The organism is Microbacterium sp. P5_B6 (genome assembly GCF_056400345.1).
On sequence record NZ_JBFULL010000009.1, the window covers coordinates 1 to 56216 of the forward strand.

A 56216-nucleotide genomic window follows, 5' to 3' on the forward strand; every position below is an offset into this window, starting at 1 on the left:
GGTTTAGATCGAGCCGACTTCCGGACTCAGCGGTTTAGATCGAGCCGACTTCCGGACTCAGCGAATCGTGCCGCGCAGCCCGTCGATCGGGTGCTCATCCCAGACTTCAAAGGGATCGTCGCCGACAGCGGCCATGAGAGCGGGGCGTGCGGCCGTCGCTGCTTCCTCCGAGTCCCAAAGCGCAATGCCCACGAGACGGCCGCTGCCGTCGTCCACGACTCCGGTCCAGTTCAACCCCGGCTGCTCTCGAGCGACGYGGCTGTAACGCTGCATTGAGTCCAGCACCGCTCCCCGGTGTTCGGGCTTCGGTGAATGCACCGAGACGACGGCGTAAGTCATGCCACCAAGGCAAGCACGTCTCATCTGGATGCGGAACCCGCCGAGTCGGCGGTCCGATAGCCAATCCTCGTCCGGCAGTCGGGTGTCGCAGTAAAGGACCGGAGCTGAAGCGTCGGGAATCCGCGCTCGCTCTTKCTTCTGTCGCGTTGGGGACCGCTTCCCAGGTGCCGGAGCATCCAACTACTTGAACCACGGGTTCTCGCCGGTCACAAGCCGGGGCAAGAGGTGCTCCAGAGACCATGCCGCCACTGGCTCTAGATCCGACACTTCGGCCTCGGTAGTGGCCCGCATCTGGCCACGCTCATAAAGTTGCGCCCGACCGGTGATTGGATCTCTCACGAGCTGTGGAGGTGGCCACTCGTCCTCAGCGTCTGCACCTGGATCGAGGCCCACTACTGGCAGGTCGTCGGAGCGCAATGTGTCGTTGTATACGCCGACGACGAATTGGCAGTCGCGATCTCCGATCGGAGGTTCACCCGGATTGTCGGTGGTCTGTCGATAGAACGCCACCGCGCCATCGCGCAAGACGCGCCCGTAGGCATACCGGCCATTTGGCAGCGTGACTTGAATGACTGAGCCAAGTTTGGGGCGACGTGCCTTCACTGCGTCCCGCCGAGTTCATCGAGGAATGAATGTAACCACCATCCTAGGATGGCGTTCCGCGGACTGATCCCATCGATCTTGTCCGGGAGTTGCCTTGTGGGGCGATCCTCTGCGGTGAGGTCCTGTCCCGTTGAGGGACCCCTTCTGAGCACCGGTGCCCCGCACCGGCGAGGCGACCACGAGACCGAACTTCTGAGAGTGTCCGCCCTGGCCCCGAGGGGTAGCCTGTTTGCGACTCGATTCGAGGACTCCCGTGTCACCTGACAGCCATATCGCTCGATCGAACCGTGATCCCGACTGGGTGCGTCACTCGATGTGGTGGCACGTCTACCCGCTGGGCTTCGTCGGCGCCACCATACGGCCGACCGCGCCAGAGACGAACGTGCACCATCGGCTCGACCGGGTCGAGGCATGGCTCGAGCACGTCATCGATCTCGGCCTGAACGGGTTGCTGCTCGGACCGGTCTTCCGCTCGGCGACGCACGGCTACGACACGCTCGACCACTACCGGGTCGATCCTCGCCTCGGTGACGATGCGGACCTGCAGCGGCTCATCGATCACGCGAAAGACCTGGGCGTGCGGGTGATCCTGGATGGCGTGTTCAACCACATCGGGCGTGGACATGAGCTCTTCCGTCTCCTTGAACAGCAGGGGCCCGATGCGGCGACGGCGGACATGTTCCTGATCGACTGGGCGGGATGGAAGCCTGGCGACCGCATCCGCGCCGAGGTCTTCGAGGGTCACGATCAGCTCGTGGCGCTCAACCACGACTCGCCGCTGGTCGAGGACTTCGTCGCCGACATCATGGTGCACTGGCTCGATCGCGGGATCGACGGATGGAGATTGGATGCCGCGTACGCCGTCTCGCCACGTTTCTGGTCGATCGTGCTCGAGCGGGTACRTGCCCGGCATCCGCAGGCGTGGTTCACCGCAGAGGTGATCCACGGCGACAAAGCGCAATTCGTGCGTGCGTCCGGCGTCGACTCCGTCACGCAGTACGAACTCTGGCAGGGAATCTGGCACGGCCTCCTCGAGCGCAACCTCTGGGAGCTGGGGCACGCGATCGAGCGCCACACGACGCTCCTCGACACCTTCGTCCCGAGCACCTTCATCGGCAACCACGACGTCACTCGCATCGCCACCGCAATCGGCGACCCGCGGCATCTGCCCCATGCGCTCGCGACCCTGCTCACGATCGGCGGAACACCGAGCATCTACGCCGGCGACGAGTATGCCTTTCACGCGATCAAGGAAGAGCGCTTCGGCGGTGACGACGCGGTGCGACCCGAATTTCCGCGGCATCCGTTCGTCGATTCMCAACTGGACGCCGACTCGCGCGAGGCGATGCGCCTGACCGGCGAGCTGATCTCGCTCAGGCGACGGATGCCGTGGCTGCATGACGCCCCCACCGAGATCCTGCACCGCGCCAACGAGACGCTCGTATTCCGCACGACCGCCGAAGGCGGCGCGATAACCACCGCACTGCACCTGGGCCACGCACCCGTAGCGGTGCCGGCCGGCGGCGCGACATCGGTCCTCGCCGGCGACGCCCGAATCGCAGGCAGTCGCGTGCATCTCTCACCGCACGGCTGGGCGGTGCTCAGCTAGACGCCGCCGCGTTCTCGAGCCCCGGACCATGTCGCCGGGAAGCGCGTCGTACACGTCGACACCATGCGCTCGAAGGCAAGAAGGCCTGAATCGACCCATCTCCGTACGCTGAGGCGGGCCGGTGGCGGAGCTACGTCGCGGCGAGGGCTCGAACCCGGTTGTTACGTGCGTTGTGCTCGAGTTCGACTAATCCCAGCGCTTCCAGGAGAGGGGGAAGGTACATCCCGAAGCGTCCTCGGTAGCCCTTGCGGGTGCCGTACCAACCGCCCACTGGGTTGGACACGGACCGTCCCCACGCTTCGACGGTGCCTTCGGCGGCGGGCTTCTGTTCATCCGCTGCCCCGAGCGCGACCCAGTCTCCCTGTTCGATCAGCCACTTGTGAAGGTCCTCGATCGCACGGGCCGCGTACGTGAGGCGGGTGCTGCCCACTTGGCAGACAAGCTGGTCCCCATCCCGGTACATCGTGTATTCCGAGGTGCCGGGTGCGGTTCGCAGCACCCACGGGTCCGAAACCGTCCCTGTCCCCACGATTCCTCCCTCAGGTAGCTGCCTGACCTCAGTGTGCCGACCTCCCACGGCGACGGCAAGCTGCCCGGATTCGCGATCGATCTCCCGCGCCAAACCATCGGAGTCACTGGGCGGGTCGTATGCGAGACGGTTGTCACCGATCTTGGGAGCGGCCCCCGCTGAGGGATGGTTTCAGGAGCCCGGGGCAAGCAGCCCGCTCTCGTAGGCGAGGATCACGAGCTGTGCTCGGTCGTGTGCGTGCACCTTCGCCATGACCCGATTCACATGGGTCTTGGCGGTGTGCGGTGAGATGTACAGGTCGTCCGCGATCTCCTGGTTCGACCGCCCACGCGCGACCAGCAAGAGCACCTCGCGTTCGCGATCGGTGAGCAACTCGAGATCGGGAGGGATGCCGCGCGCGGCGGCGTGTGCCGGATCGGCCGGAGTGAGGTACCTCGTGATGAGGCTGCGGGTCGCGACCGGAGAGAGCAGGGCCTCGCCCTCGCTCACGGCTTGCACAGCGTGCACGATCTCGTCGGGCTCGGATCCCTTCCCGATGAACCCGCTCGCGCCGGCGCGCAGCGCCGCCACGATGTACTCGTCCTCCTCGAATGTCGTGAGGATCAGCACTCTTGTCGAGGCGAGCTCCGGGTCGGCGCAGATCGCGGCAGTGGCGGCGATGCCGTCGAGGCGCGGCATCCGGATGTCCATCACGACGACATCCGGATGCAGCCGCGTTGCCGCGGCGATCGCTTCGTTGCCGTCGATTGCCTCTCCCACGACGTCGAGACCGTCAGCGTGGGACAGGATGTCGGACACCGCCTGGCGGATGAGGGGCTGGTCGTCGACCACGAGCACCGTGATCATGCCTGGCCTGCTTTCGTGAAGGGCAGGGTCGCTGCCACCCGCCATCCTCCGGGATGGGGGCCGATCTCGACTACTCCGCGCACGGCGGCCACGCGCTCACGGAGACCGAGGATTCCAAGCCCGGAGCCGCCCGAATCTTCGGCAGCGTCGGCCGGCAGCACGACGGGATTCGTGATGACGACGCGAAGCGCGTCGTCGCCGACATGCAACAGCACGTGAGCCCTCGCCTCGGCGCCATGCTTGAGGGCATTCGTCAAGCTCTCCTGAACCACGCGATACGCGATGAGACCCGTCGTCGCGCCCACGCGGGCGAGATCGCCGTCTGTTCGGACGGTCACCGTCAGCCCCGCCTCGGTGAATCGGCCCACCAGCTCGTCGAGCCTCTCAAGCCCGGGCTGCGGAGAGAGGGCGGGATCGTCGTCATCCGTCCTCAGCACGTCGAGCATGGTGCCGATCTCGCGGAGCACGGTGCGGGCCGCCGTGCGGATCGTGCGCACTGCCTCCTGCGCCGCCTCAGGTCGCGACTCGATCGCCGACGACGCGACGCCCGCATTGAGACTGATCACGGCGATCTCGTGCGCCACCGCGTCATGAAGGTCGCGCGCGATGCGCAGGCGCTCCTCAGACACACGCCGCCGCGCTTCCGACTCGCGCGTCTGCTCGGCACGCTCCGCGCGTTCGGTGATGGCGGTGATGTATTCGCGCGCCGAGCGCGCACCGTCTCCCGCGGCCGCCGCGAACGCCACCGTCACCACCACCGCGAAGGCGCGGAGGTCGAGCAGGCTCGACAGCGACGCGAGCACGTTGATCAGCAGAATGACCCCGATCGTGACGAGCGACGTGATGAACGCAGCCCGACGAGGCGACCGGTTCGCGGCACCGAACATCGCGATCGCGATGGCGAGGATGACCCCAGGCCACAGCGACCCGGTGAACGCCGTCAGTCCGTACAGCGCGACGCACGCCGCCAGCACCGCGATGGGCCACCGCCGGCGCAGGGGAAGGACGACCGCCGGGGCCAGCACCAGTGCGAACGTGAACACGTCGCTCGGGCGGAAGTCAACCTGCGGGAAGGGAAGGAAGGCCGATCCGACGACGAACACGGCGGCCATGACGTCACCGACCCACGCGGGCACGTCCGGATGCCACCCGCGCGGGCTGCTCTGCCGGTCGACGTCGCGTGTCATCTGACCAGTGTGACGGGCGAGGCGGGGCACCGGCATCCACCCCGCGCGGCATGCGGAGTACCGCGATCGCAGTAGTCGAAGTGTCCCCCGCGGGGGGATGCCGCGCTCGACGCGAACAGCGACGCTGGAGGTCCACTCGCAACCAGGAGTCTCATGAATACGCCGATCATCTCTGTCAGGGACGTGCACAAGTCCTATGGCCGGGGCCAGAACCGCTTCGATGCGCTGAAGGGAGTGAGCTTCGACATCCGCGAGGGCGAGAGCATCGCGATCGTCGGCAAGAGCGGCTCGGGCAAGTCCACTCTCATGCACGTGCTCGCCCTGCTCGACGCTCCCTCGTCGGGCACGGTCGAGCTCGAGGGCGTCGACACCTCGACCCTCCGCGGTGGCCGGCTCAACAGCACGCGCAACAAGACGTTCGGGTTCGTCTTCCAGCAGTTCTTCCTGACCGGCAACTCCTCGGTGCTCGAGAACGTGATCCTGCCGCTGAAGATCGCCGGGGTCGGCCGCTCCGAGCGTCGCCGGCGCGGGCATGCCGCGCTCGAGCAGCTCGAGCTCGACGACAAGGCCAAGAACAAGGCTGTGAACCTCTCGGGCGGTCAGAAGCAGCGCACCGTCATTGCGCGCGCACTCGTGAACAACCCGCGCATCATCTTCGCCGACGAGCCGACGGGAAACCTGGACACCGTCACCGGCGCGATCGTGGAAGACATCCTGTTTGCGCTCAACCGCGAGAACGGCATCACCCTGATCGTCGTCACGCACGACGAAGATCTCGCGAACCGCTGCGATCGACGGCTCTTCATCCGCGACGGCCTGCTGGTCGAAGACTCCGGGGCGGTGGCGGCATGAGAACCGTCGACCTGATCAGCTCCGCCGTCTCGAACACCTTCCGCTCCAAGACCCGCACGATCCTGACGATCCTCGCGATCTTCGTGGGCGCGTTCACCCTGACCCTCACGAGTGGCCTCGGCACCGGCATCAACGCGTATATCGACGACACCGTGACCTCGATCGGCGCCGCCGACGTCATGACCGTCACGAAGACCCAGGAGAGCGCGACCGGAGTCGCCGCTGACGGGCCGGTGGAATACGATCCGGATGCCGTTGCCAGCGGCCAGCCCGGCCCTCCCGGATCGACCGTCGTGGCGCTCACCCCCGCCGACCTCGACGAGTTGGCGGGCATCGAGGGCGTCACCGACGTCGTGCCGACGCGCTCGATCTCGGCCGACTACATCCAGGCAGGCGATGGCACCAAGTACGTGATCGGCGTCGGGAGCCTGATCGCCGGGCAGACGATCGCGCTGGAATCGGGCACCGAACCCGACGACAGTGCCACCGCGCCGCAGCTCGTACTGCCCGTCTCGTTCGTGGAGCCCATGGGGCTCGGAGACAGCGAAAGCGCCATCGGGCAGAGCGTGACCATCGCGATCACGGACGCCGAGCGCACGCAGCACCTGGTCGAGGCGACCGTCGTCGGCGTCGCCGAAGAGGGCCTGGCGTCACCGACCGGGGCGAGCCTCGTGCCGAACACGGCGCTGAGCGATCAGCTCTTCGACACCCAGAACATCGGAGTGCCGGCCGACGAGGTGCAGCGCTACGCCCAGGCGAGCGTGTTCTTCGACCCGAACACCACCGACGACGAGATCAGCGCCCTCAAGGACAGACTCGCGGATGCGGGATACACCGGGTCGACCGTCGCCGATCAGCTCGGCATGTTCAAGACCGTGATCGACGGCATCGTGCTCGTGCTGAACGCGTTCGCGATCATCGCCCTGCTCGCGGCGAGCTTCGGCATCGTCAACACACTGTTCATGTCGGTCCAGGAGCGCACGCGCGAGATCGGCCTCATGAAAGCCATGGGCATGGGCAACGGACGCGTCTTCAGCCTGTTCAGCCTCGAGGCGGCCTTCATCGGATTCCTCGGGAGTGCCATCGGCGTGCTGATCGCCATGCTCGCGGGCACGGCCCTGAGCTCGGCGCTCTCGACGACGCTGCTCTCGGACCTGCCGGGCTTGAACCTCATCGCCTTCGACCCGATGTCGATCGTCGTGATCATCGTGGTGGTGATGGCGATCGCGTTCCTCGCGGGAACCCTGCCGGCCGCGCGCGCCGCGCGGGCTGATCCGGTCGAGTCGCTCCGCTACGAATAGCAACGGGGTGCGAGCAGCCGGGAGCGAGGTCGCAGCCTCGCTCCCGGACGGCATTGTGGAGAGCGCGCACGGCTCATCGACAGCGATCTGCATCTCGTGCGGCCAGGCGTTTCCAGGGGTGGGCTGGTCTCTGCGCATCTTGGCCCTCCTCGTCATCAGGCGGACCGTCCTGGCTGGTTCCCGCGGGTGGCTCCGAACGGGACTGCGAAACTGGTCGTGTGCGTCCCTCGCAACCGCCCGTCGTGGCCATCTCCGCGTATGACCACTTTGCCTCCGGGCTTGATGAGTGGCCGGGCGGCATCCCTGCCGTGAGGCAGATCCTTGCTGAGGGACTGCGGCTGACCACCGGGATCACGTTCCTCGTGGGAGAGAACGGTTCGGGCAAGTCGACCATCCTGGAGGGCATTGCGCTCGCGTATGGAATGTCCCCGGAGGGAGGCTCGACCTACGCGCGTCACCAAACCCGAGCCACCGAGTCGCCACTGTCAGAGTGGCTGAGGCTGCAGCGGGGCGCCGGTGCCAGCCGATGGGGATTCTTCCTCCGCGCCGAGACGATGCACTCGTTCTACACCTATCTCGAAGCCAATCCGTCGAACGGACCGGAACCGCGCTTTCATGAGATGAGCCATGGCGAGTCATTCCTCGCGATCCTCGACAGCCGCTTCGACTCGCCCGGGTTCTACTGTCTGGACGAGCCGGAAGCGGCACTGTCGTTCACCTCGACACTCACGCTGATCGCAACGCTGCGCCGGATCGCAGACGAGGGCGGACAGATCCTCTGTGCCACCCACTCACCCGTTCTCGCCGCGACACCAGGCGCCGCCATTTTGGAAGTCGGGTCTTGGGGGATCCGCCCGACGAGCTGGGAAGACCTCGAGCTCGTCCGCCATTGGAAGTCCTACCTCGACTCCCCCGAACGATACCTACGTCATCTGCTCGACTGACGAGCGGTCTCCTGAAGATCTTCTGCGAACGGCAGCCGGGTCGGCGAACGGTCCGCTCAGGGGCCGCTATCGGCCTCGTGTGGAGTTTACGAAGGCGTCGTATTCCTCGTAGCTCTTAGCGACCTGAGCGAAGACTTCGCTGTGGGACGCGAACTCGAATACCTGCTTCCGGTAAGACCTGCGCAGCGGAAGCCCCAGTTGTTCTAGATGCGGGAGGTCGAGAATCGGTGTCAGATCCGGGTCGATGATTCGGGTTCCTGGAAGCTCGAGCCGACGGAGCTCGACGAGCGTGCTGACCCATCGGAGGTCGGGAAGGTCGAAGTGACGATCGGAACCCAGGCTGGCGTTTCCGAGGCAGAGATCCCGGAGCCCGACCGCCGCCCTGAGCACGGTGCCATCCGCCCTGTGCGCTTGCGACACGTACAGTCGCGACAGGACCGGCAACGATATCAATGGCTCCAGCGAGTTGACGCCCGTGGCGCCGCCGAGCGCAACATCCTCGAGCTTCTGCAGGGTCGACAACGCGGACACGTCACGATATGGACCCCATTCCACCGCCAGCTTTCGCAGTCCGCGTTGCCCGGATGTCGCGTCGAGCAGCTCCTGCGGAGTCCGCGACGCAAGATTCAGCTCGACGATGTTCGCGTCGACCGACAGGAACTCCACCCACTCGGCGAGAAGTTGGCGACGTCGAGCAGGACTCGGCTCGCGGTTCTYCAGCTGGGTCGCCAGCACGCGAATCCTGGACCGACCGTCGTACTGGTCCACCCGCCACAACGTTGCCACCGCCGGCTCTGGCGCGGCCCTCGCGTCCCCCRTGCGCCGAAACAATCCCACACGCAGAGTGTATGGGCGGCCTGTTCTCCCTCAGCTGCACGGAGCCCGCACGGGGACGCAGAGTCTTGACCAAGCCCTTGACGACGCGGCGACCCACTGAGGGACGCGAAATCGGCCTGAGACACCAGCGACCGCCCGATAGTTGTCGTAACGACGCCATACGGCGCCACTTTGTTCGCGGCGACTCTCTCAGCCCATCGTCGCGTCAGTCGAAGATCCCGACCGACGCCGACAGCCGCGTCACCTCATCGGCGGCGAGTTCCAGGCTCGCGGCTTTCGCCGAGTCGGTGATCGACTCTGCACGCCGCGCACCCGGGATCGGAATCACGTGCGGGCCGAGCGCCAGTTCCCACGCGAGCACGGCCTGCTGAGGACTGACACCGTGCGCATCGCCCACCTCACGGAAAGCAGAGAACCGGTCGCCGACGCTGCTGGCACCTCCACCGGTGCCGCCGAGGGGACTCCACGGCAAGAACGCGATGTTGTGGTCCGCACAAAACCGCAGCTCGTCGATGCTTCCCGGATGCTTCGGCGAGAACTCATTCTGCACGCTGGCGAGGTTTCCTTCGCCGAGCACATCGAGAGCGATCTGGATCTCTTCCACGCTCGCGTTGGAGATGCCGACTGCACGGACGAGGCCGGCATCGTGCAGGGACTTCAGACCGGCGATGATGTCGGCGTAAACCCGGGTGCGGTCGGGACGATGGTATTGGTAGAGGTCGAGCTGGTCGACGCCCAAGATCTCAAGGGACTTCTTCACGGCTGAGCGCAGATACGACTCAGACCCATTGCGTCCCTTGGCGCCGTCTTCCCCGAGCGTGATGCCGCCCTTGGTGGCGACAAAGATGCTCGACGAGTCGCCGTCCCACGTGCGGATCGCCTCGGCAACGATGCGTTCGTTGTGCCCCATCTCCTCACCGTCGGGAGCGTAGATGTCGGCGGTGTCGATGAGGGTGACATCTGCGTCGAGCGCGGCGCGCACCGTGGCGACGGCATCCTCAAAAGACGGGTACCTCTTGTCGTTGTTCATCGACAAGGGCATGGCGCCCAGCCCTATCGCCGAAACCTGTCGTCCCGCCAATCTGCGCTGCTTCATGCCTTATCCCTCTCGCGCCAGGGGAGGTGCAGGTCTTCAGGGTCGACATCCACGTCACCCACGTCATCGGGACCACCGGTGCCTGGCACCGCGCGAACATCTTCCGTTGCGACATCCGCGTCGATGGTTTCCGGCACGGGGTCGGCCTGCTTGCGCTCGGTCTCGGTTTCGCTTGCAGGGCTGTACGCCATGTCTCGTCGAACCTGTTCGCTCTCGGTCATCGGCTCCGAGTGCACGCCCGCGGTGCCGTTGCCGTGCTCATTCTTGTGTCCGCTCATGCTGTTCCTCCGACTCGCAGATCGGCCACGGTAGCCGCTGGACGACCCGAGCCGGGCAGGGTTGACATGCAAAGATCCGTCCGTCGTACCGGCTCGGAATCTTCCGCGACGAGCGGGTGCACCGGCCTTCGCGCTCGCATCACGAGGAGCAGTGGATTGCCAAAAGCGTTCGCTATGAGAATCATGTCCACGAGCCGATGCTCTGGCTGGCCGCCGACCTCGCGGCCCCATTGGCAGCCTCATCGCCGCGCGGTGATCGTCTCAACTTGGTCACGAGCGAACCGAACGCTCAGGAGCCACCTCGTACGCTTGAGCTCGTGCCCTCGGTCCTGAACATCTCCGCCTACCGATTCGCGGCGATCAGCGACCCCGCGACTCTGCGCCCTGTCCTGAAAGATCGCGCCGAAGCTGCGAACCTCAAGGGCACGATTCTTCTCGCTGAGGAGGGCATCAATCTCTTCCTCGCCGGAGACCCGGACGCCGTGCGCGGCTTCGTCAACGCCCTGCGGGAAGACCCGCGCTTCGCCGCGCTGACGACCAAGGAGAGCTGGTCGGCCGAGCAGCCGTTTCGCAGGATGATCGTCAAGGTCAAGCGCGAGATCATCCGCATGGATCACCCCGCCATCAATCCCGGCGTGGATCGCGCACCCGCTGTCGCGCCCGAGACTCTCCGACGCTGGCTCGATCAAGGTCGCGACGACACGGGTCGCGAAGTCGTCCTGCTCGATACGCGCAACGCGTTCGAGGTCGACTACGGCACGTTCACGGGCGCCCTCGACTGGCGCATCCAGCGATTCACCCAATTCCCGGATGCCGCCGCCGCACGCCGCGCGGATCTCCAGGGCAAGACGGTCGTGAGCTTCTGCACGGGCGGCATCCGCTGCGAGAAAGCGGCCATCTACCTTCGGTCGGAAGGCATCGATGCGTTCCAGCTGGATGGCGGAATCCTCGGATACTTCGAGCAGGTCGGCGGCGATCATTTCACCGGTGACTGCTTCGTGTTCGACGAGCGCGAAGCTCTGACCGCCGATCTGTCCGCCTCGCCGTCGGCTTCGACGTGATCGAATCGCACGTGCGCACGACGGCTGGCGAGCGGCCGTAGGCAGCGACCTCTGCGCGAGCACAGGGCCGCACCACCTACAGAGATTCGCGCTCGCAGTCCCTTCTGTTCAACCTGCAGTAGTCCCCCGCTTCGGCCAGCGCGTGGACCGGCAACCACACCCGGGCTGCGAAATTTCACGCATTGACCAAGCCCTGCGGGCCCGGGACGGAACGTCGCCGTCCCGCATGCCAGATCGCTGCTGTCTTTCTGCGCTCGTAGGCATGTGTCAGGCGGCTCGATAGGTTGATAAATCCCAGGATGACGGCGGGTATACACTCCTCCACGGGCCTCTCGATGACCACATTCGACGCCCTGCGCCGCAAGGTGCGCGTACCGCGTGCACCAACTCTCGCCCTCATCGCTGATCAGAAAGAACGCGATTTGAACCTTAAGCACCGCTCGGCGGCCGCCGTCTTCTGGCTCCCGCTGATCACATTCGGCATCTATTCAATCGTCTGGTGCGCGAAGACGCGCGGCGACATGAACCGCAACGGTGCGAAAGCGATGACCACCTGGTGGCTGCTTGTCCCCTTTGCGTTCTTCTGGTACTTCTGGTCGCTCTCCAAGGCGATCGAGAGCGTGACCGGTGCCAGCAAGGGCGCGAACTACGCGCTTCTGCTCCTCCTGGGGTGGATCGGGCAGACGATCGTTCAAGCACGCATCAACAGTCGCTCTGCAGCCTCTATCGTGCCGGCGACAACGACAGCGGCCTAAGCACCGCACCCAGTCGCTGCGGATTAGGCCGCTCCTGCGACAAGAAGGACGCCCCGCTCGGGCGTCCTTCTTGCGTATCGAGCCAGCGATTGACCAGCCGGAAGCCGCAGTCCCACGTGCTGGAATCCGAAGATCTCTCTCGACAAGCCCACGGTGCTCAGGTGGGCCGGCGATCATCGCCTAGGCGAAGCGAATCCTCAGGCCGTGATGAGGGACGAAAGAGTGCGACTGATCATCTGCGCCTTGTCGTGCGAGGTGCGGAACTCAATCGTTGCACCGGACGTGACGACGGTGACGATCGTGTTCACGGGGCCGTCCTTCTTCGTCTGAACTGACGAGATCTTCGACGCCGGGATCGTTTCCGTCTCCTGCACTTTGAATGAAGGTCGAAGCCAAATGAGGCTGATGAATGCCGTACAGAATGCGAGAACGATCGCAGTGATGTTCACTCCGGTGCCGTGCGGCATCTTCGACCACTCGATGCGGTTCGAGTAGATATGCACGTCGGCATTCTTTCCCGCGATTCGGCTCTTCGTATGGAGGATCAGGTCGCTCATGCGTTCAACCATACCGGTGTGGTCTGACCACAACCTGAACGTGGATTCGGGGGTTCTGATGTATGCGTGCGGTTGGGGCTACTCCGCTGCGTACCTACTTCTTCCCCCCGAAGAGCCCGCCCAGCAGTCCGCCGATGTCGATGCCGGCCGGTCCGCCCCCGCCCGATCCACCGCCCCCGAGCAGTCCACCGATGATGTCCCCGACGCCGCCTCCGCCCCTGGCGGCGCCGGATCCGGCCTGGCCTGTCGCGCCGCCCTGCTTCTTTGCGATCAATCCGAGCACGATGGGCGCCAGGATCGGCAGAAGCTTCCCGAAATCAATGCCCGCCGTCTGAGGCTCCGACGTGAGCTTCTGCGCGACGGCGTGCTGTTGGTCGCCGAAGATGTGCCCGAGGATCTTCTGTCCGTCCGCGGTGTCGACGCGGTCCACATCGACTGGTCCGTCAGCTATCGTGTCCGAGTGCTTGTCGAGGGCCTTCAGGATCGCCTGCGAGCCCTCCGGCGTCTGCGCGTTCCGCTGCAGACCGGTCAGGATGGTCGCGCCGCCCTCTTCGATCGCCTGCCGCGCAACGCTCGGGTCCACCCCGAGCTTCGCTGCGATCTCATCCACCGGCAGTGACTTCAGGATTTCATCGGTTCCGGCCATGATCGTCTCCACACCTCGAGGTCGTTCGTCCCCGCTCGTCGGCCAGGCTAGTGGCCGACAGCGAAACCGAGCCAGGGCTTGCGGTACACGGTCGAGGGTGCTCGGACTCCCGTGCCCACGGGAGCTCTCGTGCTGCTGGCGTTTGCCGGCGTGTTGATCGCTGCGGCTGTCGCCGCACAGAAAGTCGGGCGCACAGCGCGGTCGACGTCGKGTGGTTCCGCTCGATGATCGCGTCGAGATCCCGAGCACGGACGCCCGACGACACCACTCAGGCATCAGATCGAGACGTCGTTCTCGATGTCCTCGGCGAGGTCGTCGATCACTTCGGGGCGAAGGTCCACTCCGGCCTCGTGCAGTCGTTCTTCGAGGACGTGGCTGACATCGTCGTCCACTTGACCGTGCCGGATGTCGTCTCTGACCTCTTCGACGACCTGCTCCACCGCCTCGGTGTCGTCGTCGCTCCCACGAGCATCGTTGTGCTCCCTGTTGATTGCCATGACCCGATGCTCCGCCCGGGAAGCCGGCGCACCGACCCCCTTGACGCCGCCGAGATGCAACTCCGACGGGCTCATGTCAAGACCCCTGTCGCGGCATCCGAAGCGGATCTACCGTGCCGCGAGTGACCGGAAAGGCGAGGAGTGCGACATGAGCGATCAGGACCGTCCGGACAAGCAGACTGAGGGAGAGCCGCCGACCGTTTCCGATGCCATCGTGGCCCGGCTCCTCGACTGGGGCGTCGACAGGATCTATGGCTACAGCGGGGATGGCATCAACCCACTGCTGGATGCGCTGCGCCGCTCTCAGCGCGGTCCCGTGTTCGTGCAGGCCCGCCACGAAGAGAACGCGGCCTTCATGGCGGTCGGCGAGGCCAAGTTCAGCGGCGCCGTCGGAGTCGTGCTGTCGACGCAGGGTCCGGGCGCCATCCACCTGCTGAACGGTCTTTACGATGCCAAGCTCGATCATGTCCCGGTGGTCGCACTCATCGGGCAGCAGCACCGCAGCGTCCTGGGCTCCGGCTATATGCAGGAGGTCGATCTGCGCACCCTGTTCGCGGAGGTCGGCACGTACGTAGCCGAAGCCTCCACCGCCGAGCAGATCCCGATGGTCATCGATGAGGCGTTCCGCAACGCCCGAGGCGGCGGAGGGCCGGCCGTCGTCATCCTGCCTCACGACGTCCAGCAGCTACCCGCGCCCGAGCACCCCCAGGAGCACGGTGTCGTGCTCACTGCGGCGACCTTCGTCTGGCCGGACGTGCGCCCTCGAGAGCAGGATCTGAGAGCCGCGGCCGACCTGCTCAACGCGGCGGCGCGTCCCGCCCTGCTCGTCGGGCGGGGGGTGGAAGGGGCGGGGGATGCCGTCATCCAGGTGGCCGAGAAGCTCGGCGCGGGGATCACGACGAGTCTCCTCGGCAAGCCCTACATCGACGAGCGGCATCCGCCTGCAGCCGGAACGATGGGCCACCTCGGTACCACCGCCAGCGCCGCGGTCCTCGCCGAATGCGACGCCCTGCTCATCGTCGGCTCCAACGACCCCTGGACCGAGTACTACCCAGCTCCTGGACAGGCCCGGGCGGTGCAGATCGACATCGATCCTCGGCGGATCGGCGACAGGTATCCGGTGGAGGTGGGGATTGCGTCGGATGCCGGTGCCGCCCTTCGAGCGCTCCTTCCCCTGCTCTCGCCGTCCGACGACGGCCAATGGCGGGCACGAGTTGAAGCGCAGGTGGGGCGATGGCACGACGTGCAGGGCGCCCGCGCGCGGGTCTCGGCCGAGCCGCTCAATCCCGAGGCGGTGGTGGCGGCGCTCGTCGGAAAGCTGCCTGAGGGGTCGGCGATCGCGCTGGATGTGGGCAGCGTCGTGTACTGGTACGCCCGGCAGCTGATCCTGCCGGCCGGGGCGTCCGCTCACGTCTCGGGCACGCTCGCCAGCATGGGATGCGGTGTGCCGTACGGCTTCGCGGCGAAATGCAGCGATCCGTCGCGACCTGTGCTGGTGCTCGCGGGAGACGGCGGGATGCAGATGACGGGCCTCAGCGAGCTCATCACTGTGGCATCCCAGTGGCAGGGCTGGGATGATCCCCGCTTCGTCGTCGCGGTCCTCGACAACGGCGAGCTCTCCGAGGTGAGCTGGGAGCAGCGCGAGATGGAGGGCGCGCCGCGCTACCCGGCGAGCCAGGACCTCCCGCCGATCGACTATGCCGGCTACGCGAAGCTGCTGGGTCTCGCCGGAGAGGTCGTCGACCAGCCCGACCACCTCGCCGGCGCGTGGGAGCGGGCGTTCAGCGCCGACCGGCCGTACGTGCTGCAGTTCCGGACCGATCCGGCCATCCCGCTCCTGCCCCCGCTGGCATCGGGAAAGCAGGACGCCGATGGCATGCGGGACGCGCTCACACGTGAACGGTCGAGCGGGAACGGTCTCGCCGCACGCGCCATGCGACTGATCGACGAGTATGTGCGTATCGAAGAGGACACACTGCTGCCGTGAGTCGGCTCGGGGCGGGTGGGGCGCGCTTGCCCGCCTCGTCGGACGGCTTGCCCTGCGCGTCGCCTATCGTCGGCATCATGGATGCTCTGCCGCCATGGATGTCGACAGCGATCGCCGTCGTCGTGCTGGCGGCGATCGCCACCGCTGCTCTCACGGCGATGCGCGTTCCGGCGCCCTGGGCCGGAGTGTGGGCACTGGGGCGCGCAGCCGTTCAGCTGACCCTCCTGAGCTTCGTGCTCGCCGGCATCATCCAGGACCCGCTGCTTGTCGCGTTGGGGCTGCTGGTGATGCTGGTCGCCGCCATCTGGACCGCTGCGCGCCGCGCCCGGATGTCCTGGCGTGGCGTCCCGCCGCTGGCGCTGGCGATGACGATCGGCCCGCTTGCTGTGATGGCCGTCGCATTCGCCAGTGGCGCACTCGAGCTCTCGCCCCGCTACGCGTTGGCGATCGGCGGCATCATCATCGGCAACACGATGACGGTGGCGATCCTCACCCAGCGGATCTACCAAGGCGCTCTCCACGACCACTGGGGCGAAGTGGAGGGCTGGCTCGCATTGGGCGCTACTCCGTGGCAGTCCGCACGGAACCTCGCCCGCGGGGCGATTCGCACCGCGCTCCTGCCCGGGATCGACCAGACACGGACGACGGGGATCGTGGTACTGCCGGGTGCGTTCGTAGGCGCCATCTTCGCCGGCGCCTCACCCTTTGAGGCGGGGCGCTTTCAGCTGGTGGTGCTCGCCGGGATCCTCGCCGCCGGCGCACTGACCTCTACGACTCTGCTGCGTATGACGGGCGGCGTCGTGCAGCAACCAGCCGACATCAACACGCCGATCCGCTCCGCCAAGCGCCGACGCAGCACTCACGATTCTGAGGGCACCAGGGGCAACTCGAGTCCGTAGTTCCACGACAGGATCGCCGGCTGCTCGCGGTAGAAGCTCAGCACCGAGACTGATCCTGCGTCGAGGGTGATCTGGGCCCCGAATCGTGGGGCCAACCGCAGGTAGACGGCGGTAAGCACCCGCAGGAAGTGCCCGTGCGCCACGAGGGCGACATCTCCCTCGGTCATCGCAGGCAGCACCCGCGTGAGCACGCGCGAGGCGCGTGCAGCGACCTCCTCGACCGTCTCACCCGGCGTCAGCCCGCGAATGACTCCGTGCGTGAACGCGCTCCAGTTGTAGCCGAGCTCGCTCCGGATGTCGCGCGTCGTGCGTCCCTCGTACCCGCCGTAGTCCCACTCGACGAGGAGGGGGTCGACGTGGGCAGGAAGTCCCGCGAGCTCAGCGGTCCGTCGTGCACGCTGCAACGGGGAAGTCAGGACGAGGGAGAAATCGTAGCCGGCGACCAACTTGCCGGCACCCCGGGCAAGATCCTCTCCTCGGGCAGTGAGCGGAATGTCGGTGAGTCCGGTGTGCCGCCCACTCTTGGACCACTCCGTCTCCCCATGGCGCAGGAGAACCAGCTTGCCCGACGGGTTGTCGGGAGCTGGACGGTCGGGCAATGAATCGTTCATCGGCACACCCCACCGTAGTGTCGATGCGGCGTAGCTTCGCTGGAGCGCCTCGGCAACGGCTCGGGACGCGATCCCCGGAGCCAAGCCCTCACGGAATAGTCCGTCGGCACCCCGGCGTTGAAACGGCAAACCCGATCCTTCACATCGATGGGACAAGCGATGACCAGCGTCTCGGAGCTTCTTGCGGCCAACCTTCACGACGTGTTCGGCAACCGAGATCCCGTGACCAGACGCGCGGCCATCGAGAGGGTCTACTCGGAGGACGTCGTCTTCACCGATCCCGAAGGCGCCGTTCACGGACGAGCAGCCCTGGAGGACAAAGCGGCGGCACTCCTCGCCGAGGCGCCGAGCGATTTCGTGTTCGTGGATGACGGGCCACGCTATGCCGCGGACGACGTCGGCGCGCTCGGCTGGGCATTCGGTCCGGCAGGTGCTCCCGTCGCCCGGGGAATCGACATCATCACCGTCGCCGACGGGACGATCACGAGCCTTCGCACCTTCTTCATCGACCCGACCAGCTAGGCAGTGCGCTGCCGACGAGCAGCCCGCGCTCATCCCTCCGTTGCGACGGGGTGGCGGCCTGTCACCGGTCGAGCTGCATCGTCCGCCAGGATGCCGCGGTCAGCAGCACGAAGACCCCGACGTAGGGAAGCACCAGCAGCAGCTGTCCGGGGGTAGCGGCCTCTCCGGAAGAGATGGCCCACAGCGCTGGGGAGGCGAGCGGGAACCACGCTCCCGCACCCGCGAGCACAGAGACCTGAGCGATGACGACGAGGCCGATGGCGGTGCTCACGCCCGCGAGCACGGAGCGGCCGAGCGTCGCCGCCCATGCGATGGGTGCCGCGACGGCTGCGGTCATCGCGCCCAGTCCGACCTGGCGCGCCAGCGCCGGCCATGCGTCGTCTGACGGGAGCCCGAGACCCGCCGCGACACCGAGCAGGAGCAGCGCACCGGCGAGCGCGATGCTCATGACTACGGCCCAACCCCCGTACACGACCAGCTTCGCCAGAGAGATCGTCGAACGCCGGACGGGGAGACCGAAGAGCCCGGTGATGGTGCCGTCACCGAACTCACGTCCGAACATCCATGACAGGACGACGCCGAACCCGAGCAGACCGCCCGCCGATGTGATCTGGGCGGCGGCGAGCAAGAAGCCCGTCCAATCGCGGGCGGCCGCGGGGCCGAGCTTCGCGATCAGCTGCGGGTCACCCGAGGCCGCGGCGAGCAGCATGGCGGCGCTGAGCGAGGCGATGCCGGCGACGATCGCAATCGACCCGACCCTCCCCACGGTGGAACCGGCCAGCCTGAGCATCTCTGCCCAGATCGCCGGCTTCATGGCCGCACTCCTTCATCGTCGATGCGCACGGCCTCGAAGAACGCCCGCTCGATCTCGCTCGTCGCCGGGTCGAGATCCCCGATCAGCCGACCGGCGTTCATGACGACGATCCGGTCGGCGATCCTGGCGACTTCGTCGAGGTGATGGCTGCTCACCAGAACGGCCGCGCCTTCTCCCGCCCGGCGCACCAGGCTCTCGCGCAGGCGGATGACGCCCGCGGGGTCGAGCGCATTGGTCGGCTCGTCAAGCACGATGACGCGCGGGTCATGCTGGAGGGCGGCGGCAAGGCCGACGCGCTGCCGATTGCCCAGCGACAGGGATCGGACTCGACGCTCCAGATACGGCTCGAGCGCGAGCTCCGCGACGATCGCGTCGACGGCGGCGTCGGCGGTGCGCACTCCACGCAGCCGCGCACTGAGCTGCAGATTGCGCCGAACCGTGAGCTCGGGATACGCCAGCGGATACTCGACCAGATGGCCAACGGCTGCCCACGCTTCGCTCGAGGCCCGGGCCAGGGACTCGCCTGCGAGGCGAACCTCGCCGCGCTGCGGACGGAGCATGCCGAGCAGCACCCGCATGAGCGTCGACTTACCGGCGCCGTTGAGCCCCACCAGCGCCACGATCTTGCCCGGATGCAGTTCGAGGTCGATGTCGAAGACGCCCGATCCGTTGCGAAAGGCGCGGGTTGCGCCGGCGGCAATCAGCGGCGCGATCACGGTCGACCTCCGGCGAGCACCCGCAGTGCACCCTCGACGGCTGATTCGAGGTGGGACTCCCCGCCGTCTGCCCAGTCCAGAAGGGCCGCGTTCAGCGCCCCGATCGTCGCCGCCGCCGCAATCTTCGCTTCTGCCCCACGAGCGCCGCGGGATCGCAGGGCTCCCGCGATCGCATCGGCCGTCGCTTCGCTGTTGCGCGCCAGCGCGCCGCGCAGGGAAGGTGTGCGCGACACGATCCGCAAGCGATCGCGCACGGCGCTCGCCTCGGGGGGCGGCACGGATTCCCAGGCCTGACGAACGCCGGCGATCGCGGCATGCAGCGGCGAAAGGCTTGCCGGCTGCCCCGCCACTGCCTCCGCGATGAGCGGATCGTACGGGTCATCGATCAGCACCGCAGCCTTGGACGGGAAGTGCCGGAAGAAGGTCATCTCAGTGACCCCCGCCCGCCTGGCGATCGCCGCCGCCGTGGTGACCTCGTACCCCTGCTCGTCGAACAGCTCCAGCGCGGCCCCGATCAGGGCGGCGTGCGTTCTGGATTTCTTGTTGTCCACAGGAGAATGTTAGTCACTAACATTAGCGACGGCAAGAGGAATAGATGGACGCATATTGCTGGCCACCCGACCCGAGATAAGAAAGCAACAACCCTCGCATAGAAAACTCATACAGCTCTGATAGAAACGAGGGATACATCTACTCCGCGTGGGACTTCGGTCGCCAGGGGTATCCAACGATTCCGACTGAGAGAGAACAATATGAAGCCGCTTGTGCGGACGTCCGACAAGGCAGACCGCCCCTCGCTGGCCCGTCGCCGGAGGGTGCGTCTACTTTCCGTCTCTGTCGCAGTGGCCGGGATCCTTCTGACGACCGGATGCGCGCAATCAGCATCCTCGAGCGACTACTCCGATTCCGACTATGACCAGGACACCTCCTCTGTGGAGGCCGAGCCGGCCTTCGCTCAGCCCGAGGCGCCGTGGCCGGCCAACGGACAGGGCGTAGCCGGCAACGGCGGCAACGGCTGCCTCTCCATCTCGGTTCCGGTTGGGAGCGAGGCCTACTACGTCAAGCTCAAGCAAGGCAGCTCAACAGTCTGGGACGTATTCATCACTCCTGGCTCCACGACCGAATTTGCTGTGCCACTCGGCACATACGACCTCACCTACGGAGCGGGTCAGGAGTGGTACGGATGGGATCACGCATTCGGGCCGGGCGGCGCCTACTCTGAGACTTCAGAGACCTTCACGTTCGACGGGGACTCCTGCTGGGAGGTCGAGTTGATCCTGCAGGTCGGTGGAAACCTCAGCACGGACGGGCTGAGCTACGGCGAGTTCTGACACTCAGCGATTCAGCCACTGCGCCACCTGTACACGCGCGGTGCACCTGCTGGCGGTGCAGCTGACCTGTCACCAGAGGTCCACGCTCGGGCGAGCGTCGGTGGCATGAGGCAGGGTGGAGCGCATGACCTCGATGATTCCCGTGCGCAGCCAGGCCCTCGATGTCCTGCGCACCCTTGTCGGGCGGGATGACGCCGAGTTCCACGACGGGCAGTTCGAGGCGATCGAGGCACTCGTCGAGGGGCGCCGCCGGGCTCTCGTGGTGCAGCGAACCGGGTGGGGCAAGTCGGCGGTGTACTTCGTCGCGACGCTGCTGCTGCGACGGCGCGGAGCAGGACCCACGGTGCTGGTCTCGCCTCTCCTGGCTCTCATGCGAGACCAGATCGCGGCCGCCCAGCGTGCGGGGGTGCGGGCGGTCGCGATCAACTCCACGAACGCGCACGAGTGGCGGGATGTGCTCGCACAGCTCGACCGCGACGAGGTCGACGTGCTGCTGGTGTCTCCCGAGCGGCTCAACAATCCGTCGTTCCGCGACGAGCAGCTCCCCCAGCTCGTGCAGAGGATCGGGCTCCTCGTCGTCGACGAGGCGCACTGCATCAGCGATTGGGGCCACGACTTCCGTCCGGACTATCGCCGGCTCCGAGACCTCATCGCGCGCATCCCGGCAGGAATCCCGGTGCTCGCCACCACCGCGACGGCCAACAGCCGTGTGGTGGCGGATGTCGCAGAGCAGCTGGGTGCGCTCGATCAGAGCGGCGACGAGACCGGCGTCCTCGTCATCCGCGGCCCGCTCGCGCGCACCTCCCTGCGGCTCGGGGTGCTGCGACTGCCCAACGCGCTGAGCCGGCTCGCATGGCTCATCAGCCATCTCGGCGATCTCCCTGGGTCGGGCATCATCTACACGCTCACCGTGGCCGCCGCGAACGACACGGCGCGGCTTCTGCGGGATCGCGGGTACGACGTGCGGGCGTACACCGGACAGACCGACCCCGACGAGCGCGAGGAGTCCGAGTCCCTCTTGAAGGCGAATCGGGTCAAGGCGCTCGTCGCGACGAGCGCCTTGGGGATGGGGTTCGACAAGCCGGATCTCGGGTTCGTCGTCCATCTGGGGGCGCCCTCGTCGCCGGTGTCGTACTACCAGCAGGTCGGGCGCGCGGGGCGCGCGACAGCATCCGCGGATGTCCTCCTCCTCCCCGGTGTCGAAGATCGCGAGATCTGGCACTACTTCGCCACCGCGTCGATGCCGGACCGCGACCGGGCGGAGCGCGTCATCTCAGCCCTGTCGAGCTCACAAGGACCGCTGTCGACGCCGGCGCTCGAGGCGATGGTCGACATCCGCCGCACTCCGCTCGAGCTGCTGCTCAAGGTCCTCGATGTCGACGGCGCGGTTTCGCGCGTGCAGGGCGGCTGGATCGCGACGGGCCAGCCGTGGACGTATGACGACGACCGCTACGGCCGGATCGCCGCGGAGCGCATCGCCGAGCAGCAGCACATGATCGAGTACGAAGAGACGAGCGCATGCCGGATGGAGTTCCTACAGCGTTCCCTGGACGATGCGACCGCGGCGCCGTGCGGTCGCTGCGACAACTGCGCGGGCGCCTGGTTCCCCTCCGCGATCGACGGCGATGCGAGGGATGCCGCGTCCGCCGCCCTCGATCGGGTCGGCGTGCCGATCGAACCGCGCCGCCAGTGGCCGACGGGGGCCGACCGCCTCGGTGTGCCGGTTCGAGGTCGCATCCCCGCCGACGAGCAGGCCGACGAGGGCCGTGCGCTCGCGCGGCTCACCGACCTCGGGTGGGGAGGAACCCTGCGCGAGGTGTTTGCAGCGGGAGCACCGGACACGCCGGTTCCGCCGAATGTGCTCGCTGCCTGCGTGCGGGTGCTCGCCGAGTGGGCGTGGAGTGAACGCCCCGTCGCGGTGGTCGGGATGCCGTCACGATCGAAGCCGCAGCTCGTCGACTCCCTCGCGCGCGGCATCGCCGCAGTCGGACGGATGCCGATGCTCGGCACCCTCGACCTCGTCGACGGCGGGCCGACGGGCGGGCCCGGCGGAAACAGCGCCTTCCGGCTCGCCGGTGTCTGGCAGCGGTTCAGCGCCGCCGGCCTCGATGTTCCGGCCGGCCCGATCCTGCTGATCGACGATCTGATCGACAGCCGGTGGACGGTGACCGTTGCCGCCGCCGAGCTGCGCCGAGCCGGCGCGACGGCGGTTCTCCCGTTCGCGCTCGCACTCCGAGGCTGACGCAAGCCCGTCCCCTGAGGCCGCGGTCGCCCAGGCGCGCGGCATTCCTGCGCTCGAGCAACCGGCCGACATCGTCCGCCCGGTCCTGTCAACCCCTTCGCGCGGTTCGACCGCTCGAACCTACGGTCGCACCCATCTGAACGAGGAGGACCAATGGCACAGAAGCCCACCCCGATCGAACTGCAGAAGTACCTCGGCGGCGTCGACTATCCGGCTTCCAAGGACGAGCTCGTGCAGACTGCGCGTGACAACGGCGCACCGGACGACGTCGTCTCAGCCCTGGAGTCGTCCGGAGAGGACTCCTTCGACGGCCCCACCGCTGTCAGCAGCGCTCTCAGCGGCGGCTGAGTGTCTTCGCGGCGCGAATCCCACGAGTGGGCGCGGCGGGCGACGCCGCCGCGAGCACCCGTGGACGTCCTCATCCCGACCGCCGGACGGGTGAGCGAGCTCGCCGTGACATTGGCGGGACTGGCGGCACAGGATGATCCGCTGTTCCGCGTGGTGATCAGCGATCAGTCCGAGCACGGCGCGACGGAAGGAGCGGTCGTCCAGGCGATGCTGCGGGTGCTGCAGGTCCAGGGGCGCGAAGTGCGGGTGCTGCGCCACCTCCCCCGCCGCGGGATGGCCGAGCACCGCCAATTCCTGCTCGATCAGTCGAATGCCGAGAAGGTGCTCTTCCTGGACGACGACGTCTGGCTCGAACCGGGCCAGCTCGACCGGCTGGCTGACGCCCTCGACCGGCTCGGGTGCGGCTTCGTCGGGGCCGCCGTGCAGGGGCTGTCGTTCCTCGACGACGAGCGACCCGGCGAGCAGGCGACCTTTCGGCTCTGGCCGGATGGCGTGAAGCCCGAGACCGTCCGCCGTGACACGGCCCCTTTCGATCGCTGGCCCCTGCACAATGCCGCCAACCTGACCCACATCGCCGGACGACACGACCTGCCTGAGTGCGGCTGGCTCGCCTACCAGGTCGCGTGGATCGGAGGGTGCGTGATGTTCCGTCGACAGGCGCTGGTGGATGTCGGCGGCTTCGAGTTCTGGAAAGAGCTTCAGCGCGAGCATTCCGGCGAGGACGTCGCCGCCCAGTGGCGCGTGATGGAGCGCTTCGGCGGCGCCGGCATCCTCCCGAGCGGTGCCGTGCACCTCGAGACCCCGACCACGATCCCCCATCGCCCCGTGGATGCCTTCGACGTCGTGCAGTTCTGACGCGGGAGCATTGTGAAGGAGAAGTGCGCGCTTCTCAACCCCCTCGGTGAATTCGCCCGCCGGCACCGACGATCCTCCAATGACCGACAGGGACGTGAGCGCCGCCGACCCGACGCTGTGCCCAGCGTCCACCCCCGAGATGCTGATGATCGCGCACCTCTCGCTCGCAGAGGCGGTGGCGCGGAGGTTCTTCGCGCCGAACGTCGCTCGGGACGAGGACCTCATCCAGGTGGCGTTCATCGGCCTGCTGAATGCGTCCCGCCGGTTTGATCCGGAACGAGGCGTGAGCTTCGCGGTGTTCGCCGTGCCGACCATCTCGGGCGAGATCAAGCGTCATCTGCGCGATCACGGCTGGTTCATCCGCCCACCACGGCAGATCCAGGATCTTCGCGCGCGCATCTCGGAAGCGGGGCCGCGGCTCGCTCAGGAACTCGGAAGAGATCCGTCGATGGCAGAGCTCAGCGAGGATCTCGGAGTGGCGGCCGAACTCGCGCGCGAAGCCCTTGCGAGCGCTCAGCACCTGCACCCGGCATCGCTGGATGCACCGGTGCGCGAAGACGGCTCAGCGACGCTTGCCGACCTGATCCCCGGGCGCGAGGACGAGCAGGAGCACGCCGAGCGCTGCGCGCTGCTGTGGTCAGTGCTGCGCACGCTGCCTCCGCGGGAACGCCGCGTGCTCCAGCTGCGGTTCTTCGAAGAGCGCACTCAGCAGGAGATCGCGACCGAGATCGGTGTCAGCCAGATGCAGGTCTCGCGCATCCTCGCGAAGACCCTGCGAGTCCTGCAGGATCGCATCGTCAACGGCACCGGCGCTGCTCAGGCGGACCGCGCTCAGGCGCCGTTGCCGAGGACGGCGTGAGCGGCCGCGAGGACGTCTTCGGCAGTCACCGCCAGGAGGGCCGGGTCAGGCTCCGCGGCGAAGGTCTCGCCGCGGCGCACTGAGGGGTCCGTCAGGACGATGTGCGGTCCGGGCGGCGGTCCCCAGTTCTCGGGTGCCGCGGGCCCGAAGATCACCACCGACGGACGCGCGTACGCCGAGGCGAGATGCGCCGCACCCGTGTCGGCCGAGACGACCAGCTCGGCGTCTTCGATGACAGCGGCGAACTCGGCCAGGTCGAGGGCGCCCGCGAGCACGGTGTCGTTTCCCAAACCTGCGAGCGACGCGACGGCGGCTGCCCGCTCGCGCTCAGCGGCGCTGCCCGTGAACACGACCCGATGCCCTTCCGCGGCGAGGTGCCGGGCGACCACCGCGAACCTCTCGACCGGCCATTGTCGCGAGCCGTAGAAGGCTCCCACGTGCAGGACCGTCGCCCCCGCGACGCTCCCTCGTCGTGGCGAGGAGAGGAGCCCCACCTCATCGGGATCGCCGGGGATGCCGTACGCGGCGAGCAGCCGGACCCACCGCTCGCGCTCGTGCAGATCGTTCCGCCAGAGCGGCATGCGGGGATCCCCGGCATCCGGCCCGTCGATCTCCTCGACGCGGTGGACGATGGCCAGCCGGGCGGCGAGGGCATCGATCACCCCGCGGCTCTCGGGCCCGCTGCCGTGGAGGTTCACGGCGACATCGACCTCGCCCTCGCGCACGGGCAGCGGCGCGTTCAGCCCGGGAGTGGGGAGGAGCGCATCCACTCCGGCGATGAGACCGACGATCGGCTCCAGCCAGCCGGGCACCGCCAGGGTCAGGCGGTGGTCCGGAAACGCGCGGCGCAGCGCGTGCACAGCCGGAACCGCGACGAGCAGGTCGCCCAGTTTGAGCGCTCGCAGCGCCACGACATCGGGCCTGTCGTCACGGTCTTCGAAGCGGGCGATGTTCGCTTCATCCGGCACGCGGCCAGCCTATTCCCGCGTTTGGGGAGGCCGCCTGGGGCTTGCGGCGAGCGCCGTTGGCGGAGAAGAAGCACCCTCGGCGTTTGAGCAGCAGGAGAAGTGGGCACCACCAGAGGCATGACCGCAGATGGCCCGATCCGCGCCGTGCTCTTCGACCGCGACGGCACGCTCGTCGTGGACGTGCCGTACAACGGCGACCCCGCGCGGGTCCGTCCCCTGCCGACCGCGTCTTTCGCCCTGGGACGACTGCGGCAGGCGGGCATCGCGGTCGGCGTCGTCTCGAATCAGTCCGGCATCGCGCGCGGTCTCGTCACCCGCTCGCAGGTGGATGCTGTCAACGCCCGCGTCGACGAGCTGCTCGGCCCGTTCGACGTCTGGGAGTACTGCCCGCACGCGCCCGCGGACCACTGCCCCTGCCGCAAGCCCCAGCCCGGCATGGTGATCAGCGCGTGCCGTTCGCTCGGCGTCGACCCGGGTGAGACCGTCGTGATCGGGGACATCGGCACCGATCTCGCGGCGGCCCGCGCGGCGGGAGCGCACGGCATCCTCGTGCCGACCCCTGCCACGCGGGTGAAGGAGATCGCAGACGCCGACATGGTCGCGGGCGACCTCGCCGACGCCGTCGAGCTCGTGCTGGCGACGATCCCGGCAGGTCCGGTGAATCGCCGAGAGGTCCGGACATGACCCGCCGCGCGCTCGTCGTGCGGCTGGACAGCGTCGGGGACGTGCTGCTGGCCGGGCCGGCCGTGCGCGCGATCGCCGCGGACCCGTCGATCGACGAGGTGTGGATGCTGTGCAGCTCCGTCGGAGCGGGCGCCGCATCCCTCCTTCCCGGAGTTGACGGAGTCCTCGTCTGGGACTGCCCGTGGATCACGGTCCCCTCCCCTCCGGTGAGCCGCGATCACCTTGCCGTGCTCGACGGCCTCGTGCGCGAGCTGGCCCCCGATCTCGCGATCGTCCTCACCTCCTTCCATCAGTCGCCCCTCCCGATTGCACTCCAGCTGCGGCTCGCGGGTGTGCCCTGGATCGCGGGGGCGTCTGTGGACTACGCCGGCGCGCTGCTGGACGTGAGGCTCAGGCCCGGGGAGGACTTTCCTGAAAATCAGCCTGAGGCCGAGCGCGCCCGCGCCATCGCTGCGGCGGCGGGGTTCACACTCCCGCCCGGCGACATCGGGGAGCTCCGCATCGAGTCATCCGCTGCGACGCCGCCCGAGGTCGACGCGCTGGGCGCATTCATCGTCGTCCACCCCGGCGCCTCCGCATCCGCGCGTCGATGGCCCTCCGACCACTTCGCCGAAGTGGTGCGACAGCTGGACGCCCGGGGCATCTCCGTCGCGGTGACCGGCGGGCCGGACGAGATCGACCTCACCGCCGAGGTGTCGGGGGGCGGCGCCCACGCGCTGGATCTCGGCGGGGTGACGGCGCTTCCGGCACTCGCCGCCCTGCTCGCCCGCGCGAGCGTCGTCATCACGGGCAACACCGGGCCCGCGCACGTCGCCGCGGCCGTCGGCACGGCGGTGGTCAGCCTGTTCTCGCCTGTCGTGCCCGCCGTCCGCTGGGCGCCGTACGGCGTGCCGTTCGTGCTCCTCGGCGATCAGCACGCTCCGTGCCGCGACTCTCGAGCCCGAGAATGCCCGGTCCCCGGTCACCCGTGCCTGTCGTCCGTGTCGCCCGAGCAGGTGGTCGCGGCGTGCCTCGAACTGGCGCCCGAACTCGTCCAAGGATCACGAGTCCGCGACCTCGAGAGCGGGCGACGATGAGAGTCCTGATGTGGCACGTGCACGGTGGGTACACCGACGCGTTTGTGCGCGGCCACCACGACTACCTTCTGCCCGTGGACCCGCACGGCGGAGGACTGCTCGGGCGGGAGTGGCCGGCAGCGCAGGAGATCGCCGCTGAGGATCTGCGCACCGCCGACCTCGACGTCGTGGTGCTGCAGCGCCCCGAGGAGCTCGCACTCGCCGAGCGTCTCACAGGTCGCCGATTGGGGCGGGATCTCGCGGCCGTGTACCTGGAGCACAACACCCCGAAGCCGGATGCGGCGAGCAGCCGGCATCCGCTCGCCGATCGTGACGACATCCCGATCGTGCACGTCACCCACTTCAACCGCCTCTTCTGGGACAACGGCCACGCGCGGACGATCGTGGTCGAGCACGGTGTCCCCGATCCCGGCCCCCTCTACACGGGCGAGCTGCCTCGCCTGGGGGCGGTCGTCAACGAGCCGGTGCGGCGCGGGCGCATCACCGGCACCGACCTGCTGCCGGCGTTCGCTGCCGTCGCGCCGGTCGACGTCTTCGGCATGAAGGGCGAGACACTCCCCGAGGCGCTCGAGGTGGCCCGGGAATCGGTCACACCGGCCGGTGATCTGCGCCCCGCCGAGCTCCACGCCGAGCTGGCCCGCCGGCGGGTGTACCTGCATCCCTTCCGCTGGACCTCGCTCGGACTCGCCCTCCTCGAGGCGATGCATCTCGGGATGCCGGTGGTCGGTCTCGCCGCGACCGAGGCGCCGCGCGCGGTTCCTCCCGAGGCCGGCGTCATGTCCAACGATCTCGACGAGCTGTCGTCCGCGCTCCGCGCACTCATCCACGACCCGGATCTTGCGCGCGATCGCGGGCGTGCGGCGCGTCGGCATGCGCTCGAGCACTACGGTCTCGACGCGTTCCTCAGCCGCTGGGACGACGTTCTCCACGACATCGCGTCCGATCATCCGCGGCCGCGCCTGCTCCCGTCCTCGGTATCGCACCGCTATTCGCAGAGGAGTCTGCAATGAGAATCTCGATGGTCTCGGAGCACGCCAGTCCGCTCGCGATCCTGGGGGGTGTCGACGCCGGCGGACAGAACGTCCACGTCGCCGCCCTCTCGCAAGAGCTCGCCGCACGCGGGCACCAGGTCACCGTCTACACCCGGCGCGACGACCCCGGAGTCCGCGAACGCGTTCCCCTCTGCCGGGGAGTCGAAGTCGTGCAGGTGGATGCCGGTCCGCCCCAGGAGGTCTCGAAAGACCTTCTGCTCCCCCACATGGGCGAATTCGGCGACCGGCTCGCGGAGTACTGGCGGGAGGATCCGCCGGACGTCGTGCACAGCCACTTCTGGATGTCGGGGCTGGCAGCCCTGGACGCCGCCCGTCGCCCTGATGCTCCGCGTCCTCCCGTCGTGCACACGTTCCACGCCCTCGGCGTCGTCAAGCGCCGCCACCAGGGAGAGGAGGACACGAGCCCCGCCGAGCGTGCGGAACTCGAGCCGCGCGTCGGCCGCGAGGCCGATGCGGTGGTCGCGACCTGCTCGGACGAGGCCTTCGAGCTGATCCCTCTCGGGGTTCCGTCCTCGCATATCTCGGTGGTGCCGTGCGGCGTCGACGTCTCCCTGTTCACGCCCGATGGGCCGGCGGAGCACAAGCAGCGCCCGTTCCGGATCATGACGGTCGGTCGCCTCGTCCCCCGCAAAGGCGTGGGCCTGACCATCTCGGCTCTCGCGCGACTCGCCGAAGTGGGACGCGACGACATCGAGCTCGTCATCGTCGGCGGCTCGCGGGGCGCGGATCGCATCGACGAGGACGCCGACGTCCAGCGGCTCGCCGCCCACGCACGCGCGGAGGGCGTCGAGCGGCTGGTCACCTTCCGCGGGCAGCTGTCGCAGGCCGAGCTGCCCGCCGTGGTCCGCTCAGCCGACCTCGTCGTGTGCGCGCCCTGGTACGAGCCCTTCGGCATCGTGCCGCTGGAGGCGATGGCGGCAGGAGTGCCCGTCGTGGCGGCGTCCGTGGGCGGCCTCATCGACAGCGTCGTGCACCTCGGCACCGGCATCCATGTCCCACCTCGCGATCCCGACGCCATCGCCGACGCGGTGACCGAGCTGCTGGCTGACCCGGCGCTCTTGCACGAGCTGGGCAGAGCCGGGGTGGAGCGCGTGCGCCGGCGCTACACCTGGCCGAAGGTCGCCGCCGACACGGAGCGGGTGTACCGCAAGGTGATCGCGGCCCAGAAGGCATCGACCTCGACCTCGCTTCGAGCGGCTCGGTCCACGCCCATCGCAGGGAGCTCACGATGACCGCCACCGGCCTCGTTGCCGTGCCCGCACTGCCCGCGGACCGGACACTCGCCCTCGCCCTCAAGGCCCATCTGGCCGAGCATGCGGGCGTGATGGCGTCCCTCGAGGGCAGCGTCCCCACTCTGGTGACATGGGGTGAGCGGCTCGCCGCGGCGCTCATGGCCGGGGGACGGCTCCTCGCCGCAGGCAACGGCGGGTCCGCCGCAGAGGCGCAGCACCTCACGGCTGAGATCGTCGGCCGCTTCGATGGCGAGCGCCGGCCGTTCTCGGCGATCGCGCTGCATGCCGAGACGTCCAGCGTGACGGCCATCGGGAACGACTACGGCTTCGACGAGGTGTTCGCCCGCCAGGTGGCCGCCCACGCGCGAAAGGGCGACATCCTGTTCCTGCTCTCCACGAGCGGCCGCAGCCCCAACCTGCTGCGGGCAGCGCAGGCCGGACGCCGCGCGGGCGCGGTGACGTGGGCTCTCACGGGCGAGGAGCCCAACCCGCTCGCCGCCGAGTGCGATGAGCGCATCGCCCTGACCGGCAGCGGCGCAGCCGTCCAGGAGGCGCAGCTGGTCGCACTGCACCTGCTCTGCCGGGTCTTCGATCACGCGGTCCACAGGCGCGATGCGGTCAGGGAGGGGCGCCGACCATGAGGATCACCGTGGTGGGGGATGTGCTGCTCGACGTGGACGTCGACGGTCGCGCGGAGCGGCTGAGTCCCGATGGGCCGGTGCCGGTGCTCAGCGTCGACAGTCGGACGGAGCGGGCCGGCGGGGCGGGACTGGTCGCCGCGATGCTGGCGGGAGACGGGGTGGAGGTCACACTCGTCACGGCGTTCGGGAACGACTCCGGCGCCGCGGTCCTCCGCCGGCTCCTCGATTCCCTGGGAGGCGAAGCGGCTCTGGACATCGTGGCGGCGCGCTATGACGGTCCGACGCCCACGAAGACGAGGCTGCGCGCAGCCGATCACTCGGTCGTCCGGATGGACGAAGGATGCGACGAGATCATCGCCGCGGAGGCGACCGACGCGATGATCGCGGCGGTGGAGTCCGCCGAGGCCATCCTCGTCTCGGACTACGGTCGCGGCCTCACCGCCGACCCCCGGCTGCGTGAAGCATTGACCCGAGCCGGTGCGCGGGTGCCGCTCGTCTGGGACCCGCACCCCCGAGGAGCCACGCCTGTTGCGACCGCGGCGGCAGTCACCCCGAACCTTCCCGAGGCTCTCGCCTCCGCCGGGTGCTCCGGCACGGGCATCCCTGCCGCCTCGGATGCTGCCGCGCGGCTTGCGACGGCGTGGGGTGTGCGGGCGGTGATCGTCACGCTGGGCTCGCGCGGGGCACTGATGCACACGCCGGATGCGGCATCCGGTCTCCCCCATGTCGTGCCCGCGCTGCCCGTGATGGCGCACGACACGTGCGGCGCGGGCGACCGGTTCGCCGCGTCGCTGACCGGCGCGCTCGTCTCGGGTGCGTCGCTCGCCGCGGCCACGCAGTCTGCGGTCTCGGCAGCCGGTCGCTTCCTCGCCCAGGGCGGCGTCGCCGGCCGGTCGCATTCCTTCGACGGGCGGATGCTGTCGGCCCCGACGGATGCGCTGGCCGTCGCCCGCGCCACGCGGGGCGCCGGGGGCATCGTGGTGGCGACCGGCGGCTGCTTCGACCTGCTGCACGCCGGACATGCGCGGACCCTGGCCGCGGCTCGCGCCCTCGGGGACTGCCTGATCGTCTGCCTCAACAGCGACGACTCGGTGCGCCGCCTCAAAGGCTCGGAGCGGCCCATCATGGGGCAGGACGACCGGCGGGAGCTTCTGCTCGCCCTCGAGTGCGTCGATGCCGTTGAGGTGTTCGAGGAGAGCACGCCCGAGGCCGCGCTCCGGCGCATCGCTCCCGACATCTGGGTCAAGGGCGGCGATTACGTCGCGGAGGAGCTGCCCGAGACCGCGGTCCTCGCGGAGTGGGGCGCCCGCACGGTCACCGTGCCGTACCACCCGGGCCGATCCACGACGGGGCTGGCCGGCGCCCTGGCGCGGGTGGGCTAGAGCCCCTCAGCATCCGTCTTCACCGTTCGACCGACCCCGATCGCCCCTCGAAAGGAGCACCATGTCTGCTGACCGACCACTCGGCACCGTCCTGATCACCGGCGGTGGTTCCGGCCTCGGCGCCGCCGTCGCCGCCGCCGTTCGCGCAGGTGGTGGCAGAGCCGTCGTCCTCGACCTGGACGTCTCGGCCGTCGGAGAGGACTCGTACGCCTGCGACGTCTCGGACACCCGGGCGACCGAGGCGCTGGTCTCCGAGCTCGCCGGGCGCTACGGCGGCCTCGACGCCGTGGTCACCGCGGCCGGCATCGACCGCCCCGCTCCTCTCGACGCCCTGCCGGGCGACCAGTGGGAGAAGATCGTCGGGGTGAACCTGCTCGGCACGGTGGCGGTCGTGCGCTCAGCCCTGCCGGCGCTCAAGGAGTCGCACGGACGAGTCGTGGTGATCGCCTCGTCGCTGGCCCTGCGAGCGCTGGGAGACGCCACGGCATACTGCGCGTCGAAGTTCGGCGTGCTGGGTTTCGCACGCGCGCTCGCCGCCGAGACGAAGGGGAGCCTCGGAGTCACGACGGTGTTCCCGGCCGGGATGCGCACGCGCTTCTTCGACGGACGCGACGAGCAGTACAAGCCGGGACCCGACGCGAACCTCATCGACCCGGCCTCGGTCGCCGATGCCATCGTCTTCGCGCTGCGTCAGCCGGCCGGTGTCGAGCTCCGCGAGCTGGTCATGTGCCCCGAGGACGAGCCCTCCTGGCCGTGACGGGGAGCAGATCCCGCGCGTCGGCATACACGTTCTCGACGCTGACGTCGGCGACGAGGGATTCCTCGTGCTCGCAGCGCTCCGCGGTCCAGCCGACCTGAGTGAGGTCGGCGCCGCACACCGGGCAGTGCGTGGTCCATGCCAGCTGCACCCGATGACGGCGGCGCGTGAGCGGCCCCGCGTTAAGCAGGTTTCCGAACCAGTAGACGCTCACCGTCGGCGCGCCGACCGCCTGGGCGAGATGCCGCGGCCCGCTGTCGTTGCCGACGAAGAGGTCGGCCGCCGAGAGCACCGCGACCAGCTCCGTCATGGTGAGCCGGCCGGCGAGCGAGACGATGTCCTGGCCCCCTGCCGCGATGGCGTCGGAGGCGATCGCGTCGGCGAGACCGGCATCCGTCCCCTCGCCGATCAGCACCACCCGCATCCCATCGCTCGAGAGTCGCAGCGCCACGTCGACGAACCGGTCGGCCGGCCACCGCCGACGAGGGTCGCTGGCACCCGGATGGATCACGGCGACGCCATCCGGAGCGGGGCCGATGAGCTCGTTGCCTCGCACCGGCTCGTGAGCGGCGACGGCCAGGCGCGCCTCGGCGCCGACCGAGGGCGCGCCCGCCAGGGCGACGGTCTCGAGCCACCGGATCACCTCGTGCTGGTAGTAGACGTACGGGAGGCAGCGCTCCAGCGCCGCGGCGTCGGGCGTTCGGGTGCCCACCGTGTGCCGAGCGCGAAGGCGCTGAACGAAAGGGTTGGAGTAGCGTCCGCCGCCGTGCAGCTGGCAGGCGAGGTCGAAGCGCTCCCGACGCATCCGTCCGAAGAACCGGTCGGCACGGGCAGGATCGTCCGCGTCTCCGAACACCCCTCGAGCCGGCGGCAGGACCTCGACTCGACTCACCGGCCCACCGCGCTCGCCCAGCAGAGCGCGGTGCATCGGCGTCCCGAGCAGCACGATCTCCGCCTCCGGGTAGGCCGCGGCGAGCGCGTCGACGGCAGGGAGCACGAACACCAGGTCGCCGAGCCCGCCCCCGCGGAGGACCGCGATCTTCAGGACGTCCTCGAAGGGCTGCGTATCGGCCAGCGCCCTCGCTCTCACGTGTCCATCCCTCCGCCCGCGTCCCCGACGTACTCAGTTCCCCGTCGGGCTCCGCCTGAAACCTGGCCCTTCGTCCCAGGTGTGAGCACACAGGCATCGGGGTACAGAGCGCACATGAGCGGCGACCTGGACGACTTCCTCGACCGGCTCGGCCGCGCACAGCCCAGGATCACCGTCGTCGGCGACGCGATGCTCGACCGATGGGTGAGGGGCGGCGTGACACGCATCAGTCGCGAAGCGCCCGTGCCCGTGGTCGAAGTGGATGAGGACGCGCCCGAGGAGTGCGCCGGCGGTGCCGCCAACACGGCGATGAATCTCGCAGCCCTGGGGGCGCGGGTCCGGCTGATCGCCGCGGTCGCCGACGACGCCGCAGGGCGCCGGCTGCTCGAGATCCTGGAGGAAGGCGGAGTGGACACCTCGCAGGTCGCCGTAAGCGATCGCGGCACGACACCGTCGAAGACGAGGATCCTCGGCGGCGATCAGCTGGTGGTGCGCATCGATCAGGGGGTGCGCCCGCGCTTCTCGGAGGCCGCGCTGGCTTCGGTCGACGCGGCGCTCGCCGCGCACGACCCCGACACCGTGCTCGTCGTGTGCGACTACGGTGCGGGACTCCTCGACCGGGCTGCCGACGTGCTGATGCGGAGTCCGCGGCCTCGGGCCATGATCGTGGATGCTCACGACCTCCGGCGGTGGGCATCGATCCGGCCCGACATCGTGACGCCGAACTGCCGCGAGGCGGAACTGCTGCTCGGGAGGGCTCTGCCCGACCCGGGAAGGCCCGACGCGGTCGGCCACGCAGCGGGTGAACTCCTCGAGGCGGCGGGGGCGGCGACCGCTGTTGTCACGCTCGACCGCGAGGGCACCGTCGTGCTGGAGGCGGGCCGCACTACGGCGAGGACGTACGCGCGGCTGGCACCGGAGCGCCAGGCGAGCGGAGCGGGTGACACCTTCACCGCCGCGCTCGCCGCCGGGGTCGCCGTCGGTGTGCCGCTGCCCGCGGCGGCGCGGCTCGCTCAGCGCGCGGCCGATGTCGTGACCGGTCGGGACGGGACTTCGGTGTGCAGTGCCGCCGACCTTCGTGCGGCGGGGATCGGCGGAACGTCCAGCCCCGTCGCCATGGCCGAGCTGCGTGAGGCGCTGCGCGCCGAGCGGGGGCACGGCCGGAAGGTCGTCTTCACCAATGGATGCTTCGACGTGCTGCACCTCGGTCACACGCGGCATCTGCGTCAGGCGAAGGAGCTCGGGGACGTGCTGGTGGTCGCTGTGAACGACGATGCGTCCGTGCGCCGCCTCAAGGGATCCGGACGGCCGGTGAACCCGATCGAGGACCGCGTGGCCCTGATCGAGTCGCTCGGCTTCGTCGACCACGTGATCGTCTTCTCCGAGGACCGCCCCGTGGCGCTGCTGGCCGAGCTGCGGCCGGAGATCTACGCCAAGGGCGGCGACTACACCCCGGAGATGCTCGAGGAGACGGACGTGGTGCGCGGCTACGGCGGCGAAGTGCGGATTCTCGACTATCTGCCCGCGCATTGCACGACGCACATCGTCGAGCGGATCGTCACGGGGTCGATTCCCCGTTGATCGGACGCGCGGGCGCCATAGGAGGCGACCGCGTCGGGCGATAGGGTGCCATCGAAGCCACGAAGGTGTCGGGGAAGGCTCATCGATGCGTGCTCCCGACCGTCCAACACGCATCGTCGGCACCAGTGGCGGCCCGGTGGAGATCGTCAGGCTGGCAGGAGAGCGACCTCCCGTGCTCTTCTTTCCGGGCGGACATTGCGCGGCGGCATGCGACTGCGGATGGAGCCTGTACACCGACTCGGGCTATGGAGTGGTCTCGTTCTCCAGGCCCGGGTATGGCGGCACGCGCGTCGGGGCGCTCAGCCCGGCGGCGTTCGCTCCGCTGGTGCGGGAAGTGTGCGAGTCCCTGAACATCGGAGAGGTGGCGGGGTCGGTCGGAGTGTCGTTCGGAGGAATGCATGCGGTGCACGCCGCGCTGCAGCCCGAGCTCGCGATCGAGCGCCTGGTGCTGCACAGCTGCGCCCCCTCCCGCCTCGACTACCCCGATACGGCGGCGGAAGCGATCGGCGGCCGCGTCGTCTTCTCCCCTCCGCTGGAGACTCTCGTGTGGCGCCTCCTGCATCGCTCCGTCGGCTCCGATGGAGGGCTTCGACGCATGATGGCACGTCTCTCCACGCGCCCCATCGACGAGTGGTGGGGTGACCTGACCGACGAGGACAGGAATGAGCTGCGCGCGCTGTTCCGCTCAATGCGCTCAGATTCCGGGTTCGCCCACGACCTTCGCCATGGCGGCCGCCACCACGCGAGCGAACGAGCATCCGCCCTCGCAAGAGTTGCCTGCCCGACCCTCGTGACCGCCTCCCGCCATGACGGCGGAGTGTCGTTCGACCACTCGGAAGACCTCGCCGCAGCGATCCCCGGTGCGCGCCTCATCGAAGTCGACACGTCGAGTCACATCTTCTGGATCGGCCCTGGGCGAGACCACCTCTCGTCCGTCGTCCGGTCATTTCTGCCTGAGTGACAGCACTCTGAAGCCGGTGCCGAACCCCGCGCGAAGAGCTGCTGCGTCGGTCGCCCCACGCCGCCGATGGCAAAGAAGAAGCCCCGACTGTTACCACACAGCCGGGGCGAGACGGATGAGAAGTCCGCCTATCCCCTCCAGCGTATCGCACTCCACACCTCGAAGACCGGGAAAGCCCTGGATGCCGCGCGGGGGTTGCATGACGCCGGACGTCATCGAGGGAAGAGCGGTCGCGTTCAGCCCGTTACCGTGTAGCGGGCCATGCCGCTGCGTGGCCGCCGACCGACGAGGAGAGCACGTGTCCGACTACTTCGACCGCACCGCCGACAAGACCTACACGCGGGTGTACAAGGCCGAGACCCCCGACATCCTCGCTGCGTTCGCAGCGTTCGACCAGGCGGTCTTCGCCACCGAGGGCCGGGAGATCCCGCTGAAGTACCGCGAGCTGATCGCCCTGGCGGTCGGCATCACCACGCAGTGCGTGTACTGCATCGACGGGCACTCGCAGAACGCGGTGCGCGCGGGAGCGAGCGAAGCGGAGCTCGCCGAGGCCGCCTGGGTCGCGACCGCGATCCGCGCGGGCGGAGGCTATGCGCACGGTCGGCTCGCGTTCAAGCTCGCCGACGACGCGCGCGTGCACCAGCACTGATTACGGGCATGACGATCCCCACTGCACTCGAGCGGGAGGCGCTGGAGTTCATCCGGGCGCTGATCCGGATCGACAGCGTCAACACCGGTGACCTCGCCACGATCGGCGATGGCGAGACCCGGGCGGCGCTGTTCGTCAAGGAGAAGCTCGAGGAAGTGGGCTACGAGGTGACTCTGGTCGAGCCGCGACCGGGGCGCGGCAGCGTCGTGGCACGGCTCCGCGGCGCCGACCCGGAGGCCGGGGCCCTCGTCGTCCACGCCCATCTCGACGTCGTACCCGTCGACGAGGCGGACTGGACGCATCCGCCCTTCGGCGCCGAGATCCACGACGGGATCCTCTACGGGCGCGGGGCCGTGGACATGAAGAACTACGCCGGCACGATCCTCGCGATCGCGCGCGCCTTCCGCAGGGAGGGGACCGTGCCCCGCCGCGACCTCATCTTCGCGTTCTTCGCCGACGAGGAGGCCGGGGGCGTGTGGGGCGCACGCTGGATCGTGAAGCACCAGCCGGAGCTCTTCGCCGGCGCGACGGAGGCCATCAGCGAGGTCGGCGGCTTCTCCATCCCCATCGACGCCGACCGCCGCGCGTACCTGGTGGCGACCGCCGAGAAGGGGGTCGCCTGGGCCACCGTCACCGCCCGGGGGCGCGCTGCGCACGGCTCGCGTCCGACGCCCGACAACGCGGTGGTGCGGCTCGCCCGCGCGGTGTCCGCCATCGGGGAGCACCGGTTCCCCGTCATCCGCACGCCCGCGCTGACCCGCTTCCTCGACACGTTCGGCGCGTATCGCGGGCTGGCCTTCTCGGACGAGAATCTGGATGCCGAGCTCGCCGAGCTCGGATTCGTCTCGTCGCTGATCGGGGCCACGACGCGCAACACGGTCTCACCCACTGTGCTGCTCGCCGGCGGAAAGACGAACGTGATCCCGGCCGAGGCGTCCGCGCGCCTCGACATCCGGATCCTCCCCGGTCAGAGCGAGGCACTTCGCGCCGAGCTCGCCGAGGTCGCGGGCGATGGGGTCGACATCGAGTGGGGTCGTGAGGTGGCGGCGATCGAATCGCCTCCGGATGCCCCGATCCTCGACGTCCTGCAAGCGGCGATCACCGCCGAGGACCCCGGCGGGCTCGTCGTGCCGTATCTTCTGCCGGCGAGCACCGACAACAAGCACCTCGCGCGACTCGGCATCCGGGGGTACGGCTTCGTGCCCCTGCGCGTTGCCTCCGACTTCGACGTCTTCGGCGAGTTCCATGCCGCGGACGAGCGGATCCCGGTCGACGCACTCCATTTCTCCACTCGGGTGACCGAGCAGATCCTGCGCACCGCCTGAGGCCCTCGCCACGCCGTTCCCCACCCGCTCGCCCACCCTGAATCGGACATCCCCATGACTTCTCGACTCGATCTGCAGCCCGACATCGACGTCCTCGACAACCCGGCCTGGCACTCCCTCAACGGCCCCCACTCGTCGTTCGCGATCGGCGGCGACCTGGCACGGCGCTACCCCGAAGACGTGGCGCCCTTCGTGGCTGTGCGGTCGTGGGACGACCCGCAGGTGTGGGATGCCCTCATCGAACTCGTCGGACCGGGCGCCGAGATCGGCGTCAACGGCGTCGACATCGCGCTTCCGCCCGGGTGGGAGGAGCTCGGGCGGGGAGCCGGCGTTCAGCTCGTCGAGACCGAGGCCCTGTCGACCCGTCCGGATGACGAGGCGATCCTCCTCGGCGCGGACGATGTGCCCGAGATGCTCGCCCTCGTGGAGCGCAACCAGCCCGGCCCGTTCCGCCCGCGCACGTACGAGCTCGGCCGCTACATCGGCATCCGACGCGAAGGGCGCCTCGTGGCGATGGCCGGCGAGCGCCTGCACCCGCAGGGATGGACCGAGATCAGCGCCGTGGCGACGGATGCCGAATACCGCCGCCAGGGCCTCGCATCGCGCCTCGTGCTGGATGTGGCCTTCCACATCCAGAGCAGGGGTGACCGCGCTCTGATGCATGCCGCCGCCACCAACGTCGGGGCGATCGCCGCGTACGAGCGGCTGGGCTTCACGCTGCGGCGGCACACCGTGTTCGCGGCCGTTCGCACACCCCGGTAGCCACCTCCAGCCGGCGCGGCCGCGAAGCAGGCGCCTCCCGCGGTCCCCTTCGTAACCGAACGTTGCGCTGCGCTACCCCGCATGACGTGCGGACTTGGGTCGCCCGAGACATCGCGCCACAGTGTGACGGGCGCGGGTTCCGCGCTTCCGGAAGGAGCCCTGGAGATGACCGAGCGAGTGCACATCGCGATCGCCCTCGATGGCGCGGGATGGCATCCCGCTGCCTGGCGCGAGCCGTCGGCACGCCCGACGGAACTGACCTCGCCGCGGTACTGGCGCGATCTCCTCGTGAGCGCCGACCGCCCGGAGATCGCCTTCGCCACGATCGAAGACGCCCTGAGCCTCGAGGGACGCTCGTTCGGAGAAGACAGCGAGCTTCGCCCCGATCGGGTTCGCGGCCGACTGGATGCCGTGCTTCTCGCGTCGTTCCTCGCGCCCCTCACGCAGACGATCGGGCTGGTCCCGACCGTCACCACGACCCATCCCGAGCCCTTCCACCTCGCCACCGGGCTCCAGACCCTCGACCACGCCAGCGGAGGCCGCGCGGGCGCACGGATCGTCGCGGGGTCCTCGCCGCAGGAGCGCGCGAACTTCGGTCGCCGCACCGACGGACCCACGGGCTTCCCGGCCTCCGGTCGCGTCGAGGACGACGGCGCCTGGGTCGCCGCGTTCCGCGAGGCCGGCGAGGTCGTCGAGGCGATCCGCGGCCTCGCCGACTCGTGGGAGGACGACGCGATCATCCGCGACCTCGAGACGGGCCGCTTCCTCGACCGCGAGCGGGTCCACAACCTCGACTTCTCCGGCGAGTTCTTCTCGATCACCGGCGCATCGATCGTGCCCCGTTCGCCGCAGGGTCAGCCGCTCATCACCGCGCTCGCGCATCAGACGATCCCCTACCGGTTCGCCGCCGAGCACGCCGATGTCGTCTTCATCACGCCGCAGGATGCCGGCGACGCCAGAGCGATCCTCGACGAGCTCGGCGAAGCGGCATCCGAGGTCCGGCTCGAGCCGGAACCTCTGCGCGTCTTCGCCGATCTGCTCGTCGTGATCGAGGAGACTGCACCCGCCGCGTCGGCCGCCTGGCACCGCCTGCAGGAGAACGACCCCCTCGTGACGGATGCCCGCATCGTGGTCGGCACGCCCGACGACGTGATCGCCGAGATCCGAGCTCTCGCCGAGGCAGGCGTCGACGGCGTCCGCCTGCGTCCGGCTCGCCTGCCCGCCGACCTCACGGCGATCACCGAGCACGTCGTCCCGCGCGCGAGCGCGGCCGGCATCCTCCATTCCGATCTCGCCACACCGACGCTGCGCGAGCGACTGGGCCTCCCCCGTCGAGCCAGCCGCTACGCCGCACAGGAGGTCTCCGCATGAGCCGTCGACAGATCCACCTCGCCGCGCACTTCCCGGGCGTCAACAACACGACGGTGTGGACCGATCCCTCGTCCGGCAGCCAGATCGACTTCTCGTCGTTCGAGCATTTCGCGCGCAACGCCGAGCGAGGGCTGTTCGACTACCTGTTCCTCGCCGAGGGCCTCCGGCTGCGCGAGCATCGCGGGCGGATCCATGACCTGGACGTCCTGGGCCGGCCCAACACGCTCGCGATCCTCGCCGCGATCGCCGCGGTCACCGAGCACATCGGTCTCGTGGGAACGCTCAGCACCACGTTCAACGAGCCGTACGAGCTCGCGCGGCAACTCAGCACCCTGGATCACCTCTCGAACGGCCGCGCAGGCTGGAATGCCGTCACCAGCTCGGATGCCTTCCACGGTGCCAACTTCCGTCGTGGCGGCTATCTCGCCCACGGCGATCGGTACCGCCGCGCCAGCGAGTTCGCCGCGCTGTCCAAGCAGCTCTGGTCGTCCTGGCGCGCGGATGCGATCGAGGCGGATGCCGAGTCCGGCGTCTTCCTGCGTGACCACGCGGTCGAGGTCGCGCGCCACCACACGGATCTCTTCGACGTCGACGCGCTGTTCGACGTGCCGGCCTCGCCGCAGGGCCGCCCGGTGATCGTCCAGGCCGGCGACTCCGCCGACGGTCGCGACTTCGCCACCGAGCACGCCGATGTCATCTTCTCCCTGCACACCGAGTTCGAGGACGCACAGGAGTTCTACCGCGACGTGAAGGAGCGGCTTCCCGCGGTGGGCCGCGAGGAGGACGACCTGAAGATCCTTCCGGCGGCGACCTTCGTCCTCGGCGACACGGCCGACGAGGCCCGCGAGCGCTCACGAGAGATCGCACTCGCCCAGGTGCGGCCGGAGACCGCGATCACCTACCTCGAGCAGGTGTGGAACCGCGACTTCAGCGGCTACGACCCCGACGGCCCGCTGCCCGATGTCGAGCCCGACACGGGCCCCGAGTCGGCGCAGGGCTTCGCCAATCGGCACGCGGCGGTGCGCGGCCGGATCGCGAAGCTTCGCGAGGTGGCGGATGCCGAGAAGCTGAGCATCCGGGACCTGATCATCCGGATCACGGCGAACCACACCTTCGTGGGCACGCCGCAGCACGTGGCGTCCGAGATCGACCGCTACGTGCAGGAGCGCGCCACCGACGGCTTCACCGTCGTGGGCCACCTGACCCCCCACGGACTCGATGAGTTCACCGACCGCGTCATCCCGCTCCTGCAGGAGCGGGGCTCGTACCGCACCTCGTACGACGAGGGTGCGACCCTCCGCGACCTGCTCGACCTTCCGTCGGTCGCGCAGCCCGTGCCGGTGAGCGGATGACGGCAGAGCCGACCCGTACGAACGCGCCCGCCCCGATTCGTCTGGTCTCGGTCGGGGGTGGGCCACGGGCCGCGATGCTGCTCGAGCGGCTCCTCGCGCACCTCGACGGCTCGAGCACGGCGGTGGACATCACCATCGTCGATCCGCATCCGCCCGGTGCGGGTCGGATCTGGCGGCGCGATCAGTCCGGCCTTCTCAAGCTCAACTCCATGGCGCAGGACGTCACGGTGTTCACCGACGACAGCTGCACCATCGATGGTCCTGTCCGGACCGGCCCGTCGCTGATCGAGTGGGCGGAGCGCGTGCGGAGCGGCATCCTGAAGGATGTCGACATTCAGGATGCCGGCGTCCTGGATGAAGTGCGTTCCCTCCGGGGCGACAGCTTTCCGACGCGTCGTCTGCAGAGCTTCTACCTGGACTGGTTCTGGCGCACGACGGCCGCCGCCGCGCCGGCAGCGGTGTCGGTGCGCTGGCGCGAGGACTCCGTCACGGCCGTGAGCGAGCAGGGCGCCGGCTACTCGATCGAGCTCGCCGGCGGCGACCGGCTCACGGCCGACGTCGTCGTGTACGCGGTGGGGCACAATGCCCGCCGGCCTGCCGAGTCCACCTCGGCGCTCGCCGACGAGGCGGCACGCCACGGCCTCACCTACATCCCGCCCGCTTTCACCGCGGATGCCGACCACTCGACGATCGCGGCCGGCGAGGACACGATCATCCGAGGGCTGGGCCTCGCCGCCGTGGATCTCATCGTCCTGCTGACGGAGGGGCGCGGCGGGTGCTTCGTCCGGAAGGCCGACGGGACGCTGGCGTATCTGCCGTCGGGAGACGAGCCGCGTCTGCACCTGGGGTCACGGCGGGGCGTGCCCTACCGCTCCAAGGTGTCGTCTGTTCTTCAAGGAGCGCCGCCGGAGCTCGGGGTCCTCACGAAGGAGGCGCTGAGCGGCCTGCTCGATCGGCCGGGTCTGGTGGACTTCGACACAGACGTCTGGCCCCTCATCGCCCGCGAACTCGTCTGGGCGCACTACCGCGAGCTCTTCACGGGACACCCCGAGCGCGTGCACGGCTCCTGGGCGGAGTTCCGCCGTCTGCTCGGCGACTACGCGGACGACGCCCCCGCGCTCGCCCGCGCGACAGCGGCCTTCGTGCCCGATCCGCTCGATCGCTTCGATGTCGCTCGGTTCGACCGTCCGCTCGGCGACGAGACGTTCGTCTCGGACGACGACCTTCAGGAGCGCATCCGCCGGCACATCGCCGACGACCTGACTGTGCGCACCACCCAGGATCGCAGCAGCGCCCAGGCCGTGTTCCTCGCCGCCCTCTTCTCGTTCATGGCCCTCGCCGACATTCCGACCGAACGCTGGAGCGCCCGCTCGCGCGCGGTCGCACTGCCCCTCACCTGGCACACCTTCTTCAGCTACCTCGCGAGCGGTCCCCCGTCGCACCGGCTGGAGGAGCTCGTCGCGCTGTCTCACGCGGGCATCGTGCATTTCCTGGGGCCCGAGGTCACCGTGCGGATCGACCCTTCCCGCGGGTTCGTGGCATCGAGCGCGCAGGCCCCTGGCGAGGTCACGGCGCGCACCCTCGTCGACGCGTGGCTGCCGGGCTCCGGCGCCGCGGTGAGCGAGAACCCTGCTCTGCGGCAGCTCGCGCTCTTCCACGGACGAGAGCTGCACGTCTCGGATGCCTCGTTCGCGGGCTCGCTCGGCCGCATCGAGGTCGGTCCGACGGGGCGGGTCCTGCGCCACGACGGATCTGCGCACGAGCGCCTGTTCGCGCTGGGTCCCTTCACCTCGCTCACCGAGTCGGGCGCCTTCACGCGCCCCCGCTCGAACGCGCTCTCGCTGCGGCAGACCGATGCGATCGCCGGCGAGATCGCCGCACAGCTCGGGCTGCTCTCGCGGACGGAGGCTCTGGCGTCCACCGACGCGTGGTCGGATCTCGACAGCATCCCGTCGCCGGAAGACGTCCTCGTCCTCGACTGACCCCGCCTGGCCCTTGGAGGCCGGATTTGCACTAACTCACACCGAGTGCAAAGATACACTCCATGTCAGATAGTGCAGATTCGCTTCGCGATCGTCGTCGCGTCGAGACCACTCGCAGTCTGATCAGGGTCGCACGCCACTACACCGCCGAGCGCGGACTCCACGGCTTCACCGTCGAAGAGCTGTGCAGCGAGGCCGCCGTGTCCCGCCGCACCTTCTTCAACTACTTCGCCTCCAAGGACGACGCGGTCCTCGGCCTCCCCCTCGACCGCTCGGATGCCGCAGCCGTGGCCCACTTCCTCACCTCGGGCGAGAACGGTCCGCGCATCTCGTCGACCCTCCTGACAGACCTCGCCGTGCTCGCCCAGGAGCGGTGGCAGGCGCTCGACATCGCACCCGACACCGTCGCCGACCTGCTGCGAGCGGTCGACAAGGAGCCGCGGCTGCTCGGACGGATGCTGGAGGCCGGCGTCGAGAGCGAGAAGTTCGACGTGCGCCTCATCGAGCAGCGCGAGAACCTGCCCGCGGGCGACCTCCGCGCCCAGGCCGCCGCCCAGGTCGTCGGCGCCATCGCGCGCGCCGCAACGGGCGAGTTCCTGCAGCCGGGCAACTCCGACACCTTCATCGACATCTTCGAGCGCCGCATCGTCGCTGCGCGTGACCTCTTCGCCACGCAAGCCACTCTGATGGGAACCCTGTGATGTCCACCGCCACCATTCCGACCTCCCGGTCGGTCGAGAGCCCGCTCCTGCTGACGCAGCGGCGGATCTGGATCATCTTCTCCGCGCTGATCGCGGGGATGCTGCTCTCCAGCCTCGACCAGACCATCGTCTCGACCGCGATGCCCACCATCGTCGGCGAACTCGGCGGCGTCTCGCACCAGGTGTGGATCTCGACCGCATACATCCTCGCGACGACGATCGTGATGCCGATCTACGGCAAGCTCGGTGACGTCCTCGGCCGCCGCCGCCTCTTCATCGCGGCGATCGCGATCTTCACCCTCGCTTCGGTCGGCTGCGCGTTCGCGAGCGACTTCTGGATGTTCGTCGTCTTCCGCGCCATCCAGGGCCTCGGCGGCGGCGGGCTCATGATCCTGTCGCAGGCGATCATCGCCGACATCGTGCCTGCCAACCAGCGCGGCAAGTACCTCGGACCGCTCGGTGCGGTCTTCGGCCTCGCCGCTGTCGCCGGCCCCCTGCTCGGCGGCTTCTTCGTCGATCACCTCACCTGGCAGTGGGCGTTCTACATCAACATCCCGGTCGGCATCGCCGCCTTCTTCATCGCCGTGTTCGCCCTCAAGCTGCCGAACAAGAAGGCCGAGAAGCCCATCGACTGGCTGGGCGTGGTCTTCCTCTCTGCCGCGACCACCTGCATCGTCTTCTTCGCCGACTTCGGCGGCTCGTCCGAGCAGGGCTGGGATTCCTGGTCGACGTGGGCGTGGGGCGCCGGGTTCGTGCTCAGCGCCGGGCTGTTCATCCTCACCGAGTCCCGCGCGGCCGACCCGATCATGCCGCTGTCGATGTTCCGCAACCCGATCTTCGTCAACGCCACCGCCATCGGCATGGCGATCGGCATCGGGATGTTCGCGGCGATCGGCTTCGTTCCGACCTTCCTCCAGATGTCGTCGGGAACGTCGGCCGCGGCATCCGGTCTGCTCATGCTCCCGATGATGGTCGGCGTCATGGKCACCGCGATCGGCTCGGGACTCCTCATCACCAAGACCGGCCGCTACAAGTTCTTCCCGATCGCCGGCACGTTCATCGTCGGCGTCGCGATGATCCTGATGACGACCCTCAGCGCCTCGACTCCGATCTGGCTGATCTGCGTCTACCTGTTCCTCTTCGGCGTCGGTCTCGGCTGCATCATGCAGGTCGTCGTGCTGATCGTTCAGAACGCGGTCCCGGCCTCCGACATCGGAACCGCGACCTCGACGAACAACTACTTCCGTGAAGTGGGCGCGGCGCTCGGCACCGCGGTCTTCGGAACCCTGTTCACCACCCGCCTCACCGAGAACCTGACGAAGGTGTTCACCGATGCCGGAGCGTCGGCCGATCAGGCCGGCGAAGCCACCGCGACCATCGACCCGTCCGCCCTGAACGACCTGCCGCAGGCTCTGCGCGACGGCGTCGTCACCGCCTACGCGGACGCCCTGGCCCCGGTGTTCTGGTACCTCGTGCCGTTCATCGCGGTCGCCTTCGTGCTGGCGCTCTTCCTCAAGGAGATCCCCCTCTCGGACGTCGCCGGGCTCGTCGCGCGCGGCGAGGCGATCGGCGGCGAAGAGGCCGAGCGCCTCGAGGCCGAGCAGCGAGCTGGAGCTTCGGGTGCCCGCATCGGCGATGCGAGCACACCCCCGGCAGGCGAAGACGAGCTCAGCGTCCGCTGACGCTGATCAGGCCCGCCCCGTCGAACGGACCGGGCGGGCCCGATCAGACCAGGCCGTGCAGGCGGAACGCGACCGCGACGCCGTCCTCGTCGACCGAGGACGTGATCTCGTCCGCACGTTCCTTCACCGCGGCATCCGCGTTCCCCATGGCGATCGCGAGCGCCACCACGTCGAACATCTCGAGGTCGTTGGCGCTGTCTCCGATCGCGACGGTGTCGGCCATGCTGAGGCCGAGCTTCTGCACGAGCCGGACCACCGCCGAGCCCTTGTTTATCCCGGCGAGGGTCACCTCACCGCCGGCCTCGCCGAGGTACGGGATGGTGCCGGTGATGACGTGGAAGCGGTCGCCGACAGCATCCCGGACCTGCGCGAAGGTCGTCTCGTGCTCGCCGAAGAAGCTCGCCTTCGCGACCGCGTCACGGGGTGCGGGACCGCGGTAGGTGAACTCCCGCGCCATGCGCGCACCCTCGCCCTCGTCATCGCCGAGATGGATGCCGATCCGGCCGAAGATCGGCGTCAGGCGCTCGAGCAGGCCTTGGCTGGGGTAGACGCCCTCGTATCCCTGCATCGCGTACTCGACCCCGCGCGCATGGAACAGCTCGGACAGCTCGTCGACAGCTGCAGCGGGCATCGTGCTGCGCCCCACGAGCTCTCCGCCGTGCTCGATGAATCCGCCGCTCGCCGAGATCACTCCGTCGAAACCGAGATCCGTCACATTGGCGGGGATCTCGACGGGCGAACGTCCGGTGCTCAGGAAGAGCAGATGCCCGTTGGCGCGGGCAAGCCTGACCGCCTCGGCGACCGCGGGGGAGAGCTGCTGGTCGTGGCCGACGAGCGTTCCGTCGACGTCGAGGAAGACGATGCGGCTGCTGGTCATGCCTCGATTCTGGGCCCTCATGCCCCCTCGACGGCCACCGTTCCGGGATCCCGGGCATCGGGATCGTGCCCGATCCGCTGCTCGCGGGTCTTCCGCACCGTCAGGTAGAGGCGATGCGCGGTGATCACGAGCGCGAGCCAGGCGAGGCCGAGGCAGAAGGCCGCAAGGACATCGGTGAACCAGTGGTGCCCGAGATACACCCGTGTCGACGCGATGGTCAGTGCGAAGGCGAAGGCGACGGCGCCGATCGTGATCCTGCTCCACTGATGGTGCCGGCGCAGGATGAGGAGGTACGCGATGATCCCCGCGATCACCACGGCGTTGAGCGTGTGGCCGCTGGGGAACGAGGGCGAGCTCTCGAAGGGAGGCACCGCGTCGGCGAGCGACGGACGCGTCCGGCCGATCAGCCGCTTGCCCACGACCGTCATCAGGAGCGACCCCGTGCCCGCCGCGAGGATCAGGATCACCGGGGTCCAGGAGCGCCGCCGGAGGGCGAGCACGACCATCACGACGATGGCGATGATCGGCATGACGATGACGCCGCCCAGGTCGGTGAAGGCCGTTGCGGCGACATTGAGCCAGGGCGAGCGGATGCCGATCGCGGCGTCGAGCATCGGCTCGTCGAGGCCCGCGACACCGTCGGATTCGGTCACGGCCTCGTACACCTGGGCAGCGGCCGCCGCGAGAGCGACCACGGCGACCATGCCGATGAGCAGCGTGACGACAAGAGTGGCATGGGGTCCGAGCCACGCATCGATCCGATGCGCGAGGGCGGCGAGCCTGCGCCCGAACGGGGTGTACCAGGTGGCGAGGTCCTTACCACCGACCACCCGGTCCTGTGCGAGTTCCCCCGCGACGCCCTTCTCCGGCTGCCCGCTGGGCGTATCGGTCACTGCTGTGCCCCTCTGGTCTTCGCCGGCTGCGCGCTTCGTTCATCCGTCACTGTTGTTCCGCCTTCATCTTCGCCGGTCGTGTGCCGAGCAGCACATTGAGCCCCCAGCCCAGAATGGTGATGAGGATCACCGCGCCCATCATCGAGAGCAGCTGGGGGAGCGTCGTCAGGATTCCCAGGCTCACGATCAGCGTGGATGCCCCGGCCGGCGGATGCGGCAGCTTGAGCAGCGTCAGCACCAGGGTGGTGAGCACGACCGACAGCGTCCCGGCCATCACGTAACCGGGGGTCAGGCCTCCGATGGGTGCCGGCTGCTGCCCGGCGAGCCCGAAGGCCAGGAAGCAGGCGATTCCGGCCAGAATGCCGACGCCGTGCCCCACGATCGTGTTCAGCGGGCGGGACGCCGGCTGCTCCGGAGCCTCGAAGAACAGCATCACCGTGGGACCGAGACTGGGGAAGAGCCACGGCTGGTGCGTCAGCAGTCCGACGACCCCTGTCGCGGCGAGCACGACGATGGTGAGCACGACCGCGTACCCGGCGGCGCCGACGGCGCCGAACCGCTCCTTCGACCGCTCGAGCAGGCTGGGCGCGCTCATGATGCCACGATCAGCGCCTGCGGCGCCGCCTGCTTCAGTCGCGTGCTGAGCCACGCGAGCTGCACTGTCGTCTCACCCTCGCAGTCCTGGACGATGCCCACCAGCTCGCTGTCGCGCAGGCCCTCTGCGGCCTGCTTGACGGCGGTCCAGGTGATGTCGACCAGGCTCGCCAGAAGGTAGAGGTCCTGCAGGTCGCGCAGCAGGCCGAGGGGCCCGCTGCGCGTGGACGAGAGCCCCGCCGCGTGCAGCCGCTCGGGCTCATCCGCGGGCTTCTCGCCGTACCGCTCGATGACCGGGGCGAGGGCCGCGACATGCTCGTCGCACTTCGCCGCGAGCGTCTGGCAGAGATGGAACACGTCGGGCTCGTCGCCGTGACCCCGCGCGACCTCGCGGAACGATTCGGCGAGCGCCCTCTCGGATCCTTCGAGGAGACCGAGGTAGACCGGCAGCAGCATCAGGATTCCTTCCTCATCGGTGACGTCGGCGCGATCCGCTCGCCCCGCATCGGGGACGTCGGCGTTATCCGCTCGCCCCGCATCGGGGACGTCGGCGTCATCCGCTCGCCCCTTATCGGTGACGTCGGCGCGATCCGCTCGCCGGCGTCGGCATCCGCTCCCCCGACCGTTGCGGGAACCGCGGTGGGTGCGGCGGGCCGCGATGCCGTGGTGGTCGGAGCGGGTGCGGGTGCATCGGCAGCTGACAGCCACTCGACCCGCACCGCCGCGTTCTTGAACAGCGGCTGCTTCGACACGGGGTCCCACTCGGTGATCGTCAGCTCGTTCGCAGCAGTGGGCCTGCCGTCCGGCGCAGAATCACCGGCATCCCAGTACCCGTAGTGGAAGGGGGCGAACACCGTGCCCTCGCGCACATCGCCGACGCGGGCCGGAGCGATGATGGTGCCGCGACGGGAGTGGACGCCGACGATGTCGCCTTCGCCGACGCCGAGGCGCTGGGCATCCGCTTGCGACAACTCGACCCAGGCGGCGGGGGCGGCACGGTTCAGCTGACGAGCGCGGCCGGTGCGGGTGCGGGTGTGGAAGTGATAGGCCGTCCGCCCGTTGGTGAAGATCAGCGGATAGGCGGCGTCGGGCGGCTCGTGCGGCGGAGAGTACTTCGCCGCCTTGATGATCGCGCGGCCGTGGGTCTCGAGTGCGCGGAACTTCTCCTCGCCGAGTTCCGCTCCGGTCACGAGGTCGTGCCCGAAGTTCTCGCAGTAGTCCGGCTCGCTCGGGAACACCCCGTCGCTGTACAGCCGCTCGAGCCCGTCGGGGTGCTCGTCGTTGCACGGCCAGGGGATGCCGCTCGGCCCCCTCAGACGCTCGTAGCTGAGACCCGTGTAGTCGCAGGGGCGGCCGCGACTGCACTCCTGCCAGGCGCGGAAACCGTCCTCCGGCCCGTCCCATTCCAGCAGGGGGCGCCCGGACAGGGTCGTGAAGCCCATCCGCCGCGAATAGTCCAGGAAGATGTCGAGGTCGCTTCGCGCTTCGCCCGGCGGGTCCACGGCCTTCTCGGACAGGTGCACCACGCGGTCGGCATTCGTGAAGGTGCCCGTCTTCTCTCCCCAGCCCGCGGCCGGCAGGACCACATCCGCGTAGGCGGTCGTCTCCGTGAGGTAGAGATCCTGCACCACGAGGAAGAGGCTCTCCTTCGCCAGGATGCCGCGGATCCGCTCGAGTTCGGGCAGCGAGACGGCGGGGTTCGTCGCCGACACCCACAGGAACTCGACACTCCCCTGCTCGGCGTAGCGGAAGATCTGCATCGCGTGCGTGGGAGGCGCCCAGTGCGGGATGACGGCGGGGTCGACGTCCCAGAGCGCCGCGAGCTCCTTGACGTGCGAGGAGTTGCTCCAGTTGCGGAAGCCGGGAAGGTCGCCGTCCGCGCCGCACTCGCGATTGTTCTGCGCTGTGGGCTGACCGTTCATCTGAAGGATGCCGCAGCCCGGGGCGCCCAGCATCCCGCGCAGCAGGTGCAGGTTGTTGACCTGGCACGAGGCGGCGGTCGCCTGGTTGGACTGGTAGAAGCCCTGGAGCACGGTCGAGAGCACGCGCTCGCTCGTCCCGAAGATGCGCGCGGCCTCGCGCACGTCGTCGGCGCTCACTGCGCACGTCTCGGCAACGGCCTCGGGGGTCCACGGCGCGATCGCCTTCTGGAGCGCGTCGAAGCCCACGGTGTGCGCCGCGACATAGTCCTCGTCAACCCAGCCGTTCGCGATGACCTCGCGGATCAGGCCGTTCATGAGCGCCACATTGGTGCCCGGCTTGATGGGCAGATGCACGTCGGCGACGCGGGCGACCTCGGTGTCGCGGGGGTCGACGCACACCACGAGCGGGCGGTCAGGGCCCGCGAGGCGGTCGAGCACCCGCGCCCAGAGCACCGTCTGCGTCTCCGCCATGTTGTGGCCGTAGAGGAAGATCGCGTCGCAGTGGTCGATGTCCTCGTACGTGCCCGGCTGGCCGTCAGCTCCGAAGCTCTCCTTCATGGCGGTCGCCGCGGTCGCGGTGCACAGGCGCGTGTTGCCGTCCATGTGCGGGGTGCCGATTCCGGCTTTGCCCACGATCGCGAGCGCGTAGTACTCCTCGAGGAAGAGCTGTCCGCTCGTGTAGAAGGCGTGGCTGAGCGGCCCCTTCTCGTCGAGCAGCGCGCGGCTGCGCTCGACGATCCGCGTCATGGCGGTGTCCCAGTCCGTCTCGACGAGCTCCCCGTCGACGCGGATCAGGGGCTTGGTCAGCCGATCGGGGTTGCTCACTCCCTGCCACGATCCGAAGAGTCCCTTGGGGCCGAGGCGGCCGTGGTTCACGCGGTCGCCGGCACGGCCCCGCACTCCCACCATGCGGCCGTCCTTGACGGCGATGTCGCACGCGCAGCCGTTGCTGCAGAGGGTGCACGCCGACTGCACCCACCGGTCGACGTCCTCGTCCCCGAGGCCCTCCGCAAGCTTCTGATCGACACGGATGGGCCAGTCCTGTCCACGACCGAAGGGGGTCCGTCCTCCCCAGATGTCGGCGATCCTGTCGACCATGCGCTCCCCCGCTCTCGTTCTCCGGCCTGCCCTGCGTCGGGAGCGTCCTCATGACGCGCAAACCTCAGGCAGGCGCTGCCTCCGATCATCGGTCCGCCTCACAGCAATCGGCAGGGGCTTGCGGAGCGTGCGCGTTGGTGGCAACGCGGGCTGATTTCGAGGGATGTACACAACGGCGGGGATCGTGCCCGGCGCGCGGGACAGGGGTCGGCGCGTCGCCCGAAATCCCCGCCGTTGTGCACAGGATGCCGGCAGCGCCGAGTCGAGCCGCCCCTCTGACCGGATGCAGCTCAGGCCTCGCGCGCGGTTCCGGGATCCCCCTGATTCCGAGGGGCTTGTACACAACCGCGGGGATCGTGCGCGGCGCGCGGGCCACGGGTCGGCGCGTCGCCCGCATTCCCCGCCGTTGTGCACGGGATGCCGCCGCCCAGCGGCCACGCGCAACTCAGGCGCGGAAGAACTCGACGCCCAGATCCGGGTGGTCGACGAAGACGCCGTCGATGCCGGCATCCCGGATCACCGACCACTCCGACTCCCAGTCGCCGAACGCGGACGGGCCGCCCTTCCCTCGGAACTGCCCGACGAGGAAGGCGTTCTCGGGCCGACAGGTCCAGGTGAACACCTGCAGCCCGCGCGCGTGCGCGTCCGCGACGACGTCGGTCGGCCCCGTGATCCGGCCCAGCCGGTCGGGCGCGAGGATCATGCGGCGATCGACGCTGATCCCGTCGACATTGCCGATGAGCGCGTCGAGCCCCGCCGGCGCCGCCGTCTGCGCATACGTGAGCGCGGCCTTGCCCTGCACCGAGGCGAGGTCGAACGGACGCCCACCCGACTCGAGCAGATAGATGTAGGCGCCCCGGATGCCGCGCTCCCGCAGCTGCCCGAGCACCGTCGACTCGAACGACTCGATGATCAGCGGCAGCTCGCCGCTCGCCCAGCCGGCGGCGTGGAGCTCGTCGTCGATGAGGGCGGCCAGGTCCCAGCCCAGGCCGCCGAAGTAGGTCGCGTGCTTGATCTCGAGGACGACGCCGATCTCGCGTCCCTGCTCGAGCGAGGCATCCCGCACGAGGTCGAGCACATCGCGCAGGCTGAGGATGCGCTGCTGATCGTCGAAAGTCGCGCTCGTCTGCCGGATCTTGGGCAGCCGCTCCCGGCAGCGCAGCGTCGCGAGCTCATCCCACGTGAAGTCCTCGGTGAACCAGCCGGTGAGGTCCGCGCCGTCCACGGTCTTCGTCGTGCGTCGATCCGCGAATTCGGGCCGGGTGGCGACATCCGTCGTCGAGCCGATCTCGTTCTCGTGCCGCACGACGAGCACGCCGTCGCGCGAGACCACGATGTCGGGCTCGACGGCATCGACCCCCATGGCCAGTGCGAGGTCGTACGAGGAGCGGGAATGCTCGGGCCGGTAACCGGGAGCACCGCGATGCCCGATGACGAGTGGGCGAGGACGCGGCATGCGCCCCAGGGTAGTCCGCGGTCGCATGCCCACGTCCTCGGTGTCGCTCCCTCAAAGGGGTCTCACAGACCAGACCGGAGGAAGGGTGCCCTGATTCGGTTATCGTTGAGCCACAGCACCGTGCTGCAACCTACTTATGGAGTGTGATCGGGAATGGCGTCGTCTAACCCCGCATTCAACAACCCCGCCTTCCAAGACCCGCGCGCCGTCAAGACCTACCCGGGTGGCCCGCAGGCTGCCAACCTGGGCGGCCCGACACAGTACGCCTCGACGTCGCACGCGGGAGTGAATGCCGCCGCCAATGCGCAACTCGAAGGCGCCTTCGTCGCTCCGTCGGCGAACGCCATCGACACCGGCCGCATGACGGTCGAGGACACCGTCCTCAAGACCCTCGGGCTCTTCGCCGTCCTCCTCGTCGCCGCTGTCGGCGGCTGGGTGTGGACCATGTCGCCGGTCACGGTGGCGAACCCCTACCCCACAATGACGCCGTGGATCGTCGGGGCGCTCGGCGGCTTCGTGCTCGCGATGGTCATCGCCTTCGGTTCGCGCAAGAAGATCCGCCCCGCGCTGATCTTCGGCTACGCGCTGTTCGAGGGCATCTTCGTCGGCGCCATCTCGGCATACTTCGAGTTCCTGTGGCCCGGCATCGTCGTCCAGGCGACGATCGCGACGCTCGCTGTCGTCGGCGTGACGCTGGCGCTGTTCGCGAGCGGCAAGGTGCGTGCCTCCAAGCGCGCCACCAAGGTGTTCATGATCGCGATGATCGGCTACCTCGTGTTCGCCCTCATCAACGTGGGCCTGATGCTCTTCAACGTTCCGATGGCAGCCGGCCCGTTCGGCATCTACAGCCAGGAGGTCTTCGGCATCCCCCTCGGCCTCATCATCGGCGTCCTCGTCGTCATCATGGCGGCGTACTCGCTCGTGCTCGACTTCGACCAGATCCAGCGGGGTGTCCGCAACGGCGCACCGCGTCAGCTCGGCTGGCTCGGCGCGTGGGGCATCATGGTGACGGTCGTGTGGCTGTACATCGAGATCCTGCGCATCCTCGCGATCCTGCGGGGCAGCAACTAGTCACTCTGTCTGCGCAAGAAGGGCCGTCCCCGTCGGGCGGCCCTTCTTCGTTCCCGGGCGCAACGGGCACCCGCCGTCCCCGCGCGCGTCCCCGCCGCTCGGCGGGCGGCCTCCCTCCGGCTCACGGTGGTACGAACTCAGGCTGAGATGCCCTTTCGCGCCCCCAAGCCGCCCGAATTGCCCGCTCAGCCTGAGTTCTTCACCGGACGCGCCCGAACCCGCGGTCGCGGCCTCCCTCCCCGCCGCTCCGCCGGCGCCCTCCTTCCGGCTCACGGTGGTACCAACTCAGGCTGAGATGCGCTTTTACGCCGGCAAGCCGCTCGAACCACCCGTTCAGCCTGAGTTCGGTGCAGAGCTCGTCCGCAACCCCTGGCCCCGGCATCCGTCCGCGCCGTAGCGTTGGCCCCGTGAGTCCGTCGTCCAAGTCCGAAGCCTTCCTCGAGGTCGAGGGCCGCGACGTCCGCGTCTCGAGCCCCGACAAGATCGTGTTCCCGGAAGTCGGGGTGACCAAGCTCGAGCTCGTCGAGTACTACCTCGCGGTCGCCGAGGGTGCCCTGCGTGGCGCCGCCGGGCGCCCGATGGTGCTCAAGCGCTTCGTGAAGGGCATCGACGCCGAGCCCTTCTTCCAGAAGCGCGTGCCCGAGAACCACCCGGACTACATCGAGACCGCAACCCTGCACTACGCCTCGGGTCGATCGGCTGAAGAGGCGGTGATCCGGGATGCCGCCGGCCTCGCGTGGGTTGTCAACCTCGGCTGCCTCGACCTGAACCCGCACCCCGTGCGCGCAGAGGACCTCGAACACCCGGACGAGCTGCGCATCGACCTCGACCCGATGCCCGGCGTCGAGTGGCGGCAGATCGTCGACGTGGCGATGGTCGCGCAAGAGGTGCTCGACGACTGCGGCCTCGTCGGCTGGCCCAAGACGAGCGGCTCGAGGGGACTTCACATCCTCGTGCGGATCGCCCCGCAGTGGGATTTCCGCGACGTCCGCCTCGCGGCCGAGACGCTCGCGCGCGAAGTCGAGAATCGTGCGCCCGGCCTGGCGACCGCGCGCTGGTGGAAGGAGGAGCGGGGCGAGAGCGTGTTCGTCGACTTCAACCAGAACGCCAAGGATCGCACCGTCGCCTCGGCCTACTCCGTGCGGGCGCTGCCCGATGCGCGGGTCTCGACACCGCTCGGCTGGGATGAGGTCGGAGAGTGCCGGCCCGAGGAGTTCACGGTGCGGACGATTCCCGCCCGGTTCGCCGAACGCGGAGATCCGCACGCCGGCATCGACGACGCCGTCGGAACCCTCGATGGCCTGCTCGCCCTCGCGAAGGAGCTGGGCCCGGCCGAGAAGCCGCCGCGGGCAGGGGACGGCACCGGTCGGCGCGTCTCGACGATGCCGCTCATCGAGATCGCCCGGACGAAGCAGAAATCCGAAGCCCTCGCGGCGCTGCAGGCCTGGAACGAGCAGCACCGCGAGGTCGTGCCGCACCTGAACCCCGCGGACGTGATGATCGACGGGATGCGCGGCTCGAGTTCGCTCTGGTACCGCGTTCGGATCAACCTGCAGCACGTTCCCGAGGCCGAGCGCCCCGCGCAGGGCCCGCTCCTGGCCGACTACGATCCGTGGGCGGGCAAGGTGTGGCCGGGTCAGGAATGACCGACGGACGGCCGCGCCTCGCCATCCTGCCGAGCTGACCCGCCGACAGGACTCTGAAGAGCGGCCCGCACGGCGTCGCCCATCGCCTGCATCGAGGCCCCGACGTCCATGATCTTCGCGGCGGCGAGCGCGTCCACGGAGAGACGGGCGCGCAGGGCGCGGTCGCCGATGACTTCGCCGAGCGTGGTGGCGAGGGCGGAGACGTCCCCGTCGGGCACGAGCATCCCGCCCCCCTGGCGGAGCGTGTCGCGAGGGCCATACGGCATGTCATAGCTCACGACCGGCACGCC

57 protein-coding genes (1 of these 57 running past the window's edge) are annotated in these 56216 nt (G+C 69.0%); 33 read left to right on the forward strand and 24 right to left on the reverse strand.

The window, feature by feature from the left end:
- Positions 1–57: 57 nt before the first annotated feature.
- Together AC1DP3_RS13205 and AC1DP3_RS13210 are read right to left on the reverse strand one after the other, a co-directional pair.
- A complete protein-coding gene (locus AC1DP3_RS13205) occupies positions 58–339 on the reverse strand; it encodes a hypothetical protein (protein WP_477293977.1) in 282 nt (93 codons plus the stop codon).
- 180 nt (positions 340–519) lie between these two features.
- Positions 520–942 carry an Imm26 family immunity protein gene (locus tag AC1DP3_RS13210; protein WP_477293979.1) on the reverse strand — a complete coding sequence of 141 codons (423 nt, stop codon included), beginning with the start codon at positions 940–942 and terminating at the stop codon, positions 520–522.
- A 253-nt stretch (positions 943–1195) separates the two neighbouring features.
- Here AC1DP3_RS13210 and AC1DP3_RS13215 point away from each other — a divergent pair, with 253 nt between their 5' ends.
- On the forward strand, positions 1196–2551 hold the full coding sequence (locus AC1DP3_RS13215) for an alpha-amylase family glycosyl hydrolase (RefSeq protein ID WP_477293981.1): 1356 nt from the start codon (positions 1196–1198) through the stop codon (positions 2549–2551).
- Between the two features lie 130 nt (positions 2552–2681).
- Here the strand turns inward: AC1DP3_RS13215 and AC1DP3_RS13220 are convergent, their stop codons facing one another.
- The 3 genes from AC1DP3_RS13220 to AC1DP3_RS13230 form a co-directional block, all read right to left on the reverse strand.
- Positions 2682–3128, reverse strand: coding sequence for a DUF6855 family protein (locus AC1DP3_RS13220; RefSeq protein ID WP_477294179.1), 447 nt, complete (start codon positions 3126–3128; stop codon positions 2682–2684).
- A 123-nt stretch (positions 3129–3251) separates the two neighbouring features.
- A complete protein-coding gene (locus AC1DP3_RS13225; protein WP_477293982.1) occupies positions 3252–3926 on the reverse strand; it encodes a response regulator transcription factor in 675 nt (224 codons plus the stop codon).
- Positions 3923–5113: a sensor histidine kinase gene (locus AC1DP3_RS13230; protein WP_477293984.1), complete on the reverse strand. Its 1191-nt coding sequence runs from the start codon at positions 5111–5113 to the stop codon at positions 3923–3925. Before AC1DP3_RS13230 ends, AC1DP3_RS13225 begins: the two co-directional genes overlap by 4 nt.
- Positions 5114–5266: 153 nt before the next feature.
- Between AC1DP3_RS13230 and AC1DP3_RS13235 the strand changes: the two genes are divergently transcribed.
- The 3 genes from AC1DP3_RS13235 (at position 5267) to AC1DP3_RS13245 (ending at position 8210) form a co-directional block, all read left to right on the forward strand.
- Complete coding sequence (locus tag AC1DP3_RS13235) at positions 5267–5965, forward strand: ABC transporter ATP-binding protein (protein WP_477293985.1); 699 nt, start codon at positions 5267–5269, stop codon at positions 5963–5965.
- Positions 5962–7266: an ABC transporter permease gene (locus tag AC1DP3_RS13240; protein ID WP_477293987.1), complete on the forward strand. Its 1305-nt coding sequence runs from the start codon at positions 5962–5964 to the stop codon at positions 7264–7266. Before AC1DP3_RS13235 ends, AC1DP3_RS13240 begins: the two co-directional genes overlap by 4 nt.
- A gap of 218 nt (positions 7267–7484) precedes the next feature.
- Positions 7485–8210, forward strand: coding sequence for an AAA family ATPase (locus AC1DP3_RS13245; protein ID WP_477293989.1), 726 nt, complete (start codon positions 7485–7487; stop codon positions 8208–8210).
- A gap of 66 nt (positions 8211–8276) precedes the next feature.
- Here AC1DP3_RS13245 and AC1DP3_RS13250 read toward each other — a convergent pair whose 3' ends face one another.
- From AC1DP3_RS13250 to AC1DP3_RS13260, 3 genes are all read right to left on the reverse strand, one after another.
- Positions 8277–9041 (reverse strand): hypothetical protein, encoded by a 765-nt coding sequence (locus tag AC1DP3_RS13250; protein ID WP_477293991.1) that lies wholly within the window; start codon positions 9039–9041, stop codon positions 8277–8279.
- Between the two features lie 211 nt (positions 9042–9252).
- The gene (locus tag AC1DP3_RS13255) at positions 9253–10143 is read right to left on the reverse strand and encodes an aldo/keto reductase (protein WP_477293993.1); all 891 of its coding nucleotides are present in this window, start codon (positions 10141–10143) and stop codon (positions 9253–9255) included.
- Positions 10140–10421 carry a hypothetical protein gene (locus AC1DP3_RS13260; protein ID WP_477293995.1) on the reverse strand — a complete coding sequence of 94 codons (282 nt, stop codon included), beginning with the start codon at positions 10419–10421 and terminating at the stop codon, positions 10140–10142. The genes AC1DP3_RS13255 and AC1DP3_RS13260 overlap by 4 nt, the downstream gene beginning before the upstream one ends.
- 317 nt (positions 10422–10738) lie before the next feature.
- On the opposite strand from AC1DP3_RS13260, the gene AC1DP3_RS13265 reads away from it, so the two are divergent.
- Entirely contained in the window at positions 10739–11482 is a 744-nt protein-coding gene (locus tag AC1DP3_RS13265) for a sulfurtransferase (protein ID WP_477293996.1), read from the forward strand.
- Positions 11483–11817: 335 nt separating this feature from the next.
- Complete coding sequence (locus tag AC1DP3_RS13270; RefSeq protein WP_477293997.1) at positions 11818–12237, forward strand: DUF4234 domain-containing protein; 420 nt, start codon at positions 11818–11820, stop codon at positions 12235–12237.
- A gap of 197 nt (positions 12238–12434) precedes the next feature.
- On the opposite strand, the gene AC1DP3_RS13275 is transcribed toward AC1DP3_RS13270, so the two are convergent.
- From AC1DP3_RS13275 to AC1DP3_RS13285, 3 genes are all read right to left on the reverse strand, one after another.
- Positions 12435–12794 (reverse strand): hypothetical protein, encoded by a 360-nt coding sequence (locus AC1DP3_RS13275; protein ID WP_477293998.1) that lies wholly within the window; start codon positions 12792–12794, stop codon positions 12435–12437.
- Between the two features lie 94 nt (positions 12795–12888).
- Positions 12889–13440 (reverse strand): DUF937 domain-containing protein, encoded by a 552-nt coding sequence (locus AC1DP3_RS13280; RefSeq protein ID WP_477294000.1) that lies wholly within the window; start codon positions 13438–13440, stop codon positions 12889–12891.
- 275 nt (positions 13441–13715) lie between these two features.
- Positions 13716–13937 (reverse strand): hypothetical protein, encoded by a 222-nt coding sequence (locus tag AC1DP3_RS13285; RefSeq protein ID WP_477294001.1) that lies wholly within the window; start codon positions 13935–13937, stop codon positions 13716–13718.
- Positions 13938–14085: 148 nt separating this feature from the next.
- Between AC1DP3_RS13285 and AC1DP3_RS13290 the strand changes: the two genes are divergently transcribed.
- Complete coding sequence (locus AC1DP3_RS13290; protein ID WP_477294003.1) at positions 14086–15924, forward strand: thiamine pyrophosphate-requiring protein; 1839 nt, start codon at positions 14086–14088, stop codon at positions 15922–15924.
- Positions 15925–16001: 77 nt separating this feature from the next.
- Entirely contained in the window at positions 16002–16823 is an 822-nt protein-coding gene (locus tag AC1DP3_RS13295) for an ABC transporter permease (protein ID WP_477294005.1), read from the forward strand.
- Here AC1DP3_RS13295 and AC1DP3_RS13300 read toward each other — a convergent pair.
- Positions 16784–17434, reverse strand: a complete 651-nt coding sequence (locus tag AC1DP3_RS13300; protein WP_477294007.1) for a histidine phosphatase family protein — start codon at positions 17432–17434, stop codon at positions 16784–16786. The two genes, AC1DP3_RS13295 and AC1DP3_RS13300, sit on opposite strands and share 40 nt — an antisense overlap.
- Positions 17435–17593: 159 nt before the next feature.
- On the opposite strand from AC1DP3_RS13300, the gene AC1DP3_RS13305 reads away from it, so the two are divergent.
- Complete coding sequence (locus AC1DP3_RS13305; protein WP_477294009.1) at positions 17594–17956, forward strand: nuclear transport factor 2 family protein; 363 nt, start codon at positions 17594–17596, stop codon at positions 17954–17956.
- Positions 17957–18017: 61 nt separating this feature from the next.
- Here AC1DP3_RS13305 and AC1DP3_RS13310 read toward each other — a convergent pair whose 3' ends face one another.
- Genes AC1DP3_RS13310 through AC1DP3_RS13320 form a run of 3 tightly spaced genes read right to left on the reverse strand, consistent with a single transcriptional unit; the run spans position 18018 to position 20037 of the window.
- Positions 18018–18770, reverse strand: coding sequence for an ABC transporter permease (locus AC1DP3_RS13310; RefSeq protein WP_477294011.1), 753 nt, complete (start codon positions 18768–18770; stop codon positions 18018–18020).
- Entirely contained in the window at positions 18767–19486 is a 720-nt protein-coding gene (locus AC1DP3_RS13315; RefSeq protein ID WP_477294013.1) for an ABC transporter ATP-binding protein, read from the reverse strand. Before AC1DP3_RS13315 ends, AC1DP3_RS13310 begins: the two co-directional genes overlap by 4 nt.
- On the reverse strand, positions 19483–20037 hold the full coding sequence (locus tag AC1DP3_RS13320) for a TetR/AcrR family transcriptional regulator (protein ID WP_477294014.1): 555 nt from the start codon (positions 20035–20037) through the stop codon (positions 19483–19485). The genes AC1DP3_RS13315 and AC1DP3_RS13320 overlap by 4 nt, the downstream gene beginning before the upstream one ends.
- Positions 20038–20328: 291 nt before the next feature.
- Here AC1DP3_RS13320 and AC1DP3_RS13325 point away from each other — a divergent pair, with 291 nt between their 5' ends.
- The 5 genes from AC1DP3_RS13325 (at position 20329) to AC1DP3_RS13345 (ending at position 25121) form a co-directional block, all read left to right on the forward strand.
- Positions 20329–20817, forward strand: coding sequence for a hypothetical protein (locus AC1DP3_RS13325; RefSeq protein ID WP_477294016.1), 489 nt, complete (start codon positions 20329–20331; stop codon positions 20815–20817).
- Between the two features lie 124 nt (positions 20818–20941).
- Positions 20942–23059, forward strand: a complete 2118-nt coding sequence (locus AC1DP3_RS13330; RefSeq protein WP_477294017.1) for a RecQ family ATP-dependent DNA helicase — start codon at positions 20942–20944, stop codon at positions 23057–23059.
- A 153-nt stretch (positions 23060–23212) separates the two neighbouring features.
- Positions 23213–23407, forward strand: coding sequence for a DUF2795 domain-containing protein (locus AC1DP3_RS13335; protein WP_477294018.1), 195 nt, complete (start codon positions 23213–23215; stop codon positions 23405–23407).
- Between the two features lie 60 nt (positions 23408–23467).
- Positions 23468–24262: a glycosyltransferase family A protein gene (locus AC1DP3_RS13340; RefSeq protein WP_477294020.1), complete on the forward strand. Its 795-nt coding sequence runs from the start codon at positions 23468–23470 to the stop codon at positions 24260–24262.
- Positions 24263–24341: 79 nt separating this feature from the next.
- Positions 24342–25121, forward strand: a complete 780-nt coding sequence (locus AC1DP3_RS13345; protein ID WP_477294022.1) for a sigma-70 family RNA polymerase sigma factor — start codon at positions 24342–24344, stop codon at positions 25119–25121.
- Here AC1DP3_RS13345 and AC1DP3_RS13350 read toward each other — a convergent pair.
- On the reverse strand, positions 25094–26089 hold the full coding sequence (locus AC1DP3_RS13350; protein ID WP_477294024.1) for a glycosyltransferase family 9 protein: 996 nt from the start codon (positions 26087–26089) through the stop codon (positions 25094–25096). The genes AC1DP3_RS13345 and AC1DP3_RS13350 overlap by 28 nt on opposite strands.
- Positions 26090–26206: 117 nt before the next feature.
- Here AC1DP3_RS13350 and AC1DP3_RS13355 point away from each other — a divergent pair, with 117 nt between their 5' ends.
- The 7 genes from AC1DP3_RS13355 to AC1DP3_RS13385 all read left to right on the forward strand — a co-directional run bounded on the left by AC1DP3_RS13355 (position 26207) and on the right by AC1DP3_RS13385 (position 32913).
- Positions 26207–26773: a D-glycero-alpha-D-manno-heptose-1,7-bisphosphate 7-phosphatase gene (locus AC1DP3_RS13355; protein WP_477294181.1), complete on the forward strand. Its 567-nt coding sequence runs from the start codon at positions 26207–26209 to the stop codon at positions 26771–26773.
- The gene (locus tag AC1DP3_RS13360) at positions 26770–27849 is read left to right on the forward strand and encodes a glycosyltransferase family 9 protein (protein WP_477294026.1); all 1080 of its coding nucleotides are present in this window, start codon (positions 26770–26772) and stop codon (positions 27847–27849) included. Before AC1DP3_RS13355 ends, AC1DP3_RS13360 begins: the two co-directional genes overlap by 4 nt.
- Positions 27846–28859, forward strand: coding sequence for a glycosyltransferase (locus tag AC1DP3_RS13365; RefSeq protein WP_477294028.1), 1014 nt, complete (start codon positions 27846–27848; stop codon positions 28857–28859). Before AC1DP3_RS13360 ends, AC1DP3_RS13365 begins: the two co-directional genes overlap by 4 nt.
- Entirely contained in the window at positions 28856–30133 is a 1278-nt protein-coding gene (locus AC1DP3_RS13370) for a glycosyltransferase (protein ID WP_477294030.1), read from the forward strand. Before AC1DP3_RS13365 ends, AC1DP3_RS13370 begins: the two co-directional genes overlap by 4 nt.
- Positions 30130–30774: a D-sedoheptulose-7-phosphate isomerase gene (locus AC1DP3_RS13375; RefSeq protein WP_477294032.1), complete on the forward strand. Its 645-nt coding sequence runs from the start codon at positions 30130–30132 to the stop codon at positions 30772–30774. Before AC1DP3_RS13370 ends, AC1DP3_RS13375 begins: the two co-directional genes overlap by 4 nt.
- Positions 30771–32156: a PfkB family carbohydrate kinase gene (locus tag AC1DP3_RS13380; protein ID WP_477294034.1), complete on the forward strand. Its 1386-nt coding sequence runs from the start codon at positions 30771–30773 to the stop codon at positions 32154–32156. The genes AC1DP3_RS13375 and AC1DP3_RS13380 overlap by 4 nt, the downstream gene beginning before the upstream one ends.
- A gap of 61 nt (positions 32157–32217) precedes the next feature.
- On the forward strand, positions 32218–32913 hold the full coding sequence (locus tag AC1DP3_RS13385) for an SDR family oxidoreductase (RefSeq protein ID WP_477294036.1): 696 nt from the start codon (positions 32218–32220) through the stop codon (positions 32911–32913).
- On the opposite strand, the gene AC1DP3_RS13390 is transcribed toward AC1DP3_RS13385, so the two are convergent.
- Positions 32879–34003, reverse strand: a complete 1125-nt coding sequence (locus tag AC1DP3_RS13390; RefSeq protein WP_477294038.1) for a glycosyltransferase family 9 protein — start codon at positions 34001–34003, stop codon at positions 32879–32881. The two genes, AC1DP3_RS13385 and AC1DP3_RS13390, sit on opposite strands and share 35 nt — an antisense overlap.
- 114 nt (positions 34004–34117) lie before the next feature.
- On the opposite strand from AC1DP3_RS13390, the gene AC1DP3_RS13395 reads away from it, so the two are divergent.
- The 10 genes from AC1DP3_RS13395 to AC1DP3_RS13440 all read left to right on the forward strand — a co-directional run bounded on the left by AC1DP3_RS13395 (position 34118) and on the right by AC1DP3_RS13440 (position 46369).
- On the forward strand, positions 34118–35584 hold the full coding sequence (locus tag AC1DP3_RS13395; protein WP_477294040.1) for a PfkB family carbohydrate kinase: 1467 nt from the start codon (positions 34118–34120) through the stop codon (positions 35582–35584).
- 85 nt (positions 35585–35669) lie between these two features.
- On the forward strand, positions 35670–36545 hold the full coding sequence (locus AC1DP3_RS13400; RefSeq protein WP_477294041.1) for an alpha/beta fold hydrolase: 876 nt from the start codon (positions 35670–35672) through the stop codon (positions 36543–36545).
- Positions 36546–36843: 298 nt separating this feature from the next.
- On the forward strand, positions 36844–37194 hold the full coding sequence (locus AC1DP3_RS13405) for a carboxymuconolactone decarboxylase family protein (protein WP_477294043.1): 351 nt from the start codon (positions 36844–36846) through the stop codon (positions 37192–37194).
- An 8-nt stretch (positions 37195–37202) separates the two neighbouring features.
- Positions 37203–38519 (forward strand): M20/M25/M40 family metallo-hydrolase, encoded by a 1317-nt coding sequence (locus AC1DP3_RS13410; protein WP_477294045.1) that lies wholly within the window; start codon positions 37203–37205, stop codon positions 38517–38519.
- Between the two features lie 54 nt (positions 38520–38573).
- A complete protein-coding gene (locus tag AC1DP3_RS13415; protein ID WP_477294047.1) occupies positions 38574–39281 on the forward strand; it encodes a GNAT family N-acetyltransferase in 708 nt (235 codons plus the stop codon).
- A 165-nt stretch (positions 39282–39446) separates the two neighbouring features.
- On the forward strand, positions 39447–40652 hold the full coding sequence (locus AC1DP3_RS13420; protein WP_477294049.1) for an LLM class flavin-dependent oxidoreductase: 1206 nt from the start codon (positions 39447–39449) through the stop codon (positions 40650–40652).
- Complete coding sequence (locus AC1DP3_RS13425) at positions 40649–42004, forward strand: NtaA/DmoA family FMN-dependent monooxygenase (RefSeq protein WP_477294051.1); 1356 nt, start codon at positions 40649–40651, stop codon at positions 42002–42004. Before AC1DP3_RS13420 ends, AC1DP3_RS13425 begins: the two co-directional genes overlap by 4 nt.
- A complete protein-coding gene (locus tag AC1DP3_RS13430) occupies positions 42001–43986 on the forward strand; it encodes an FAD/NAD(P)-binding protein (RefSeq protein WP_477294053.1) in 1986 nt (661 codons plus the stop codon). The genes AC1DP3_RS13425 and AC1DP3_RS13430 overlap by 4 nt, the downstream gene beginning before the upstream one ends.
- A 62-nt stretch (positions 43987–44048) precedes the next feature.
- Positions 44049–44687 carry a TetR/AcrR family transcriptional regulator gene (locus tag AC1DP3_RS13435; protein WP_477294055.1) on the forward strand — a complete coding sequence of 213 codons (639 nt, stop codon included), beginning with the start codon at positions 44049–44051 and terminating at the stop codon, positions 44685–44687.
- Positions 44687–46369, forward strand: coding sequence for an MDR family MFS transporter (locus AC1DP3_RS13440; RefSeq protein WP_477294057.1), 1683 nt, complete (start codon positions 44687–44689; stop codon positions 46367–46369). Before AC1DP3_RS13435 ends, AC1DP3_RS13440 begins: the two co-directional genes overlap by 1 nt.
- Positions 46370–46412: 43 nt before the next feature.
- Here the strand turns inward: AC1DP3_RS13440 and AC1DP3_RS13445 are convergent, their stop codons facing one another.
- From AC1DP3_RS13445 to AC1DP3_RS13470, 6 genes are all read right to left on the reverse strand, one after another.
- Positions 46413–47246, reverse strand: a complete 834-nt coding sequence (locus AC1DP3_RS13445) for a Cof-type HAD-IIB family hydrolase (protein ID WP_477294058.1) — start codon at positions 47244–47246, stop codon at positions 46413–46415.
- 17 nt (positions 47247–47263) lie between these two features.
- Entirely contained in the window at positions 47264–48139 is an 876-nt protein-coding gene (locus tag AC1DP3_RS13450; RefSeq protein ID WP_477294060.1) for a phosphatase PAP2 family protein, read from the reverse strand.
- Positions 48140–48185: 46 nt separating this feature from the next.
- Positions 48186–48734, reverse strand: a complete 549-nt coding sequence (locus AC1DP3_RS13455; protein ID WP_477294061.1) for an HPP family protein — start codon at positions 48732–48734, stop codon at positions 48186–48188.
- Positions 48731–49189 (reverse strand): ferritin family protein, encoded by a 459-nt coding sequence (locus tag AC1DP3_RS13460; RefSeq protein WP_477294063.1) that lies wholly within the window; start codon positions 49187–49189, stop codon positions 48731–48733. The genes AC1DP3_RS13455 and AC1DP3_RS13460 overlap by 4 nt, the downstream gene beginning before the upstream one ends.
- A complete protein-coding gene (locus AC1DP3_RS13465; RefSeq protein ID WP_477294066.1) occupies positions 49189–51753 on the reverse strand; it encodes a molybdopterin oxidoreductase family protein in 2565 nt (854 codons plus the stop codon). Before AC1DP3_RS13465 ends, AC1DP3_RS13460 begins: the two co-directional genes overlap by 1 nt.
- A 445-nt stretch (positions 51754–52198) precedes the next feature.
- Positions 52199–53209, reverse strand: coding sequence for a glycerophosphodiester phosphodiesterase family protein (locus tag AC1DP3_RS13470; RefSeq protein WP_477294068.1), 1011 nt, complete (start codon positions 53207–53209; stop codon positions 52199–52201).
- A gap of 153 nt (positions 53210–53362) precedes the next feature.
- On the opposite strand from AC1DP3_RS13470, the gene AC1DP3_RS13475 reads away from it, so the two are divergent.
- Both AC1DP3_RS13475 and ligD read left to right on the forward strand, forming a co-directional pair.
- The gene (locus AC1DP3_RS13475; RefSeq protein ID WP_477294070.1) at positions 53363–54280 is read left to right on the forward strand and encodes a Bax inhibitor-1/YccA family protein; all 918 of its coding nucleotides are present in this window, start codon (positions 53363–53365) and stop codon (positions 54278–54280) included.
- Positions 54281–54687: 407 nt separating this feature from the next.
- A complete protein-coding gene (gene ligD, locus AC1DP3_RS13480; RefSeq protein WP_477294072.1) occupies positions 54688–55926 on the forward strand; it encodes a non-homologous end-joining DNA ligase in 1239 nt (412 codons plus the stop codon).
- On the opposite strand, the gene AC1DP3_RS13485 is transcribed toward ligD, so the two are convergent.
- Positions 55917–56216: the 3' portion of a glycosyltransferase gene (locus AC1DP3_RS13485; protein WP_477294074.1), read on the reverse strand. Its footprint extends 1107 nt past the window's final position; 300 of the gene's 1407 nt are visible here — the last part of the coding sequence; its start codon lies off the right edge, out of view; it ends in the stop codon at positions 55917–55919. The two genes, ligD and AC1DP3_RS13485, sit on opposite strands and share 10 nt — an antisense overlap.

Coding starts and splice junctions, on each gene's coding strand:
- AC1DP3_RS13230 (WP_477293984.1), bottom strand. CDS start 5,113: ATGACACGCGACGTCGACCGGCAGAGCAGCCCGCGCGGGTGGCATCCG.
- AC1DP3_RS13410 (WP_477294045.1), top strand. CDS start 37,203: ATGACGATCCCCACTGCACTCGAGCGGGAGGCGCTGGAGTTCATCCGG.
- AC1DP3_RS13270 (WP_477293997.1), top strand. CDS start 11,818: ATGACCACATTCGACGCCCTGCGCCGCAAGGTGCGCGTACCGCGTGCA.
- AC1DP3_RS13240 (WP_477293987.1), top strand. CDS start 5,962: ATGAGAACCGTCGACCTGATCAGCTCCGCCGTCTCGAACACCTTCCGC.
- AC1DP3_RS13445 (WP_477294058.1), bottom strand. CDS start 47,246: ATGACCAGCAGCCGCATCGTCTTCCTCGACGTCGACGGAACGCTCGTC.
- AC1DP3_RS13330 (WP_477294017.1), top strand. CDS start 20,942: ATGACCTCGATGATTCCCGTGCGCAGCCAGGCCCTCGATGTCCTGCGC.
- AC1DP3_RS13420 (WP_477294049.1), top strand. CDS start 39,447: ATGACCGAGCGAGTGCACATCGCGATCGCCCTCGATGGCGCGGGATGG.
- AC1DP3_RS13225 (WP_477293982.1), bottom strand. CDS start 3,926: ATGATCACGGTGCTCGTGGTCGACGACCAGCCCCTCATCCGCCAGGCG.
- AC1DP3_RS13300 (WP_477294007.1), bottom strand. CDS start 17,434: ATGAACGATTCATTGCCCGACCGTCCAGCTCCCGACAACCCGTCGGGC.
- AC1DP3_RS13425 (WP_477294051.1), top strand. CDS start 40,649: ATGAGCCGTCGACAGATCCACCTCGCCGCGCACTTCCCGGGCGTCAAC.
- AC1DP3_RS13295 (WP_477294005.1), top strand. CDS start 16,002: ATGGATGCTCTGCCGCCATGGATGTCGACAGCGATCGCCGTCGTCGTG.
- AC1DP3_RS13465 (WP_477294066.1), bottom strand. CDS start 51,753: ATGGTCGACAGGATCGCCGACATCTGGGGAGGACGGACCCCCTTCGGT.
- AC1DP3_RS13470 (WP_477294068.1), bottom strand. CDS start 53,209: ATGCCGCGTCCTCGCCCACTCGTCATCGGGCATCGCGGTGCTCCCGGT.
- AC1DP3_RS13285 (WP_477294001.1), bottom strand. CDS start 13,937: ATGGCAATCAACAGGGAGCACAACGATGCTCGTGGGAGCGACGACGAC.
- AC1DP3_RS13370 (WP_477294030.1), top strand. CDS start 28,856: ATGAGAATCTCGATGGTCTCGGAGCACGCCAGTCCGCTCGCGATCCTG.
- AC1DP3_RS13430 (WP_477294053.1), top strand. CDS start 42,001: ATGACGGCAGAGCCGACCCGTACGAACGCGCCCGCCCCGATTCGTCTG.
- AC1DP3_RS13375 (WP_477294032.1), top strand. CDS start 30,130: ATGACCGCCACCGGCCTCGTTGCCGTGCCCGCACTGCCCGCGGACCGG.
- AC1DP3_RS13385 (WP_477294036.1), top strand. CDS start 32,218: ATGTCTGCTGACCGACCACTCGGCACCGTCCTGATCACCGGCGGTGGT.
- AC1DP3_RS13360 (WP_477294026.1), top strand. CDS start 26,770: ATGACCCGCCGCGCGCTCGTCGTGCGGCTGGACAGCGTCGGGGACGTG.
- AC1DP3_RS13335 (WP_477294018.1), top strand. CDS start 23,213: ATGGCACAGAAGCCCACCCCGATCGAACTGCAGAAGTACCTCGGCGGC.
- AC1DP3_RS13475 (WP_477294070.1), top strand. CDS start 53,363: ATGGCGTCGTCTAACCCCGCATTCAACAACCCCGCCTTCCAAGACCCG.
- AC1DP3_RS13435 (WP_477294055.1), top strand. CDS start 44,049: ATGTCAGATAGTGCAGATTCGCTTCGCGATCGTCGTCGCGTCGAGACC.
- AC1DP3_RS13460 (WP_477294063.1), bottom strand. CDS start 49,189: ATGCTGCTGCCGGTCTACCTCGGTCTCCTCGAAGGATCCGAGAGGGCG.
- AC1DP3_RS13280 (WP_477294000.1), bottom strand. CDS start 13,440: ATGGCCGGAACCGATGAAATCCTGAAGTCACTGCCGGTGGATGAGATC.
- AC1DP3_RS13380 (WP_477294034.1), top strand. CDS start 30,771: ATGAGGATCACCGTGGTGGGGGATGTGCTGCTCGACGTGGACGTCGAC.
- AC1DP3_RS13395 (WP_477294040.1), top strand. CDS start 34,118: ATGAGCGGCGACCTGGACGACTTCCTCGACCGGCTCGGCCGCGCACAG.
- AC1DP3_RS13275 (WP_477293998.1), bottom strand. CDS start 12,794: ATGAGCGACCTGATCCTCCATACGAAGAGCCGAATCGCGGGAAAGAAT.
- AC1DP3_RS13355 (WP_477294181.1), top strand. CDS start 26,207: ATGACCGCAGATGGCCCGATCCGCGCCGTGCTCTTCGACCGCGACGGC.
- AC1DP3_RS13310 (WP_477294011.1), bottom strand. CDS start 18,770: ATGAAGCCGGCGATCTGGGCAGAGATGCTCAGGCTGGCCGGTTCCACC.
- AC1DP3_RS13305 (WP_477294009.1), top strand. CDS start 17,594: ATGACCAGCGTCTCGGAGCTTCTTGCGGCCAACCTTCACGACGTGTTC.
- AC1DP3_RS13415 (WP_477294047.1), top strand. CDS start 38,574: ATGACTTCTCGACTCGATCTGCAGCCCGACATCGACGTCCTCGACAAC.
- AC1DP3_RS13260 (WP_477293995.1), bottom strand. CDS start 10,421: ATGAGCGGACACAAGAATGAGCACGGCAACGGCACCGCGGGCGTGCAC.
- AC1DP3_RS13235 (WP_477293985.1), top strand. CDS start 5,267: ATGAATACGCCGATCATCTCTGTCAGGGACGTGCACAAGTCCTATGGC.
- AC1DP3_RS13255 (WP_477293993.1), bottom strand. CDS start 10,143: ATGAAGCAGCGCAGATTGGCGGGACGACAGGTTTCGGCGATAGGGCTG.
- AC1DP3_RS13400 (WP_477294041.1), top strand. CDS start 35,670: ATGCGTGCTCCCGACCGTCCAACACGCATCGTCGGCACCAGTGGCGGC.
- AC1DP3_RS13290 (WP_477294003.1), top strand. CDS start 14,086: ATGAGCGATCAGGACCGTCCGGACAAGCAGACTGAGGGAGAGCCGCCG.
- AC1DP3_RS13365 (WP_477294028.1), top strand. CDS start 27,846: ATGAGAGTCCTGATGTGGCACGTGCACGGTGGGTACACCGACGCGTTT.
- AC1DP3_RS13345 (WP_477294022.1), top strand. CDS start 24,342: ATGACCGACAGGGACGTGAGCGCCGCCGACCCGACGCTGTGCCCAGCG.
- AC1DP3_RS13455 (WP_477294061.1), bottom strand. CDS start 48,734: ATGAGCGCGCCCAGCCTGCTCGAGCGGTCGAAGGAGCGGTTCGGCGCC.